Annotated in this window: 48 protein-coding genes and 1 pseudogene (1 of these 49 running past the window's edge); 18 read left to right on the top strand and 31 right to left on the bottom strand. The window is 72.5% G+C overall.

Annotated elements, in window-relative coordinates:
• From DFH01_RS26315 to DFH01_RS26305, 3 genes are all read right to left on the bottom strand, one after another.
• Positions 1-572, bottom strand: the beginning of a protein-coding gene (locus DFH01_RS26315; RefSeq protein WP_109873513.1) for a CmpA/NrtA family ABC transporter substrate-binding protein. 796 nt of this gene lie to the left of the window's left edge; the window shows 572 of its 1,368 coding nt (coding positions 1-572); it begins with the start codon at positions 570-572; its stop codon lies off the left edge, out of view.
• Positions 573-717: 145 nt separating this feature from the next.
• Positions 718-1,503 (bottom strand): SDR family NAD(P)-dependent oxidoreductase, encoded by a 786-nt coding sequence (locus DFH01_RS26310; protein ID WP_109873512.1) that lies wholly within the window; start codon positions 1,501-1,503, stop codon positions 718-720.
• Between the two features lie 140 nt (positions 1,504-1,643).
• Positions 1,644-2,012: a DUF1127 domain-containing protein gene (locus tag DFH01_RS26305; RefSeq protein WP_109873511.1), complete on the bottom strand. Its 369-nt coding sequence runs from the start codon at positions 2,010-2,012 to the stop codon at positions 1,644-1,646.
• Between the two features lie 177 nt (positions 2,013-2,189).
• Between DFH01_RS26305 and DFH01_RS26300 the strand changes: the two genes are divergently transcribed.
• Positions 2,190-3,965: an aminopeptidase P family protein gene (locus DFH01_RS26300; protein WP_109873510.1), complete on the top strand. Its 1,776-nt coding sequence runs from the start codon at positions 2,190-2,192 to the stop codon at positions 3,963-3,965.
• 207 nt (positions 3,966-4,172) lie between these two features.
• Here DFH01_RS26300 and DFH01_RS26295 read toward each other — a convergent pair whose 3' ends face one another.
• Entirely contained in the window at positions 4,173-4,766 is a 594-nt protein-coding gene (locus tag DFH01_RS26295; protein WP_109873509.1) for a transposase, read from the bottom strand.
• A 90-nt stretch (positions 4,767-4,856) separates the two neighbouring features.
• The gene (locus DFH01_RS27960; protein WP_199231426.1) at positions 4,857-5,546 is read right to left on the bottom strand and encodes a PEP-CTERM sorting domain-containing protein; all 690 of its coding nucleotides are present in this window, start codon (positions 5,544-5,546) and stop codon (positions 4,857-4,859) included.
• Positions 5,547-5,723: 177 nt separating this feature from the next.
• Between DFH01_RS27960 and DFH01_RS26285 the strand changes: the two genes are divergently transcribed.
• The 5 genes from DFH01_RS26285 (at position 5,724) to DFH01_RS27950 (ending at position 8,131) form a co-directional block, all read left to right on the top strand.
• Complete coding sequence (locus tag DFH01_RS26285; protein WP_199231425.1) at positions 5,724-6,158, top strand: DUF2442 domain-containing protein; 435 nt, start codon at positions 5,724-5,726, stop codon at positions 6,156-6,158.
• A gap of 39 nt (positions 6,159-6,197) precedes the next feature.
• Entirely contained in the window at positions 6,198-6,410 is a 213-nt protein-coding gene (locus tag DFH01_RS26280; protein WP_109873507.1) for a type II toxin-antitoxin system VapB family antitoxin, read from the top strand.
• The gene (locus DFH01_RS26275) at positions 6,407-6,778 is read left to right on the top strand and encodes a type II toxin-antitoxin system VapC family toxin (protein ID WP_109873506.1); all 372 of its coding nucleotides are present in this window, start codon (positions 6,407-6,409) and stop codon (positions 6,776-6,778) included. The genes DFH01_RS26280 and DFH01_RS26275 overlap by 4 nt, the downstream gene beginning before the upstream one ends.
• 65 nt (positions 6,779-6,843) lie before the next feature.
• On the top strand, positions 6,844-7,359 hold the full coding sequence (locus DFH01_RS28360; RefSeq protein ID WP_158287914.1) for a hypothetical protein: 516 nt from the start codon (positions 6,844-6,846) through the stop codon (positions 7,357-7,359).
• A gap of 10 nt (positions 7,360-7,369) precedes the next feature.
• Entirely contained in the window at positions 7,370-8,131 is a 762-nt protein-coding gene (locus DFH01_RS27950) for a hypothetical protein (RefSeq protein ID WP_146217152.1), read from the top strand.
• 37 nt (positions 8,132-8,168) lie between these two features.
• Here the strand turns inward: DFH01_RS27950 and DFH01_RS26270 are convergent, their stop codons facing one another.
• Positions 8,169-10,244, bottom strand: a complete 2,076-nt coding sequence (locus DFH01_RS26270; protein WP_109873505.1) for a hydantoinase/oxoprolinase family protein — start codon at positions 10,242-10,244, stop codon at positions 8,169-8,171.
• Entirely contained in the window at positions 10,244-11,881 is a 1,638-nt protein-coding gene (locus DFH01_RS26265) for a hydantoinase B/oxoprolinase family protein (protein WP_109873504.1), read from the bottom strand. Before DFH01_RS26265 ends, DFH01_RS26270 begins: the two co-directional genes overlap by 1 nt.
• 87 nt (positions 11,882-11,968) lie before the next feature.
• Between DFH01_RS26265 and DFH01_RS26260 the strand changes: the two genes are divergently transcribed.
• The 4 genes from DFH01_RS26260 (at position 11,969) to pbpC (ending at position 22,115) form a co-directional block, all read left to right on the top strand.
• Positions 11,969-13,465: an AMP-binding protein gene (locus tag DFH01_RS26260; RefSeq protein ID WP_158287913.1), complete on the top strand. Its 1,497-nt coding sequence runs from the start codon at positions 11,969-11,971 to the stop codon at positions 13,463-13,465.
• On the top strand, positions 13,452-14,849 hold the full coding sequence (locus DFH01_RS26255) for an MFS transporter (protein ID WP_233256304.1): 1,398 nt from the start codon (positions 13,452-13,454) through the stop codon (positions 14,847-14,849). Before DFH01_RS26260 ends, DFH01_RS26255 begins: the two co-directional genes overlap by 14 nt.
• A gap of 48 nt (positions 14,850-14,897) precedes the next feature.
• The gene (locus tag DFH01_RS26250; RefSeq protein WP_109873501.1) at positions 14,898-20,054 is read left to right on the top strand and encodes an alpha-2-macroglobulin family protein; all 5,157 of its coding nucleotides are present in this window, start codon (positions 14,898-14,900) and stop codon (positions 20,052-20,054) included.
• Between the two features lie 96 nt (positions 20,055-20,150).
• The gene (gene pbpC, locus DFH01_RS26245; protein ID WP_233256303.1) at positions 20,151-22,115 is read left to right on the top strand and encodes a penicillin-binding protein 1C; all 1,965 of its coding nucleotides are present in this window, start codon (positions 20,151-20,153) and stop codon (positions 22,113-22,115) included.
• A 12-nt stretch (positions 22,116-22,127) separates the two neighbouring features.
• Here pbpC and DFH01_RS26240 read toward each other — a convergent pair whose 3' ends face one another.
• From DFH01_RS26240 to DFH01_RS26225, 4 genes are all read right to left on the bottom strand, one after another.
• Positions 22,128-23,036 carry a CopD family protein gene (locus tag DFH01_RS26240; protein WP_109873499.1) on the bottom strand — a complete coding sequence of 303 codons (909 nt, stop codon included), beginning with the start codon at positions 23,034-23,036 and terminating at the stop codon, positions 22,128-22,130.
• Positions 23,033-23,428, bottom strand: coding sequence for a copper resistance CopC family protein (locus DFH01_RS26235; protein WP_109873498.1), 396 nt, complete (start codon positions 23,426-23,428; stop codon positions 23,033-23,035). Before DFH01_RS26235 ends, DFH01_RS26240 begins: the two co-directional genes overlap by 4 nt.
• A gap of 90 nt (positions 23,429-23,518) precedes the next feature.
• Positions 23,519-24,100, bottom strand: a complete 582-nt coding sequence (locus DFH01_RS26230) for a LysR substrate-binding domain-containing protein (RefSeq protein ID WP_109873497.1) — start codon at positions 24,098-24,100, stop codon at positions 23,519-23,521.
• Positions 24,101-24,244: 144 nt separating this feature from the next.
• A complete protein-coding gene (locus tag DFH01_RS26225; protein ID WP_109873496.1) occupies positions 24,245-24,703 on the bottom strand; it encodes a hypothetical protein in 459 nt (152 codons plus the stop codon).
• Positions 24,704-24,985: 282 nt separating this feature from the next.
• Between DFH01_RS26225 and DFH01_RS26220 the strand changes: the two genes are divergently transcribed.
• Entirely contained in the window at positions 24,986-25,555 is a 570-nt protein-coding gene (locus DFH01_RS26220; protein WP_109873495.1) for a PEP-CTERM sorting domain-containing protein, read from the top strand.
• 144 nt (positions 25,556-25,699) lie between these two features.
• Here DFH01_RS26220 and DFH01_RS26215 read toward each other — a convergent pair whose 3' ends face one another.
• The gene (locus tag DFH01_RS26215; protein ID WP_109873625.1) at positions 25,700-26,392 is read right to left on the bottom strand and encodes an RluA family pseudouridine synthase; all 693 of its coding nucleotides are present in this window, start codon (positions 26,390-26,392) and stop codon (positions 25,700-25,702) included.
• A gap of 16 nt (positions 26,393-26,408) precedes the next feature.
• Positions 26,409-27,128, bottom strand: a complete 720-nt coding sequence (locus DFH01_RS26210) for a PEP-CTERM sorting domain-containing protein (protein ID WP_109873494.1) — start codon at positions 27,126-27,128, stop codon at positions 26,409-26,411.
• 186 nt (positions 27,129-27,314) lie between these two features.
• On the opposite strand from DFH01_RS26210, the gene DFH01_RS26205 reads away from it, so the two are divergent.
• The gene (locus DFH01_RS26205; RefSeq protein WP_109873493.1) at positions 27,315-28,220 is read left to right on the top strand and encodes a PfkB family carbohydrate kinase; all 906 of its coding nucleotides are present in this window, start codon (positions 27,315-27,317) and stop codon (positions 28,218-28,220) included.
• A 94-nt stretch (positions 28,221-28,314) separates the two neighbouring features.
• Here the strand turns inward: DFH01_RS26205 and DFH01_RS26200 are convergent, their stop codons facing one another.
• The 5 genes from DFH01_RS26200 to pnp all read right to left on the bottom strand — a co-directional run bounded on the left by DFH01_RS26200 (position 28,315) and on the right by pnp (position 35,237).
• The gene (locus DFH01_RS26200; RefSeq protein WP_158287911.1) at positions 28,315-29,859 is read right to left on the bottom strand and encodes an ATP-binding protein; all 1,545 of its coding nucleotides are present in this window, start codon (positions 29,857-29,859) and stop codon (positions 28,315-28,317) included.
• A gap of 132 nt (positions 29,860-29,991) precedes the next feature.
• The gene (locus DFH01_RS26195) at positions 29,992-30,729 is read right to left on the bottom strand and encodes a winged helix-turn-helix domain-containing protein (RefSeq protein WP_109873491.1); all 738 of its coding nucleotides are present in this window, start codon (positions 30,727-30,729) and stop codon (positions 29,992-29,994) included.
• Between the two features lie 137 nt (positions 30,730-30,866).
• Positions 30,867-31,388, bottom strand: coding sequence for a hypothetical protein (locus DFH01_RS26190; RefSeq protein ID WP_109873490.1), 522 nt, complete (start codon positions 31,386-31,388; stop codon positions 30,867-30,869).
• Positions 31,389-31,466: 78 nt separating this feature from the next.
• Positions 31,467-32,867 (bottom strand): NAD(P)H-dependent flavin oxidoreductase, encoded by a 1,401-nt coding sequence (locus DFH01_RS26185; protein WP_109873489.1) that lies wholly within the window; start codon positions 32,865-32,867, stop codon positions 31,467-31,469.
• Positions 32,868-32,990: 123 nt separating this feature from the next.
• Positions 32,991-35,237 (bottom strand): polyribonucleotide nucleotidyltransferase, encoded by a 2,247-nt coding sequence (gene pnp / locus DFH01_RS26180; RefSeq protein WP_109873488.1) that lies wholly within the window; start codon positions 35,235-35,237, stop codon positions 32,991-32,993.
• A gap of 421 nt (positions 35,238-35,658) precedes the next feature.
• Here pnp and DFH01_RS26175 point away from each other — a divergent pair, with 421 nt between their 5' ends.
• Positions 35,659-37,932 carry a heavy metal translocating P-type ATPase gene (locus DFH01_RS26175; RefSeq protein ID WP_109873487.1) on the top strand — a complete coding sequence of 758 codons (2,274 nt, stop codon included), beginning with the start codon at positions 35,659-35,661 and terminating at the stop codon, positions 37,930-37,932.
• 40 nt (positions 37,933-37,972) lie between these two features.
• Here DFH01_RS26175 and DFH01_RS26170 read toward each other — a convergent pair whose 3' ends face one another.
• From DFH01_RS26170 to DFH01_RS26155, 4 genes are all read right to left on the bottom strand, one after another.
• On the bottom strand, positions 37,973-39,052 hold the full coding sequence (locus tag DFH01_RS26170) for a BMP family ABC transporter substrate-binding protein (protein WP_109873486.1): 1,080 nt from the start codon (positions 39,050-39,052) through the stop codon (positions 37,973-37,975).
• A 65-nt stretch (positions 39,053-39,117) separates the two neighbouring features.
• Positions 39,118-40,035, bottom strand: coding sequence for an ABC transporter permease (locus DFH01_RS26165; protein WP_109873485.1), 918 nt, complete (start codon positions 40,033-40,035; stop codon positions 39,118-39,120).
• Complete coding sequence (locus DFH01_RS26160) at positions 40,032-41,105, bottom strand: ABC transporter permease (RefSeq protein WP_109873484.1); 1,074 nt, start codon at positions 41,103-41,105, stop codon at positions 40,032-40,034. Before DFH01_RS26160 ends, DFH01_RS26165 begins: the two co-directional genes overlap by 4 nt.
• On the bottom strand, positions 41,102-42,631 hold the full coding sequence (locus DFH01_RS26155) for an ABC transporter ATP-binding protein (protein ID WP_109873483.1): 1,530 nt from the start codon (positions 42,629-42,631) through the stop codon (positions 41,102-41,104). Before DFH01_RS26155 ends, DFH01_RS26160 begins: the two co-directional genes overlap by 4 nt.
• A 58-nt stretch (positions 42,632-42,689) precedes the next feature.
• On the opposite strand from DFH01_RS26155, the pseudogene DFH01_RS26150 reads away from it, so the two are divergent.
• A pseudogene (locus DFH01_RS26150) lies at positions 42,690-43,061 on the top strand (YkvA family protein); the annotation flags it as partial.
• Positions 43,062-43,067: 6 nt separating this feature from the next.
• Here DFH01_RS26150 and DFH01_RS26145 read toward each other — a convergent pair.
• The 6 genes from DFH01_RS26145 to DFH01_RS26120 all read right to left on the bottom strand — a co-directional run bounded on the left by DFH01_RS26145 (position 43,068) and on the right by DFH01_RS26120 (position 48,377).
• On the bottom strand, positions 43,068-44,636 hold the full coding sequence (locus tag DFH01_RS26145) for a TRAP transporter large permease (RefSeq protein WP_199231424.1): 1,569 nt from the start codon (positions 44,634-44,636) through the stop codon (positions 43,068-43,070).
• Entirely contained in the window at positions 44,633-45,115 is a 483-nt protein-coding gene (locus DFH01_RS26140; RefSeq protein ID WP_109873481.1) for a TRAP transporter small permease subunit, read from the bottom strand. Before DFH01_RS26140 ends, DFH01_RS26145 begins: the two co-directional genes overlap by 4 nt.
• A 69-nt stretch (positions 45,116-45,184) precedes the next feature.
• Positions 45,185-46,276: a TRAP transporter substrate-binding protein gene (locus DFH01_RS26135; protein WP_109873480.1), complete on the bottom strand. Its 1,092-nt coding sequence runs from the start codon at positions 46,274-46,276 to the stop codon at positions 45,185-45,187.
• A gap of 87 nt (positions 46,277-46,363) precedes the next feature.
• Entirely contained in the window at positions 46,364-47,125 is a 762-nt protein-coding gene (locus tag DFH01_RS26130) for an SDR family NAD(P)-dependent oxidoreductase (RefSeq protein WP_109873479.1), read from the bottom strand.
• A complete protein-coding gene (locus DFH01_RS26125; protein ID WP_109873478.1) occupies positions 47,122-47,898 on the bottom strand; it encodes a crotonase/enoyl-CoA hydratase family protein in 777 nt (258 codons plus the stop codon). Before DFH01_RS26125 ends, DFH01_RS26130 begins: the two co-directional genes overlap by 4 nt.
• On the bottom strand, positions 47,895-48,377 hold the full coding sequence (locus DFH01_RS26120) for a MarR family winged helix-turn-helix transcriptional regulator (protein ID WP_158287910.1): 483 nt from the start codon (positions 48,375-48,377) through the stop codon (positions 47,895-47,897). The genes DFH01_RS26125 and DFH01_RS26120 overlap by 4 nt, the downstream gene beginning before the upstream one ends.
• Positions 48,378-48,467: 90 nt before the next feature.
• Between DFH01_RS26120 and DFH01_RS26115 the strand changes: the two genes are divergently transcribed.
• The 4 genes from DFH01_RS26115 to DFH01_RS26100 all read left to right on the top strand — a co-directional run bounded on the left by DFH01_RS26115 (position 48,468) and on the right by DFH01_RS26100 (position 52,594).
• A complete protein-coding gene (locus DFH01_RS26115) occupies positions 48,468-50,294 on the top strand; it encodes a feruloyl-CoA synthase (RefSeq protein ID WP_109873476.1) in 1,827 nt (608 codons plus the stop codon).
• Positions 50,291-51,529, top strand: a complete 1,239-nt coding sequence (locus DFH01_RS26110) for a thiolase family protein (RefSeq protein ID WP_109873475.1) — start codon at positions 50,291-50,293, stop codon at positions 51,527-51,529. Before DFH01_RS26115 ends, DFH01_RS26110 begins: the two co-directional genes overlap by 4 nt.
• Positions 51,516-51,950, top strand: a complete 435-nt coding sequence (locus DFH01_RS26105; RefSeq protein WP_109873474.1) for an acyl-CoA thioesterase — start codon at positions 51,516-51,518, stop codon at positions 51,948-51,950. Before DFH01_RS26110 ends, DFH01_RS26105 begins: the two co-directional genes overlap by 14 nt.
• 74 nt (positions 51,951-52,024) lie before the next feature.
• Positions 52,025-52,594 (top strand): hypothetical protein, encoded by a 570-nt coding sequence (locus DFH01_RS26100; protein WP_109873473.1) that lies wholly within the window; start codon positions 52,025-52,027, stop codon positions 52,592-52,594.
• A gap of 63 nt (positions 52,595-52,657) precedes the next feature.
• Here the strand turns inward: DFH01_RS26100 and DFH01_RS26095 are convergent, their stop codons facing one another.
• From DFH01_RS26095 to DFH01_RS26085, 3 genes are all read right to left on the bottom strand, one after another.
• A complete protein-coding gene (locus DFH01_RS26095; RefSeq protein WP_109873472.1) occupies positions 52,658-53,413 on the bottom strand; it encodes an HpcH/HpaI aldolase family protein in 756 nt (251 codons plus the stop codon).
• 79 nt (positions 53,414-53,492) lie between these two features.
• The gene (locus tag DFH01_RS26090) at positions 53,493-55,319 is read right to left on the bottom strand and encodes a trigger factor (RefSeq protein WP_109873471.1); all 1,827 of its coding nucleotides are present in this window, start codon (positions 55,317-55,319) and stop codon (positions 53,493-53,495) included.
• 102 nt (positions 55,320-55,421) lie between these two features.
• Positions 55,422-55,832, bottom strand: a 411-nt coding sequence (locus DFH01_RS26085; RefSeq protein ID WP_199231423.1) for a Hint domain-containing protein, incomplete at its 5' end; no start/stop codon positions are given.

Raw genomic sequence — 55,832 nt, 5'->3', positions numbered from 1 at the left:
GTGATCGCCTGGCCGTTCGTGTTCTCGATCGCGGCGACCGCGAAGGGGATGGGCTGCGCCACGCCGGCGCCGAGGCTCATCGCCAGCGGCATCGGGCTCAGCATGTGCGCCGCGTCGTATTCGCGCGCGATGGCGCGGTCGCGGATCACGGCCCAGCCGGCGGTGCGGATCACCTCCACGTTCAGCCCGTGGCGCTGATAGAAGCCCATCGGATGCGCCATGATGATCGGCGTGGCGCAGGTGATGGGGATGAAGCCGATCTTCAGGTCCCGCTTCTCGATCGTGCCGGGCGCCTGGGCCAGCGCCTCGCGCGCGGCGCCGAGGGGGAAGAAGGCGTTGATCGCCGCGAAGAGCGTGCCGGCGCCGACCGCGCGCAGCATGCCGCGCCGCGTGGCGTCGTCCGGATACAGCGCGCGCAGCACCGCCTGCTCGGCGATCTCGCCGTACTCATGCGTGCCGTCCTGCGCGGGGGCGTTCGGCAGGTCTTCGCAGGCGAGGCCGGGCACGTGCGTGCGCCCGCAGCCGCACAGCGACGCATCGGCGTCGAACGGATTGGCGAAGCGACGGGCCATGGCGCGGAGATCTCCCGGACGTGTGACCCGCCAGATGGCCGGCTCCGTCCGGGCTCGCAACCAGCCTCTCGCCGCCTTTTCGAGCAGATCAGGCGCCCTCTACGCCATCTTCGCTCACCAAGAGGGCGGACTGCCCATTATCGCGTCAAACCACGGGGCTGCGCCCGCCATCCACGTTGATCGCCGTGCCCGTGATGTAGCTGGCGGCGTCCGACACGAGGAACGTCGCAAGCGCGGAAAACTCCTCCGGCCGCCCGTAGCGCCCGAGCGGCAGCCCCGCGCCGGCCTTGGCGAGCCATTCCTCGTAGCTCTGCTCCGACTTCATGCCCGCATGGCGCTTCTGGTGCTGCTCGGAATCGAAGAGGCCGACGAGCATCGCGTTCACCAGGATGCCGTGCTTCGCACCCTCGTTCGCAAGGATCTTCGTCAGCGCCATGCCGGCGGCGCGGGAGACGGCGGTGGGCGCGCTCTCCGCCGCGGGCGCCTTCGCCGCGATCGCGAGCACGTTGATGATGCGCCCCCATTTCCGTTCCGCCATGCCACCCCACACTGCGCGGGACAGGCGGATGGCGGCGAAGAGCTTGAGGTCGAGATCGGCCTGCCACAGCGCGTCGTCCACCTCCGGAAAGGGGCCGCGCTGGCTGGTGCCGGCGTTGTTCACGAGGATGTCCACCGGCCCGAGCGCCGCGGTCGCTTCCGCAACGGCCTTGGCGCAGCCCTCCGCGGTCGAGACATCGGCCGCGATGGCGGCGATGCGCGCGCCCTGGAAGCGGGCGGCGATGCCGGCCTTGGCCGCTTCGAGCTCGGCGGGGCGGCGGGCGACGATGGCCACGGCGGCGCCGGCCTCGGCGAAGCTTTCGGCCATGGCGCGGCCGAGGCCCTTGGAGGCGCCGGTGATCAGCGCGGTGTGGCCATCGAGACGGATCTGCATGATTTCCCCCTGCAAACCCGGACAGGATAGCGGCGCTGGCCGGCACGAAAAGAACGGGGCCGGCACCCGGGGGGAGGGCGCCGGCCCCGTGCGTCTGCGGGAGCCTTATGAAGGGGGGCTCAGCCCCCGCAGAGTAAAGGTTACGCCACGCGGGGACGCCCGCTTGGCAGCGGGCGGACATTCGCGTTGGCCGGGGCGGCCGGCACGCGGAAGTCCGGGTCGAAGACGCGGGCGAGGTCGCTGCGGCTCAGGCCGATATCGGCCAGCTCCCGGTCGGAGAGGGAGCGCAGGCGTTCGAAGGTCGCGCGGCGCTCGGGGAATTCCAGCAGCGTGGTGCCGACGGCGGCGAGGAAACGGCCGATGCCGCTGAAGGCCCGGCGAACGCTGCCGGCGAGGGCGGCGTCGCGCGCGGCGGCGGCCTGGGCGCGGAGCGCGTCCACCTCGGCGGCGGAGGGTGCGGCGGCGACGGGGAACAGCCCGATCTGTTCCTGGGTCTGGCGGGGGTTCATGATGCTTCCGGCTCTGTCGCGGCGCTGTCCGGGCCGGCCCCGATGGCCTCTCTCCGGTCGCGCTGCGTGAGCCGAAGATAGGGAGGGGTCGGCGCTTTTTGGTGCGCTGCAACAACGCCCGAGACATGCGCTGAGCGCATGAGTTCCTGTGGAAGCATGTTCAGGAGTTAAGGCTTCGTGACCACCGACCCGCACCCTGCCCGTCTCGACGCGCTGCGGGCCGAGCTGTCCAGCCTCGGCGTGCAGGGCCTGCTGGTGCCGCGCGGCGACGCCTTCCTCGGCGAATATGTCCCGCCCTCGGCCGAGCGGCTGGCCTGGCTGACGGGCTTCACCGGCAGTGCCGGCCTGGCGCTGGTGCTGCCCGACCGCGCCTTCCTCTTCGTCGATGGCCGCTACACCACCCAGGCCGAGCGCGAGACCGACCCCGCCCTCTGGACCCTGCGCCACGTCACGGAGCAGCCGCCCGCCGAGATCCTGCGCGCCGAGGCGACGGGAAAGCGCATCGGCTACGACCCCTGGCTGCACACCGAGGCCGCCCTCGCCAAGTTCTCGGACGCCGGCGCCACGTTGGTGCCGCTGGACGGCAACCCGATCGACGCCGTCTGGCGCGACCGCCCCGCCCCGCCCGAGGCGCCGGCCGTGCCGCATCCGCTGGAATTCGCCGGCCTCGACGCCGCCGCGAAGCGCGATGCGGCGGCGAAGGTGCTGCGCGAGGCCGGCGAGGATGCCGCCGTGTTGGCCGATCCGCATTCCGTCGCCTGGCTGCTGAACATCCGCGGCGCCGACCTGGCCTATACGCCGCTCGCGCTCGCGCAGGCGCTGCTGCGCGCGGACGGGACGGTGACGCTGTTCCTCGACCCCGCGCGGGCCGATGCGGCGCTGCGGGCGCATCTCGGCAACGCCGTGTCGCTGCGCCCGCCGGGTGAGCTCGGCGCGGCGCTGGATGCGCTCACGGGCCGCAAGCTGCGGGTGGACCCTGACGTGACCCCCGCCTGGATCGCCCGCCGCCTGCGCGCGGCCGGCGCCGATGTGGTGGCCGGCGAGGACCCCTGCCGCCTGCCGCGCGCCTGCAAGAATCTTCGGGAGCAGGACGGCGCCCGCGCGGCGCATCACCGCGACGCGGTGGCGCTGGCGCGCTTCCTGGCGTGGTTCGCCGGCGTGCCGCGTGACGGCCTGACGGAAATGCGCGCCGCGCAAAAGCTGCTGGCGCTGCGGGCGGAGGGCGCGCTGTTCGTCGCCGAAAGCTTTCCCGCCATCGCCGGCGCCGGCGAGCACGGCGCCATCGTGCATTACCGCGCGACCGACGCCACCGACCGCCCCATCCGCCCCAACGAAGCTTTTTTGATCGATTCGGGGGCGCAGTACCGGGACGGGACCACCGATGTCACCCGCACGCTGTGGACCGGTCCGGGCGCGCCGCCGGCCGCGCTTTGCGAACGCTACACCCGCGTGCTGCAGGGCCACCTGGCGCTGGCCGCGACCCGCTTCCCGGAGGGCGTCGCCGGCCCGCATCTCGACGCCATCGCACGGCGGCCGCTGTGGGAGGCGGGGCTCGACTACGACCACGGCACCGGCCACGGCATCGGCAGTTTTCTGAGCGTGCACGAAGGCCCCGCGGGCATCAGCCGCGCGGCGAAGCCGGTGCCGCTGAAGCCCGGCATGATTCTTTCGGACGAGCCGGGATTCTACGAACCCGGCGCCTACGGCATCCGCATCGAGAATCTGTTGCTTGTGCGGCCTGCGCCGGCGATGCCGGGTGGCCGCAAGCCGTTCCTGCAGTTCGAGGTGCTGACGCTGGCGCCCTACGAACGCGCGCTGATCGTGCAAGAAATGCTGACGCCGGCCGAGCGCGCGCAGGTGGATGCGTATCATGCGCGCGTGTTTTCCGACATTGGCCCGCTGGTGGATGCGGCGACGCGGGCGTGGCTGGAGCAGGCCTGCGCGAAGCTGTAGGCGCGCGGTCCGTTCGCATCTTGCGCTGCCAGTCGCGCCCCCACCCTCCCAGCCTTCGGCCGGGCCCCTCCCTCCCCCGCTTTGCAGGGGAGGGTGAGCTGGCGCCAGCCGCTGATCTCCCTCCCCCGCAGTGCGGGGGAGGGTCGGGGTGGGGGCGCGACCGACCGCCGGCACATCAACGCGTTCGCCTGACCCCTCGCCGCCCCCTCACCCCGTCGTCCTCCACCGCCAAGGCTGCCCCGCCGCCCATTCCGCCAGTTCCAGCAACCCCCGCATCACCCCGACCGACAGCCCGCCCGAAATTGCGCGCGCCCGCGCCGCGATCCCCTTCACCGTTTCGGACAAATTCGCATCCGGCAGCCAGTTCACCTCGGCCGGCAGGGCGCAGGCCAGGCCGAGGCGGCGGGCGAAGGGGATGGCGATGCGGGTGATCCGAAACGCGCGGCGATAGGCGCGGACGATGAACCACTCGATCGCGCGCAGGGGATTGTTCCGGGCGAACTCCGGATGGTCGGAGACGCGCAGCAGCATCCGGTGCAGGTTTTTTCCGAGTGCCGCGCGGCGCAGTGCGCGATGGGCGGAATCGGCCTTTCCCAGATTTTCTGGAAGTGCCCGCCACGGCTTGGTGGAGCACGCGACCCAGAAGATGGCGTCCCAGGTGTAGCGCGCGAGGGTCGGCGGCCGGCCGCGGGTGGAGCGGTGCAGGATGGCGGACAGCGCCGCCCATTCGATGTCGGTCAGCGGGCGCCACGGGCGCGGGGCGGAGCGGCGGAGGGGGAAGGCGGGGGGTGCAGGGCGCATCCCCTCAGCATATCGGAAAACAATCCTAGTATCGAGTCGAAATTCCTCGGGTGCGGCCCCGGCAGGGTGGCCGGGGCCGCAGCCTGCCGATCAGCCCGCGCCCCGCCTGCGCAGCGTGGCGAGGCCGAGCAGGCCAAGGCCGAACAGCGCGAGGCTGGCCGGTGCCGGCACCCCAACCACCGTGTCGTCGCCGAACAGGATCACGCGGCCACCATCGGCCACATAGGCGGGGTTCACGAAGAATCCTGCCCCGGGCCGCAAGGCAAACAAGAGCGTTTCCCCCGCGCGGGCGGACTGGTCGCCGAGGTAGCCGGCGGAGAGGACGAAGCCGATCATCGTGCCGGGCGTCGAGGAGAAGCTGGACACGCCGAGGGTGGGAACGCCGCTGGCGGTGCCGGAGCTTACGCTGTTCACCGGGCCGAAGGTGCCGAAGCCGGTGGCGGGCTCGCTGGGGCCGCTGCCGAGCTGCACGACGCCGATGTCGAAGCCGAAGGCGGTCGTGAAGAAGCCGGAGCTGACCGCATTCCCCATGCCGCCGATCCGGATGCCGGTGAGCGAGCCGAGCACCGCCTCAAGGACCGCCTGCGAGGGGGCCGGGCCACCCACCCCACCGATGCCGAAGCTGCTGGTGGTGAGCGGGACGGAGATCGCGCCGAAGCTGCCGGTGGGCGGCATGTTGAACTGCGCCCAGAGTTCGATGGGCGCGGCGGCGGCCGGCGAGGCCATGCCAAGTGCGATTCCCGCTGCCGCCAGCGTGCGCTTCAGTGTCTGCATCGTCATGTCGCATCCCTGCCCGGCTTCGCGATGCCCACCCTTGGGCCGCGATTCCGCCGGGCGACGTCCTACGAGCCGCTTTGCAAGACGTGTGCCGCAAATGGAACCGATGAGGTGACAATGACTTGCGGACCTCGTCGGTGCCGGGGGCAGGGGAGTGTAAAGCCTTCCGACAGTGGGAGGTTGGAGGACCGCGAGCGGACCTCCGACGCGCTGGCGTGCCGTGCGCGGCTGCGCGGGCCGCGCGCCGAGAGCGCGCATGACGATGCCGGCCGCGACCGGGTGATCGTGCGCCTGACCACCGGCGTGGAGATCGGCTTCGCGCCGCGCGATGCGGAGGGTCTGGCCGGCGCGACGCGGGAGGAGTTGGCGGTGATCGAGGTGGAGGCCCTCGGCCTCGGCATCCATTTCCCCCGGCTGGACGCCGATTTCCATGTGCCGGCGCTGCTGGAGGGCGTGCTGGGATCGAAGGCCTGGATGGCTGCGCGGCTGGGCGCGGCGGGCGGAAGGGCGCGCGGCGGCGCGAAGGCCGCGGAAGGTGGCGGGGGGCTGAGCGGGGCAGGCTCGGGCGTCGTCGCGCGGCGGCTTCCAACCGGCATTGAATGCGGCATCGACTGATGTCAAATCCTGTGCCTCGACCGCTGTGGACAGATCGCCATGCGGACCACGCTTGCCATTGATGACGCGTTGATTCAGCGCGCGCGCGAACTCACCGACATCAAGGAGACCTCCGCTTTGGTGCGGGAGGCGCTGGACGCGCTGATCCAGCGCGAGGCGGCGCGGCGCCTCGCGCTGCTGGGCGGCACCATGCCGGAGTTGCCGGACATCCCGCGCCGGCGCAGCGCGCCCGCCGCGAAGGACGAGGCGTGACGCTGGTCGATACCGGCATCTGGATCGCGCATTTCCGGCATGGCGACGCGCGGCTGCGGCGCCTGCTGGAGTCGCGCCTGGTGCTGGGCCATGCCTTCGTGATCGGGGAACTGGCCTGCGGCCGCATCGCCGAGCGCGCCACGGTGCTGCGGCTGCTGCGGGAGTTGCCGCAGGCGGTGATGGCCGAGCCCGAGGAAGTGCTCGGGTTCATCGAGCAGCACGATCTGGCGGGCGCCGGCATCGGGTATGTGGACGCGCATCTGCTGGCCTCGGCCGCGCTGACGCCGGGCGCGCTGCTGTGGAGCGGCGACCGGCGGCTGGCGGCGGTGGCGGGACGGCTCGGGCTGGCGATGCCGGCAGAGGGGTGAGGGTGTGGCGGGCGGCGGTGGCATCGCGCCTCGAAATCACTGGCCAAAATCGGTACGGTAGCGGCATGCATCCCTTTCAGCGACTCGCTGCGGCCGAGAAGCGCATCCCAATTGAACCGACTTGGTCCCCTCCCGACGCTGACACGGAGTATTGCTGGATTGATGCGCCTTTGGAGATAGGCGGGTCAGTGGAACCCGGCCTTATCCTGCATGTCGGATTTCTTAGGTATCGCCCCGACTGCAATGTTACGTTTGAGGTGCGGGTGTCGACGAACCTCGCGCGGCGGCGCATCCCGCTGATGCGCATTGACTGGAAGGCGCTCAGCGGTGGTCATACCAACCAGCCTCGGCATGGCACGGAGTGGGCGGGGCGCCGCGTGGGCGACACACACAACCACGCATTCGTTCTCAATTGGCATGAAACACAAGCGCGAATGAAGAGGCACAACCTGCCAGTCGCCATGCCGATTGCAGAGTCGCTACAGGATTTTTCTGCGCTGCGTACTTACGTTGGAAGAGAGTTCAAAATCAGTAATATAGATACTGTTCCAGTACCGGGTTGGGAATACAAGCTACTGTGAGGACAGAGCGATGAGCGATGTCGCTGAAAATACAGTTGTCGCCGAGGCGGTGCGAGCTGTCGCGAGCGATCTTGTGTCCGTCCAGCACTGGAGAGATGCGAGTTTTGTGAGGCTTCCCCTCATTTACCCGAGCGGTTCAGGGGTTGCCGTCCGCGTCGATCAGTTCAGTGCGGGCACTTTTCGCGTGAGCGACAATGGGCTCGCCTTCCAGGAGATCGATGCTGTTGGCGCAGCCCGATCGTTCGCACGGACGGCGGCGACCGTGACCGAAGAACTGGGCGTCCAGCGCAACTCTCGCGCCGTCTTCGTAGATGCACCTGTGGATCAGCTTTATCGTGCCATCGCTGATGTCGCGATGGCCTCATGGCAGATTGCGGATCGCGTGTATGCGAGGATGCGTGATGAAGACGAGGACGGCATCGTCGACTACCTCGCGGAAAGGCTCGTTGCTATATTTGGGGAGCCCGCGGTGCAGACAGATGGAGCCACCGTGGTCGGCGCATCGACAATCAGTTGGGAGGTTACAGCCACGGTCGTGGTCGGCGGTAAAATCACGGCATTTCAGGCTGTAGGCTCGCATCCCAACTCCGTCTGGCGCGCGAACGCGGCCTTCGACGATCTCGCGGCTCTGCCTAACCCGCCGCGGCTAGTTGGCGTCGTTCGCAGTAAGCGAGAGCTTGGACCCCGCCTAACCCTGCTTTCGCGCTCCGGCGCTCGGATTATTGAAGGTGGCCAGTCCGACACTGACTATCGTGCCGCGGCTGCCGCATAAACAGAAGGCAAGCGAGCCCCTACTTCAGCCGAAAGCCTCAGGGCTCGCTCAGTCGTGCTGGTGCGGCATCTACTGCCACCTCCAACCACCCCCTCCCATCCAACCGCCCAGAATCCCCCGGCAGCAGCAGCACGGTCGTCGTGTCGCTCTCCACGATCGCCGGCCCCTCCACGCGCTGGTCCGGGGCCAACTCGGAAAAACTCCAGACCGGCAGCTCAACAAACGCGCCGCCGATGCGGGCGCGGCGGAGGCCCATCGGCGCGGAGGCGCCGCGCGGTGGGCGCGGGGGCGCGGGGCGGGGCGGCAGCTTGCCCACGGCGGCGACGCGGGCGGTGACCAGCACCACCTCCTCGCCGCGCAGCGCGTAGGTGAACAGCGCCTCGTGGCGGGCGTGGAAGGCCTCGGCGATGCGGGCGGGCAGGCCGGCCTTGTCCCAGTCCACGCCGTCCAGCGGCACCGCAACTTCGAAAACCTGCTCGCCGTAGCGCATGTCGGCGCTGCGGCGCAGCTCGGGCGTGCCGGTCATCCAGCGCGCCATCCGCGCGCGCGCCTTCTGGTCGAGCGCGGCGAAGAAGGATCGCACGGACTCCTCGGCGGGCAGGCCTGATGCGTCGGCGAGGCTTTGGGACACCTCGTAGCGCAAATCGGTCTGCAGCATGCCCCAGGCCGAAAGGCCCGCGGCCAGCAGCGGCACGGCCACGCGCGTCATCCCCAGGTCGCGCGCGACGGCGGAGGCGTGCAGGCCGGCGGCGCCGCCGAAGGCGAGCAGCGTGAAATTGCGGGGGTCGACGCCGCGGCGGACGGTGGCGACGCGGATGCCCTCGGCCATCGCGACATTCGCAAGCTGGTGGATGCCCGCGGCGCATGCCATCGGGTCCATGCCGAGTTTCGCGGCCAGGCGCGCGACGGCGGCCTCGGCGGCGGCGATGTCGAGGCGGCGCTGGCCGCCCAGGAAACGATCGGGGTCGAGGTAGCCGAGCAGCAGATTGGCGTCGGTCACCGCGGGCTCGGTGCCGCCGGCGCCGTAGCAGGCGGGGCCGGGCACCGCGCCGGCGCTGCGCGGGCCGACGCGCAGCATCCCGCCCGAATCCACGAAGGCGAGGGAGCCGCCGCCGGCGCCGAGCGTCACGATGTCCAGGCTCTCGAGCGCGATGCGCTGGCCGCCGACCTCGCGCCCCTTGCCGAGCGCGGCCTCGCCATTCGCGACGAGGGCGACGTCGGTGGAGGTGCCGCCGACATCGAAGGTGACGAGGTTGTCGCCGAGGCCGGCGCGGGCGAGCGCGAGCGCGGCGGCGACGCCGCCGGCGGGGCCGGAGAGGGCGGTGCCGGCGGCCAGGCGCTGCGCTTCCTCCACCGGCGCAACGCCGCCATGGGAGAGGATGACGAAGAGCGGGCCGTGGAATCGGGCGGCGTCGAGGCGCTGCTGCAGCCGGCCGAGATAGCGCGCGACGATGGGACCGACGGCGGCGTTCACGACCGTGGTGCTGAAGCGCTCGTATTCCTTGATCTGCGGCAGCACGTCGGCGGAGCGGGTGACGTAGGCCTCGGGCAGCGCGGCCTGGATGGCGGCGGCGGCCTGCGTCTCGTGCCGCGGGTCGCGCCAGGCATGCAGCAGGCAGATGGCGACGGCGTCCACCTTCTCGTCGCGCAGCGCGGCGATGGCGGTTTGCAGCGAGGTTTCGTCGAGCGGGATTTCGGTGGTGCCATCGGCGCGGATGCGCTCGCGGAGCGGCAGGCGCAGGTGGCGCGGGACGAGGGGTGCCGGGGTGGGCAGGCGGAGGTCGTAGCGCTCGGGCTTCAGGCCCTCGCGCATCTCGATGACGTCGCGATGGCCCTCGGTGGTGAGCAGCGCGACGCGGGCGGTGCGGCGTTCGAGCAGGGCGTTGGTGGCGACGGTGGTGCCGTGGACCAGGCGCTCCGTCACTTCCAGCAGTTCGGCGAGCGTCAGGTGCAGCGTGCTGGCGAGCAGGCGCAGGCCGTCGAGCACGCCTTCGGACTGGTCGTGCGGCGTGGTGGCGGATTTGACGAGGAGCGTCTCGCCATCGGCGCCGATGCAGACGACGTCGGTGAAGGTGCCGCCGACATCCACGCCGATGCGATAGGGCGCGCGCATCAGACCAGGCCCTCCTTCGCGTCGGCGTCGCGCAGCGCGGGGTCGCGCTTATCGGGCGGGCCCCAGCCGCCGCCGCCGCCGGAGCGCACCACCAGCACGTCGCCGGGGCGGAGCTCGACACCGGTTTCCTTGGTGCGCAGGTCGCGCTCGGTGCCGTCGGCGTGGCGCAGGGTGTAGCGGTGCGGGGCGCCGTCCGCGCCGCCGAGCATGCCGGCGGCGCCGTGGCGGATGCCGTCGCCGGCGGTGTTGGCCATCGCGGGCTGTTGCGTCTCGATCACCAGTTCCAGCTCGGCGCCGAGGCCGCCGCGGAAGGTGCCGTCGCCGGCGGAACCGGGGCGGAATTCGTGGTGGCGGAAGAAGAGGGGGAAGCGGGCCTCGGCCATCTCGACGCTGCCGAATTTCAGGCCGCCGGCGGAATGCCACTCGCCGGCGCAGGACCAGCCATCGCCCTTCGCATGCCCCCCGCCGCCGGGGCGAGCGTGGAACAGGTGCCAGACAAACTTCTTGCCGCGCTTCGGGTTTTCTCCGGCGATGGCGACGCGGAAGCGGCGGCCCCAGCCGCCCATGGCGCGTTCGGGGCAGGCGGGGGCGAGGGCCTTGACGATGGCCTCGACGATCTCGTTGGAGCAGTGGCTGGTGCAGAGGGTCACGGCGGCGCCTTCGCGCGGGCGGACGATGCTGCCCTCCTGCGCGACGACGGTCAGGGGGCGGAAGGCGCCGTCGTTCTTCGCGACCTCGGGGTCGAGCAGATAGGCCAGCGCCATGCGCGCGGCGCTGACGGTGTTGGGCCAGGAGGAATTGACGAAGCCGCGCACCTGCGGCGACGACTCCGAAAGATCCACCGTGATGTCGCCGCCGCGCTTCGTCACGCGCGCACGGATCGGGATGTTTTGCGCGCCGTGCCCGTCATCGTCGAGCGTCGCCTCGCCGAAGTATTCGCCATCTTCCCAGCTTGCGATGATGCGCCGCGCATGCGCTTCCGACAGGTCGAGGATCGTATCGGACGCCGCGGCCAGCTTGACCGCCCCATGCTCCGCCAGCAGCGCCTGCACGCGCTTCGCACCCAGCCGCGCCGCGCCCCACATCGCCATCAGGTCGCCCCGAAAGTCCCGCGCGATGCGCGTGTTCAGCGCGAGCATCGCGACCAGGTCCTCGCGCAGCGCGTCGTCCTCGCCGAGGCGGATGGGCGGGGTGCGGATGCCCTCCTGCCAGATTTCGAAGGCGGCGGGGTTGTAGGCGCCATGCGTCGCGCCGCCGATGTCGGACTGATGCGCGCGCACCACCGTCAGGAACCGCAGCGCGCCGTCCCCGAACACGGGAAGGACGATCGTCAGATCCGGCAGGTGGCTCCCGCCATGCCAGGGATCGTTCAGCAGATAGGTCTCGCCCGGCTGCATCGTCGCGCCGAAGCTTTCGAGCACCGCCGCGGCGGCGAAGGGCATGGCGCCGACATGCACGGGTATGTGATCCGCCTGCGCCACAAGCCGGGCCTGCGCATCGCACAACGCGATCGAGAAATCGCGCGAGGAATTCAGGATCTGCGAGGTCGCGGTGCGCAGCAGCGCCTCGCCCATCTCCTCCACGATGGCGCGGAAGCGGTTCTCGAGCACGGCGAGGGTCACGGGATCGGGCTGCATACGGAAAGGCTCATGCCCGGCGCGGGCAGCGTCAAGCCGCGGGCGGGCCTCTGGCGGCGCGGCCGGGGCGGGACCATGATGGCCGGCATGGCGCGCCCCGCCACCCTTCCCGCCCTGCTCGAAACGACCGCCGCGCGAAACCCGCGCGGGGCGGCGCTGCCCGGCTTCGACTGGGCGGGCGTGGCGGGGGCTGTGCGGCGCATCGCGGGCGGGCTCGCGGCGGCCGGGATCGGGCCGGGTGACCGCGTCGCGCTCTTCCTGCCGAACCGCCCCGGTTTCCTGCTGCTGCTGCTGGCGCTTGCACGCCGGGGCGCCTGCGCGGTGCTGCTCAACACGCGCTTCCGCGCGGCTGAGCTCGCGCCGCTGCTGGCCGGCGCGCAACCCAAGGCCATCGCCGTCGCGCGCGATTTTCCCGCCGTGGACGCAGATGCGATCCTCGGCAGCGTCCCGCCCGAGGCCCGCGCCTCGCTCCGCCTCGCCATCGGCGTGGATGCGCTGGGCGAAGGCGCGCTCGCAGGCCTGCCTGTGCTGCCCTTCGCCGCGCTGCGCGGCGCCGACGAGGCCGACCGCTCGACGCCGGATGCCGACTGCCTGACCTTCACCACCTCCGGCACCACCGCCGGCCCGAAGCTCGTGCTGCATCGCCAGCGCAGCATCGCGACCCACGCGCAGGACGTCGCGGCGCGCATCGGCACGGCGGCGCCGGGTGCGGCCTTCCTCGCCGCCGTCCCGCTCTGCGGCACTTTCGGGCTTGCGGCGGCAATGGCCGCGCTGGCCGGCGGCGCCGCGATCCACCCGATGGAGCGCTTCGACGCCGCTGCGGCCGATGCGCTGATCCGGCGCGAAGGGGTCACGCATCTCGTCGGCGGCGACGACCTGCTGCTGATGCTGGCCGAGGCTGCGTCCGGCCGCCCCTATGCACGCTTCGCCTTCACCGGCTTCGCCAATTTCCACGGCAATGCGGAGCGCGTGATGGCGGCCTCCGCCGCGCTCAACCTCGCCGTCCGCGGCGTCTATGGCAGTTCGGAAGCGCAGGCGCTCTTCGCGTTGCAGGACCCCGCCGGCCCCCATGCCGCCGTCGGCGGCGGCACCCCCGCCAGCGCCGAGGCCGCCTTCCGCATCGCCGAGGATGGCGAGTTGCTGCTGCGCGGCCCGTCGCTGTTCGACCGCTACCTGGGCGACGAGGCAGCGACGGCGCGCGCCCGCGTCGAGGGCTGGTTCCGCAGCGGCGATCTGGCGGAGGCGCAGCCGGAAGGCGGCTTCGGCTTCCTCACCCGCGCGGGCGATGCGCTGCGGCTCGGCGGTTTCCTCGTGTCGCCGGAGGAGATCGAATCCTTCCTGCTCGCGCAGCCGGGCGTCACCGCCGCGCAGGTCGTCGCGCTGGATGGCCGCGCCATCGCCTTTCTCATCCCCGGCGCCGCCTACGACGAGGCCGCGCTCCACGCCGCCTGCGAGCGCAGCCTCGCGCGCTTCAAGGTTCCGGCCCGCTTCGTGACCCTTGCAGAATTCCCCACCACCGATGGCCCGAACGGCCGCAAGGTGCAGCGCGCGGCGCTGCGCGAGATGGCTCGTGGCGCGCGTTAAGGATCCCCGCGCCGTTGCGATCATCGTCGCCAGCGCGCTGTTCATGCAGAACCTGGATTCCAGCGTGGTCGCCACCGCGCTGCCGGCGATGGCACGCGACCTGATGGTGGACCCGGTGCATCTCTCGGTCGCCATCACCTCCTACCTCGTCGCGCTCTGCGTCTTCATCCCGGTCTCCGGCTGGGTGGCGGACCGCTTCGGCGCGCGCCGCGTCTTCATGGCCGCGATCGTGCTGTTCACCTTCGCCTCCGCGCTCGTCGGCCTCGCGCAGGGCCTGCCCTCGCTCGTCGCGGCGCGCATCCTGCAGGGCGTCGGCGGGGCGATGATGGTGCCGGTGGGACGCCTGCTGCTGCTGCGCCGCGTCAGCAAGGAGGAGCTGGTCGTCGCCATGACCTGGCTGACCATGCCCGCCCTGCTCGGCCCCGTGCTCGGCCCGCCGGTCGGCGGGCTGCTGACCGATGCGATCTCCTGGCGCGCCGTGTTCTGGCTGAACATCCCGGTCGGCATCCTCGGCCTGGTGCTGGTCTGGATCTTCATCCCCGATGTCGAGAAGCAGGACCCCGGCCCGCTGGATGCGAAGGGCCTGGCGCTCTGGGGCTTCGCCATCGCCTTCCTGATGGCGGGGCTGGAGACGGCCGGCCGCGGCATCGCGCCGCCCTGGTTCGCGCCCACGATGCTCGGGCTGGCCGCGATCGCCACCGTGCTGGCCGTGCGCCATTCCCGGCGCGCCCGCAGGCCGGCGGTGGATCTCTCGCTGCTGCGCCTGCCGAGCTTCGGCGTCTCGATGGGCGGCGGCACGCTGTTCCGCGTCGGCGCCTCTACGCTGCCTTTCCTGCTGCCGCTGAAGCTGCAGCTCGTCTTCGGCCTGTCGGCCAGCGCCAGCGGCGGCATCACCTTCGCGACCGCGCTCGGCGCCTTCGCGATGAAGCCGCTGGTCCGCCCGCTGCTGAAGCGCTTCGGCTTCCGCGGCGTGCTGGTGGTGAACTGCGTGCTGGCGGCGATCGGCGTCGCGGTCTGCGCGCTGTTCACCGCCGCCTGGCCGCTTGTCGCGATCTTCGCCGTGCTGGCCGCGGGCGGGCTGACGCGCGCGCTGCAATTCACCTCGCTGGCGACCCTCGCCTATGCCGATGTGCCGCAGGACAAGCTGGCGCCGGCCACCGCCATGGCGGGCACGATGCAGCAGCTGGGCCAGGCGCTCGGCGTCGTGCTGGGGTCGCTCGCGCTGGAAGCGGCGATGCTGGCCACCGGCGCGGGCGGCGCGGGGCCGCGCGAATTCGCCATCGCCTTCGTGATCTCGGGCCTGGTCGTGCTCGCCTCGCTCCCCTCCATGCTGCGCATGCCGGCCGATGCCGGCGCGCGCGTCTCCGGCCACGGAGGACGGTGACGGCCGGCGCACCCGCGTGCCATGCTCGGTGCGACTGGGGAGATCGCCATGCGCCGCCTGCTCGCGCTGTTCTGCGTCCTGCTCGCCCTTGCCGGCCCGGCGCTCGCCTTCGAGCCGCCCGGCCTCGAGAACGACGCCATCGCCTACCAGGCGCAGTTGCAGCGCCGCTTCCCCGCCGGCGCCACGCCGCAGCAGCGCAGCCAGGCCGAGACACGCGCGCGCCAGGCGCAGAGCCGCAACGACTGGGCCGGCGCCGCCGCCGCCTGGGAGGAGCGGATCGGCATGGGCCAGGCCGGGCCCGACCAATGGCTCGCCCTGGGCGAGGCGCAGCTCCGCCGCAACCCGCCCGAGGCGATGCGCGCGCTGCAGGCCGGCTGGCGCGCCTTCATGCAGGTACCCGGTGGCCCGCCTGAGATCCCGTCCCTTTCCCTGATGGCGGAGGCGATGCGCCGCCTCGACCAGCCGATGTGGCAGATCCAGGCCCTGGAAGCGGTGGTGGAGCGCGCGCCGGAGGATGCGAAGCACCGCGCCGCGCTGGCCGAGGCGCGGCGCAGTGCCGGCCTGCTGGTCCGCCAGGTGCGGACCGAGCCGGATGCGGAACCCGCCCGCGTCTGCCTCGCCTTCACCTCTGCCCCGGCGCGACGCGACGACTGGCAGCCCGGCGACTGGGTGCGCGCCGAGCCGCCGCTGCCGGGCATGGCGGTGACGAAGGAGGGCGAGCAGATCTGCGTCGCCGGCCTGCCCTGGGGCCGCACCACGCGCCTTGTCCTGCGCGCCGGGCTGCCGGGCGAGGACGGGCTGCGGATGATGCGCGACACGCCGATCAACGTCGCGATGCCCAACCGCAATGCGCGCATCGTCTTCGACAGCCGTGCCTTCATCCTGCCGCGAGGCCAGGCGCCGGCCATGACCGTCGCCACGGTGAACGTCGCGGAGATGACGCTGCGCGTCACGCGCATCGGCGAGCGCAACCTGCTCGGCCTCACGCGCGACTGGCGGCCCGGCGAGCAGATGGAAAGCTGGCTCGCCGGCGGCTTCGCGGAGGATATGGGCCGCGTGGTGTGGGAAGGCCGCGTCGTGCTGCCGCCGGCCGAGCCGAACCGGCTGGTGCGCAATGCCATGCCGCTGCCGGATGCGCTGCTGACCGCCGGCCCCGGCGTGTATGTGCTGCTCGCCCGCCCGGCGGACGGGTCGCGCGGCCGCTTCCGCGCGGAAGCGGCGGCGGCCGTGCTGGCGACCGATCTCGGCATCACGGCGTGGCGCGGCACCGGTGGGCTCTCTGCGCAGATCCGTGGCTTCTCCGACGCGGCGCCGAAGGAAGGTGCTCGGGTCGCGCTGCTGGCGCGCAACAACGACATCCTGGCGGAGGCGACGACCGGCGCGGACGGCCTCGCCAGCTTCAACGCCGCGCTGCTGCGGGGCGAGGGGCCGCTGGCGCCCGCGGCGCTGCATGTCTTCCGCGGCGAGGATTTCGCCTCGCTCGATCTCGAGACGGCGGCCTTCGACCTCTCCGACCGCGGCGCGGCGGGCAGGCCGCATCCGGGGCCGCTGGATGCCTTCGTCTGGCTCGACCGCGGCATGTACCGCCCGGGCGAGACGGTGCAGGTGGGCGCGCTGCTGCGCGACGCGGGCGGGCAGCCGGTGGACATCCCCGCGCGGTTGCGCGTGCTGCGCCCGAACGGCCAGGTGTTCTGGGCCGTCGTGCCGCAGCGCGTGAACGGCGCGGCCTTCGTGCAGCGCGTGGCACTCTCCACCGGCGCGCCGGCCGGCGCCTGGACGGTGGAAGTGCTGGCAGACCCGGACGGGCCGCCGATCGGCAGCACCACCTTCCGCGTGGACGCCTTCGTGCCGGAGCGCATGGAGGTCGAAGCCGGCCCGCTGCCGCCCGCGCTGGTCGGCGGCCAGCCCGCCGAGATTCCGCTCACCGCGCGCTTCCTCTACGGCGCGCCGGCCGCGGGCCTGACCGGCATGGCGGAGCTGCGCCTGGTGCAGGATGCGGAGCCCTTCGAGGCTTGGCGCGGCTGGCATTTCGGCCTGGCGGACGAGGTCTTCTCGCCCGACCTGCAGAGCTTCGAGATCCCGGAGACGGATGCGCAGGGCCGCACGACGCTCACGCTGAACCTGCCACGCGCGCCGGACAGCACGCGGCCGGTGAAGGCCGAGGTCGCGGTGACGCTGGAGGAACCCGGCGGCCGCGGCAGCTCCACGCGCTTCTCCCTGCCGGTGCGCTCGGGCAACACGCTGCTGGCGATCCGGCCGGCCTTCCAGGGCGGCGCGGTGGATGCGAATGCCGAGGCCGCCTTCGACATCGCCGCCGTCAATCCGGCGGGCGAGGCCATCGCGGCCACGCTGCGCCTGCGGCTGGTGCGCGAGCGCCCCGACTGGCGCATCGTGCTGCGCGACCGCGTGGCGCGCTACGAGACGGTGTGGCGCGACGAGCCGGTGGATTCCACCGACATCCAGGTCGCGCCCGGGCGCCCCGGCCGCTTCGCGCGCACGCTTTCCTTCGGGCGCTACCGCATCGAGGTGACGCAGCCGAACGGCATGGCCATCGCGTCCTACCGCTTCCGCGCGGGCTGGGCCGGCGGGGAGTCGGCGGAGGTGCCGGACCGCGTGGACCTCGCCGCCGACAAGCGCGCCTACACGGCGGGTGAGGTCGCACGGGTGCGCATCACGCCGCCCTTCGCGGGGCAGGCGAGCGTGGCGGTGCTGACGGATCGCCTCGTGTCGCTGCGCGACGTCGCCGTGCCGGAAGGCGGCATCGAGATCGAGGTGCCGGTGGATGCTGCCTGGGGACCGGGCGCGCATGTGGCGGTCACGGTGTTCCGCGCCGGGCAGTCTCCCGCGGGGCGGCCGGCGCGTGCTCTCGGCCTCGCCTGGATCGGGCTCGACCCCGCGGCGCGGCGGCTCGATGTCGCAATCGAATCGCCCGACCTCGCGCGGCCGAACACGCGCGTCGAGATCCCGGTGCGCATCGCGGGTGCGGCGGGCGGCAGCGCGATGCTGACGCTCGCCGCGGTGGACGAGGGCATCCTGCGCCTCACGCGCTTCCGCTCGCCCGATCCGGTGGAACATTTCCTCGCGCGGCGGCGGCTCGGCCTCGACATCCGCGACGACTACGGAAGGCTGATCGCGCCGGCGGAAGGCGAGGCGGCGGTGCTGCGCCAGGGCGGTGACGAGCTGGCGGGCTCGGCGCTGGACATCCCGCAGCGCCTCGTCGCGCTGTTCCAGGGCCCGGTCTCGGTGGGCAGCGACGGCGTCGCGCGCATCCCGCTCGACCTGCCGGATTTCGCGGGCGAGCTGCGGCTGATGGTGGTGGCCTGGGACGGCGCGCGGATCGGCGCGGCGTCGAAGCCGATGACGGTGCGCGAGGCGGTGGTCGCGGAGGCGCTGCTGCCGCGTTTCCTCGCACCCGGCGACGAGGCGCGGCTGCCGGTGCTGCTGCACAACATCGAGCTGCCGCCGGGCGAGGTGGTGGCGACGCTGACGGCGAGCGGCGCCATCGAGCTGGCGGGCCCGGCGCGGCTGGCCCAGACTCTTGCGACGGGCGCGCGCGCCACGCCCGCCACCGCGCTGCGCGCGACGGTGGCCGGTGAGGGCGTGCTGCGCCTCGTCGTCACCGGGCCGAACGGCTTCGCCACGCAGCGCGAGGCGCGCATCACCGTCCGCTCCTCCCGCGCGCCGGTGACGGAGATCGCGACGCGCACGCTGGCGCCGAACGAGACGGCGCCGGTGCCGGTGCCGTCGGACCGCTTCATCGCGGGCACCTGGCAGGCGCGCGCGACCTGGGGTGCGCCGGTGCGCTACGATCCGGCGGCGCTGCTCGCCGCGCTGCTGCGCTTCCCGCTGGATTGCGTGGAGCAAGCCTCCTCCCGCGTGATGGCGCTGGTGCATGCGCCGCAGAACCCGGATACGGCGGCGGATGACGCGGCGGCACTCGGCCGCGCCATCGCCTCCATCCTCGACCGCCAGCGCTTCGACGGCCGCTTCGGCTTCTGGGGCGCGGAAGGCGAGGTGCAGGACTGGGCGAGCCTCTACGCGACCGAGGCGCTGCTGCGCGCCCGCGCCGCCGGCGTGACGGTGCCGCAATCGGCGCTCGAGGATGCGCTGCGCGCGGCGGAGGAAGGGCTGGATCGCAATGCGGACCAGCCGGAGCAGTTCGCGGCCATGGCCTATCGCGTGCATGTCCTCGCACTCGCCGGGCGCAACCGGCTGGGCGCGGCGCGGCGCCTTGCGGAGAATGTCGATGCGCTGCCGACGCCGCTGGCGCGCGCGCAGCTCGCCAGCGCCTTCGCGCGCGCCGGTGACACGCAGCGTGCGACGCAGCTCTTCGCGAGCGCGCTGGACGCGACCGCGCGGCAGTACTGGAGCTTCGATTTCGGCAGCGCCTCGCGCGACCTGCTGGCAATGGCGGTGCTGCTGAAGGAGAGCGGCGTGGCGCAGGATCGCCTGCCGAACCTGCTCGGAAGGCTGCCCGGCGCGGATCTCACCCCCGCCAGCACCAGCACGCAGGAACAGGCCTGGGCCGTCGCCGCGGCGCAGGCGCTCGGGCGCGACGGGCGGCCGGTGCGCATCCTGCTCGATGGCCGCGACCTGCCCGTCGCGGCGGTGGTCGGCGCGGCGCTGACCGGCGACGCCACCGCGCAGAATCGCGGACAGGCGCCGGTCGTGCAGGCGGTGTCGGTGGTCGGCGTGCCGACCTCGCCGCTGCCTGCGGCCGCGCAGGGCATGCGCGTGGCGCGGCGCTTCTTCGCGCTGGACGGCCAGGCGCTGAACCTCGACGCGTTGCGCACCGGCACGGATTTCGTCGTGCTGCTCGAGGCCCGCGCGCTGACCAACGAAAGCCACATGGCGATGGTGTTGCAGGGCCTGCCCGCGGGCTGGGAGATCACCGGAAGGCTGCCGGCCGGCGAGGTGCAGGGGATGCCCTGGCTCGGCACGCTGACCGAGCCCGACAGCATGCCCGCGCGCGACGACCGCTTCGCCGCGGCGGTGACGCTGACGCCGGAACAGTCCCTCGCGCGGCTTGCGGTGCGCATGCGCGCCGTCACGGCGGGGCGCTTCGAGCTGCCGGGGATGGAGGCGCAGGACATGTATCGCCCCGGCGTCTTCGCGCGGCAGAACAGCGCGCGGATCGTGGTGCTCGGGCCGGATGATCCCGCGCCCACGGCACCGCCCGCGCCGGCGCCGCAGCCGAGGCGGTAGATGGCGGAGGGCGCCCCGCCCCCACCCCGACCCTCCCCCGCACTGCGGGGGAGGGAGAAGAGCGCCGCGCTTCGCTCTTTCTTGCCCTCCCCCGCAGTGCGGGGGAGGGTTGGGTGGGGGCTGTGCGCGCTTCTGCTGCTTGCGCTCACGCCATTCGCCCTCGACCGTCTCTTCCCGCCCGACCTCTCCCGCTACCGCAGCACCGGCACCGAAATCCTCGACCGCGAGGGCCGCACGCTCTCCGTCCTGCCGGTCGCAGGCGGCACCTGGCGGCTCCGCACCACGCCGCAGGATGTGCCGCCGCATCTCGTCGCGATGCTCGTCGCGGCGGAGGACCGGCGCTTCCTCAGCCATCCCGGCGTGGACCCGCTCGCCCTCGCGCGCGCCGCCGCGCAATGGCTGCGCGCGGGGCGCGTCGTCTCCGGCGGCTCCACGCTGACCATGCAGGCCGCCCGCCTGCTGGAGCCGCGCCCGCGCACGCTGCGCAGCAAGGCCATCGAGAGCTTTCGCGCGTTGCAGCTCGAGGCGCGGTTCAGCAAGGACGAAATCCTCGCCATCTGGCTGACGCTCGCGCCGCAGGGCGGCAATCTCGAAGGGCTCCGCGCCGGCTCGCTCGCCTGGTTCGGCCGCGCGCCGGCGACGCTCGACGCCGCGGAATCCGCGCTGCTGATCGCGCTTGCCCGCCGCCCCGAAGCGTTGCGCCCCGATCGCCACGTCGAGGCCGCGCGACGCGCGCGCGACGCCGTGCTGCTCGCCCGCGCGCCGGAAGCCGGCGCGGTCAACGATGGCGAGCGCGCCCACGCCCTGGCGCAGTCCGTGCCAGTGCAGCGCCAGCCCATGCCGCGCCTCGCCCCGCATCTCGCACGGGAACTCGCGCGCAACGCCGAGCCCGGCGCGCGAATCGCGACTACGCTCGACCGCGACCTGCAGCGCGCCGCGGAACGCCTCGCCTTCGAGGCGCTGCGCGACCTGCATTCGCGCGCGGCCCTGGCCCTGGTGATCGCGGAGACGCAGTCGCGCGAAGTTCGCGCCCTGGTCGCCGGCGCCTTCGGCGAGGAAGCGCGTGCGGGCATGATGGACCTGACACGCGCGGTGCGCTCGCCGGGCTCGGCGCTCAAGCCCTTCCTCTACGCGCTCGCCTTCGAGCATGGCGTGGTGCGGCCCGACACGGTGCTGTCCGACATGCCGCGCCGCTTCGGCAGCTACGCGCCCGAGAATTTCGACCGCGGCTTCGAAGGCCGCATCACGGCCGCCGAGGCGCTGCGGCGCTCGCTGAACCTGCCGGCCGTCGCGCTGCTGAACGAGGTCGGGCCGCTGCGCTTCGCCTCTCTCCTCAAGGCCTCCGGCGCGCCGCCGCGCCTGCCCGCGGGCACCGAGCCCTCGCTGCCGCTCGCGCTCGGCGGCGCCGGGATGACGTTGCGCGGCATGGTGTCGCTCTATGCGATGCTGGCCGAAGGCGGGCAGGGCGGCACGATCCGCGTGCTGCCCGGCGCGGAGGAACAGGAGCGTCCGCGCGTGCTGGCTGGCTTCGCCGCCGCGCAGGCCGCGGGCGTGCTGGTGCAGCCCTTCCCGCGCGGCGGCCCCGCCGGCGTTGCCTGGAAGACCGGCACGAGCTGGGGCGGGCGCGACGCCTGGGCCTTCGGCCTCGATGCGCGGCATGTCGCCGGCGTCTGGATCGGAAGGCCGGACGGCACGGCGATGCCGGGCGCGACCGGTGCGACGCTCGCCCTGCCGGTGCTGGCGCGCGCCTTCGCGCTACTGCCGGCCGCGCCGCGCGAGGCGCTCCCGGTGCGCGCCGCGCCCGCACCCTTCGCAGAAGCCGCGGACCGCCTGCGCCTGCTGTTTCCCATGCCGGGCGCCGTGCTGGCCGAGGGCGGCAGCGTGACGATCCGCGCCGCGGGCGGCCGCCGGCCGCTGACCTTCCTCGTGGACGGCGCCCCGGTGGAGGCGCATCGCGCCCGGCGCGAAACCGCCTGGACCCCGCCCGGCCCCGGCTTCTACCGCATCACCGTGCTGGACGCGGAGGGCGCCGCGGCCCGGGCGGAGCTGCGCGTCCGGTAGCGCGGCCGCGCCTCACCCCTGCACCCGGTGCCCGTAATCGGCCGGATGCACCGAGACCATCTCGGCGGCGGCGTAGAAGGCGAGCAGCACGACCACGCTCTCGATCCGGATCGACGCCGCGAGCCTTGCGCCCGCGCCGTCCTCCCCGCGCGTCAGCGCCGGCGTGTGGCGCAGCCTGTTCCACAGCGCGAGGCCGAGCGCGCATAACACCGCCGCCACCTTCCAGGCCAGCGCCCAGCCATGCCAGGCGTCCAGGATGCGGTCGAGGCGGACCGTCAGGTAGCAGGTCAGCAGCAGGCCCGTGGCGAGCATCACGCCGACGGCGACCGTCGCCGCCACGCTCCAGTCCCGCAGCAGCGCCGCGGCGGAGGCCGTGTCGCGCCGCCGCGCCACCCACAGCAGCGGCGGCAGCGAGCCCACCCAGAAGGCGACGACGCCGAGATGCACCACCACCAGCGCCGCGATCTCCTGCCGCGGGCGGTAGAGCACCGAATGTCCCATCGCCGCATAGGAGAAGAGAACCAGCACGACCCCCACCGCCGCCACGGCCGGCCCCGCGCGCCAGCGCGTCGCCGCCGCGCCGAGCAGCAGCAGCCCGCCGCCCCGCAGCCAGAAGGCGTCGCCGATGCGCGAGCGCATCACGGCCCCCCAGACATCCGGATCCGTGGCGCTCGCCCCCGCCGTCAGCACGAAGACGCGCAGCGCCAGCGCCGCGACAGAGAGCACCAGGCCCGCCGCGACGGCGCCGAGCAGCCACCGCCGCAGCCTCGCCGCCTCCGCCGCTTCCAGCCGGTGGCCGAAGCCGATGGCAAAGAGCGCGAGCCCCGCCGCGCCGATCGTCGCGACGTAGTAGAGCGCGCGCAGCACCACCGTGAGGCCGTCGGCGAGCGACGGGTCCGGCTGCAGGTATTCCAGGATCATGGGGCGCGCGGCCCCGCGACACGGAAGGGAATGACGCCGCCGACCGGATGGCCGTCGGCGGAGATGATGCGCCATTCGGCGCGGTATTCGCCGGGTTCGAGCGGCGGCAGGGCGATGACCTCCCGCGTCGCCTCCCGGATGCTGCGGCGGGGCAGGGCGATCTCCTGCCCGCCGACGCGGCGCAGGCGCAGCGCGGTCAGCTGCACGCGCTCGCTGAACTGCAGCTCGATGCTTTCCGGCGCGCGGTCCAGCACGGCGCCGGCGGCGGGGACGGAGCCGCGCAGCTCGGAATGCGCGGCGGCCGGCGCCGCGGCGATGGCTGTGAGCGGAAGCAGGATCAGGCCGCGCCGTCCGGGCGCCTCATGCATGTTCGGAATCGGGATGCGGACCATCCTCGTTCGGCACTCCTGGGATTCGCGCGGAGCCTAGCGATTGCCGCCGTGGGAAGGTCAAGGGTCGCTCCGGCGTCGCCCACGCCGCCGTCAGGTCCCGGCCGGAGAACCGGGCTCGTCCGGCATGGCGAAGCACCGGCGCACCAGGGCGACGAAGTTGCGCAGGGCGGGCGATCCCGCTTCGCGCCGCGTCGCAAGCCGCAGCGACACGGTGGGGCGGTCGGCCGCCGCCAGCGCACACCATGCGACGCCATCCATCTGCACGCGGCGCAGCGAGTCGGGGACCAGCGCGACGCCGAGCCCCGCGGCGACGAGGCCGAGCGCCGAGGTGATGCGCGGCGCCTCCTGCCCCAGCTGCGGCGTGAAGCCCGCCTTCAGGCAGGCCGACAGCGTCGCGTCGAACATGCCGGGCCCCTCGACGCGCGCGAAGGCGATGAAGCGTGCGGCGGCGAAGTCGGTGAGCGGCCGCGGCGCATCGCCGGCGGCCAGCGGATGCGTTGCCGGCACGGCAACCACCATCGCCTCGTCGAGCAGGCGATGCACCGCGAGCCCTGCTTCCTCCGGGATCTCCGCGCGCAGCAGGGCGGCATCCAGCCGCGCCTCCCGCAGGGCCTGCACCGCCTGGCTGCTGAGGCATTCGTCGAGCGTCACGGTCACGCCCGGCCAGGGCAGTGCGAATCTTCATGGTCGGTTCCCGGTTGCAACGACCGCGATTTCGCAAGGCTTGCTGGCCGTCAATCCAGCTTCGTTGCGTGTCCGTGGCTTGCGGCCCCGCAGCCGGAATTTCCCGCGAGGGCCGCGACAGGCTCCGCTGCACTATCGCCCCGCGGACAGGCATGTCCCGCCGCTGCAGACCGTGGTCAGGCCAGACGAACGAGACGCGCTCATCCGGTTGTTGAGCGATCCCGAGCAGGCGATGCCCGGATTGGCGAGGCAGTTCCTCTGACCCGCATTCGAGCTGCCCGACGCTTGGCCCGCCAGCATGGTCGCGGCTTGCGCAGAGGCCAGGGACACGCTCGCGCGTGCGATGAGTTCGGCCTGGGCCGCGTCGTAGCGCCGCATGGACCCCGTGAACCTGTCCACGAAGATGTAGTCTCCGCCGACTTCTTCGCAGAGCGCGCCGCCGGCGTTCGGCAGGTTCGTGCAGCGTCCCAGGTTGGCGCGCTCCACGTGCTGGCCGCAGGCGGCGAGGTTGACGGCGGAGACGATGACGAGTGCTGCGACCGCGAGGGACTTGCGGATGGGGCGGCGGCTGGCCTGCGGGATGGAACGCATGATCCTGTGCTCCTTGCTTGAACCGTGCCGGTCGGCACGGATCGGCTTCGACAAGGGCGAGTAGAGCCCGGGCGCGGGCGGCGCGCGGTTCCCCAGGGAACAGCCCGCGCGGCGGCGGCGGCGGCGGCGGGCCTGCGGGGTGCATCCGCACGTGTCGCAAGCGCTGGACATGCTGCACCCGCGCATAGGAGATCGGACCTGTCGGAGGACTTTACATCCCTGCGAATGGGGCATGCGTGGCCCTCAACAATGTTCTGTTTTCGTTAGCCTTGTCCAAGCGGCATGGATTTTGCCCGCATGGTGAAGCCGGTCGATCTGGCGGCATCGAAGGGAATGGATATGGGTCGTTTCCACAGGACCTGGCTGGCGGGCATCGTCGCGGTCATTGCCGCTCTGTATGCCTCCGCCGCCAGCGCTGCCCTCTTGCAGTTCAACGCGACAAGTGCCGGCAGCGGGTATCTCGGATACCTGCAGATCGAGAGTTCGGTGCTGAATGGCAGCTCCTCTCAGCTCGTCGACAACACGAACATCGTGAGCATCCTGTTCACGGAACCCGGTTCCGGGTTCGTGATCGCCACGGCTGGTCCGGGCGGCCAGGGAACCTTTTTCGACAGCAGCGGTGCCTCGCCGACCATTACCAATGGTGCTGGCTTAACCGGAGGGACGGCGTTTACGAACGGAGTCACCATATTTTCTAGTGCCATAATATCACTCGGCACGGGGGTGAGCACGGTGTTCTTCAGGGACGTGACCTGGACCACGGCGGTCGTCGGGGTTCCGGAACCCGCGACCCTGGCGGTGTTCGGGTTCGGCCTGGCCGGCCTTGCCGCGGCCCGGCGGCGCCGCGCCTGAGGCTGCGCTTCCTTCGTGGGTGTTGTCGGCCGGGGAGGGATCCGAGCCTCGGCAGGCCGCACGGACAGGACACAGCATCCAGGGTCAGGGCCCGTTCTCGCCGGCGGAAAGCCGGCGAGGCGTGCGCCCCCGGTCCTGCGGGCGTCAGCCAGGGCTCGAGCACGCCGCCAAAGCGTCGCGCATGTGCCCGGGTACCGGGGCGGCGACGCGGATCGGCGGGTCGAGCGGCAGCGCGATCTCGCGGGCGAGCAGGTGCAGCGAGCCGGGGCCGCCGCCATACATCGCGTCGCCCAGGATCGGCGCGCCGAGATGCGCGCAATGCACGCGGAGCTGGTGGGTGCGGCCGGTCTCGGGGCGGAGTTCGACGAAGGTGAGGCCGGGCGCTCGGCCGAGGATGCGCCAGGCGGTGCGGGCGGGGTCGCCGGCCGCGTGCACCTGCATGCGCCAGCCGCTTGCGGCGGTGCTGACCTTGCGGAGGGGGGCGTCCACCGTGCCGTGCTCGCCGCGCAGGGTGCCGCGCAGGATAGCCCAGTAGAGCTTGCCGACGCGGCGCTCGGCGAAGAGCGCGTTGAGACGCGCGAGCATCGGCGCGGTGCGGCCGAGCACCAGGCAGCCGGCGGTGTCCGCATCCAGCCGATGCGCCGGCTGCGGATCGCGACGCTTGCCCATGCGCAGCGCCGGCAGCCAATGCTCCAGGCTCTCGCCCGACCGCGCGGAGACCGGCATGCCGGAAGGCTTGTCGAGCACGAGCAGCTCCGGCCCGACATGCAGCAGCCGCGCGCGCAGCCAGTCCGGCAGGGGCGGCTCCGGCGGCCGCGTTGTCGCGCCGCGTCCCATGCGCGGCGCCGGCGCCTCAGCGCCGGCGGCGGACCGCGCCGAGCCCGGCGAGCCCCAGCCCGAACAGCGCCAGCGCACCGGGCGCCGGCACCTCGACCGGCTGGATTCCGCCGCGGTCCGCACTGGCATTGTCGGCGTCGGCCACGAAGGAGAAGCTGTTGCTCGCCGTCAGGCCGGTGCCGGAGAAGGTGACGTCGAGCTTCACATAGAGGTCGCCGTAGAACACGCCCCCGATGCGCAGCTCGTTGCTGTAGGTGGCGTCGGCGCCGGTGATCTCGCCGGTGTCGGACGCGTCGGCCGAGCCGAAGGGCGCGCCGTCCGACGATCCCGGCGAGCCCTCCGGGCTCGTCACGATGTCGAACACGGTGTTGCCGAGCAGGCCGTTGATCGAGAAGCCGCTGATCGTGCCGGCGCCGATGTTGGACAGCGTCCAGGGGTTGGAGAAGGTGTCGTCCGGCTGGCTTAGCGACCAGCCGGTGCCGGCGGCCGAGGAGGTGCCGCCGGACCAGGTCGCGGTCTCGCTGCCGCCGGCGGCGAAGAACACCGTCACCTCGATGCCGTTCATGTCCGCGCCGGTCGTTGCGAAACCGGTCAGCGCAGCCGCCTTGTAGGTGGTGCCCGGCGTCGTCGCGACGGTGGAGGTCACGGGACCGGCCGCGGCCTGGTCTGCGCCGAACAGGCTCAGCCCTGCGACGAGGGCGGAAGCGGGTGCGGAAAACAGGCTCAGGCGACGCATCAAGGGATCCTTCCTCTGCGGGAGAGATTCCGTCTATCGCGCAAGCAAAAGTTGCACCAGGGGAAACGGGACGCCGGAACAAGAAAATACATTGCCATTGGGACCACCCTGGGCGTGCCGGCGCGACGCGGCCGCGGCACAATCTTGTCTTGCCGCGGCCCTGCTGCGGCGGGCAGCCTGCCGCCCATGCCCACCGACCCGCGCCCCCTCGTCGTCTGCCTCGGCAGCGTGGTGATGGACCACACCTTCCATGTGGACGAGATCGTCCAGCCGCCTTCGAAGAACCGCGCGCGCAGCTATGCGCTCGGCGCCGGCGGGCTGGCTGCCAATGCCTCGATCGCCGTCAGCCGCCTCGGCGGCCACTGCGTCTTCTGGGGTCGGGTCGGCGACGACCTGAACGGCCGCCCGCTTCTGGATGCCCTGGCCGCGCAGGGCGTGGATGTCTCGCATTGCCGCCTGGCGCCGGGCGGGCGCACGCCCGTCTCCGCCGTGCTGGTGGACCCGGTCGGCGAGCGCAGCATCTATTCGTATCGCGGCGACAATCTCGGCACCGACCCGTCCTGGCTGCCGCTGCAGCTGATCGACGGCGCGCGCGCCTTCCTCTGCGATCCGCGCTGGCTCGAAGGCGCGGCATGCGCGCTCGACCATGCGCGCGCGAAGGGCGTGCCGACGGTGATCGACGGCGAGAAGACCGAGACGCGCATCCTGCTCGACCTTATCCCGCGCGTGGACCATGCGGTGTTCTCGATGCCGGGCCTTGCCAACTACGCGCCGGGCAAGAAGCCGGAGGAGGCGCTGCGCAACGCGCTGGCCGATGGTTGCGTCGTTGCCGCCGTGACGCAGGGCGAGAAGGGCACGCTGTGGATGACGCGGCAGGACCCGACGCCGCGCCGCACGCCCGCCTTCCGCGTGCAGGCGACGAACACCACCGGCGCGGGCGACGTGTTTCACGGCGCCTATGCGCTGGCCATCGCCGAAGGCCGGCCGATCGAGCAGGTGATGCGCTTCGCCTCCGCCGCCGGCGCGCTTCGCGCGCGCGACGGCGCGACGCCCGACCGCGCCATGGTGGAGGAACTGCTGCGCGCCCGATAACCAGGGCCGCGGATGCGGCCCGCCGCTTGTGTGGCGAAGCCAGGCGAAGCGCCGGCGTGTGAGGGACGAAGCTGAAACCTTCGTCCGTGAAAGGTCAGCCCCGTTCCTCGATGCGCGCCAGGATGTCGGCCACGTCCTGCGGCGTGAAGGGCTTTTCGAGGATCGGCGGCGGCGCCTGCGGGTCGAGCGCGCCGATGGCGGAGGGCCCGGCCACCGTGTCGCCGGTGACGAAGGCGAAGCGGCCGCGCAGATGCGGCTGCGCGGCCACCGCCTCCCGATAGAGCGCCGCGCCACCGCCGCCGGGCATGCGCAGGTCGCAGAACACCGCGTCGTAGCGCTGCCGCGCCAGCCGCGCGCGCGCCTCGGGGATGTCGCTGGCCGTCTCCGCCTCGATGCCGTGCAGGCCGAGCAGCTCCGCCAGCACCGCGCCCACCTCCGGCTCGTCATCCACCACGAGCACGCGGTGCCGCGCCGGCGCGGCGGCGGCCTGCGCGGCTTCCGCCTGCGGCTTCTCCTCCCCCGCCGGCAGGCGCACCACGAAGCGCGCGCCGCCGAGCACCCCCGGCTCCACCGCGATGGTGCCGCCATGCGCGCCGAGGATGTTGCGGCAGACCGCGAGCCCGAGCCCCGTGCCTGCGCCGAGCGGCTTCGTGGTGACGTAGGGTTCGAAGATCTTCTCGCGCAGCGCCTCGGGCACGCCGGGGCCGTTGTCCTCCACGGCGAAGCCCACGCTGCCGGCGGGCTCGGCCCAGCTTTCCAGGCGCAGGATGCGCGGCTCCGGCCGGTCCGCCAGCGCGGCCTGCGCGTTCACCACCAGGTTCACCGCCACCTGGCCGAGCTGGTCGGGATCGGCCTGGATGCGCGGCAGCGCGGGATCGAGCGCGCGCTCGATCGCGATGCCGGCGCTGCGCAGCCCGTAGCCGGCGAGATCCAGCGCGCCTTCCAGCGCCGCGTTCACCTCGACCGCGGTGCGCAGCGGCGCCTGCTGGCGCACCATCGCGAGGAAGGTCTTGACGATGCGCCCGCAGCGCGCGGCAGCGGCGTGGATGCGCGCCGCGCGTTCCCGCACCGCGGTGTCCTGCGCCAGCGCCTCCAGCATCGTGGTCTGCGCGACGACGACGGCGAGCGGATTGTTCAGCTCATGCGCGACGCCCGCCAGCAGGCTGCCGAGCGCGCTCATCTTCTCGGTCTGGTGCAGGCGCTCGCGCTGGCGCGCGAGTTCCGCCTGCGCCTCGTGCATCGGCGTCAGGTCGCGCAGCCAGGCGGTGAAGAACACCTTCCCCGCGGCCTTCACCTCATGGATCGAGAGCTCGCAGGGGAAGATCGAGCCGTCGGCGCGCATCGCCTCCATCTCGAGGCGCTGGCCGAGCACATGCGGGCATCCGGTGCGGTGGTAGCGCGCGAGGCCTGCCTCGTGCCCGGCGCGGTGATGCGGCGGCACGATGGTGTCGCCGATCGGCTTGCCCATGATCTCGGCCTTGCGATGGCCGAAGATACGCTCGGCCGCGGCGTTCCAGCCGATCACGCGGCAGTCGCGGTCGGCGGTGATGACGGCGTCGAGCGCGGCGTCGATCACGCCCTGCTTCAGCGCCTCCGCCTCCGTCAGGCGGGCCAGGAGGGAAAGGGTGTCGTCGCTCATGCGGTGCTGCCTCCGGGCGGACGGCGCCACGCCGCGCATGCGGCGCGCGCGGCTTGGGCCCGCATGGCCGGGCGCACCATGTCTGAGGCGCGCAAGCCAAGCCGGCGGAGGCCGGCGCCGGCGCTTGAGGCATCAACCATCAGGCGTGAACTGGTAGCCCTGGCCGCGCACCGTGCGGATCAGGGTGGGGTTGGCGGGATCGGCCTCCAGCTTGCGACGCAGGCGCGTGACGCGGATGTCGATGGAGCGGTCGAGGGGATCGGCCTCCTCCCCGGCGGGCAGGCGCAGCAGCCGCTCGCGCGTCAGCACCTGGTTCGGGTTCTCGGCCAGCATCTGCAGCAGGTCGAATTCCATCGGCGTCAGCGCCACCTCCGCGCCGTCGCCGTCCAGCAGCCGCCGCTCCGCGGGGCGCAGGCGATAGGGGCCGAAGCGGCATTCGGCGGGCATCGCGCGTTCCGGCGCCGCCTGCGCCGCTGCCGCGGCCTCGGCCAGCGCGCGCCGGCGTCGCAGCACGCTGCGCAGCCGCGCCAGCAGCTCGCGCAGCTCGAAGGGCTTCGCGATGTAGTCGTCGGCGCCGATCTCGAGACCGACGATGCGGTCCATCGAATCGCCAAGCGCCGTGACCATCAGGATGCCGGGCGGATCGGGCAGCGCCCCGAGCCGCCGCGCGATCGAAAGACCGCCTTCGCGCGGCAGGTTGATGTCGAGCAGCACCGCCTCCACCGGCGCGTCCGCCAGCACGGCATCCAGCGCGGCGCCATCGCCGCAGGGCAGGGCGTGAAAGCCCTGCACGCGCAGATACTCCACCATGACTTCGCGCAGGTCGCCCTCGTCCTCGACCACCGCGATGCGCGCCAAGCCCTGCGTCATCTGCCGGACCGTTCCGCCCCCAAGCGGGGCCACCATACCGGCATCGGCAGGGATTGGTAGCGGCGATGCGGCGCGGCACCGGATCACGCCCTCCCGGACGAGGCCGCCGGGGGAGCGCGCCCCCGCGCCGTCCGGGGTCAGCCCAGTCTCTCGCCCCGCAGGGCGCGGCCGAAGGCCTCCGGGCCCAGCAGCTCCGACAGGTGCTTCAGGCCGAGATAGGGGATCAGGAACAGCCAGACCAGCAGGCAATAGGCCAGGAACTCCGCCCAGCGCCCGCCCGCGACGTGCTCATCCAGGACCTGCGCGGGATGCAGCCCGTGCAGCGCCCCCGCCACGAGCTCCTCGATCGCGGTCAGCACGACCAGGACCAGCAGCAGCAGCAGCGACCCGCGCAGCGCGCCGCGCAGCAGCGGCTCGCCCGCCACCCGGCGGCCCACCTTCGCCGCCTCGCCCAGCATCAGGAACTTCCCCAGCACCGCCGCCTTGATCAGGGCGAAGCCATAGGTCGTGTAGCGCAGCGATTCCTCGGTCAGCAGCGCGGCCTTGTAGAGCTGGATCGCGGCGAAGCAGACGGAGAGGTAGAGCACGGTCAGCGCATAGCTGCGCATCTCGTGCCGAAGGCGCGGCATCACGCCGGGCCGCGTTGCGGAGGTGTCCATGCCGGCGAGCCTAGGCTGCGGCACGCCGCCCTGTCATCCGTGGTCGAGGCACCGTGAGGATGCGCGCCCCCGGCGGCCTCAGCGGCCGGTCATGATCCGCTCGACCAGCTGCTTCGCCGTCGGCACGAAGCCATTCGAGTAGAAGGGGTCCGTGCCGAAGCGGTAGGCGTTGTGGCCGGAGAACATCAGGTTCTCGTCCAGCTTCCCGCCATGCGCGATGTCCTGCAGCGTCTTCTGGATGCAGAAGCTGCGCGGATCGGCCTTCTTGCCGGTGCTGAAATCGGGCTCGGTCTGCGCCCAGTTGCTGAACCGGCAATGCGAGAGGCAGCCCATGCAGTCCACCTGGTCCTGCACGATCTCCTTCGCCTTGTCCGGCGTGACGAAGATCAGCGTGTTGTCGGGCGTGCGCATCGCCTCGGTGAAGCCCTCGGCCTCCCAATGCGCCACGCGGGCCATGTCGTGCGGTGCCAGGTAGACGAGGCGCTTGCGCGGGCCGACGCCGTATTCGGCGATGTGGTCGCCCACGGGCTCGGTCGTGTAGGCGACCTGGCGCTCGTTGCGGGCCTCGAGCTCGCGCAGGAAGTCGTTGTGGACCGCGGAGCTGTAGAAGCCGGTCGGCGAGAAGGGCTGCAGCAGCACGTCGCCATCCTTCAGCGTCAGCAGGCGCCGCTTCCATTCCTCGCTGATCGGGCTTTCCTGCGTCAGCAGGGGGCGGGTGCCGAACTGGAACGCGACCGGGCCGAGATCCGGGTTGTCGATCCAGTCCTCCCATTCCTCCAGCCACCAGACGCCGCCGGCCATGATGATCGGCACCTCGTTCAGGCCGAACTCGTTCATGGTCTGGCGCAGCTTCAGCACGCGGGGGAAGGGGTCCTCGGGCCGCTTCGGATCCTCGCTGTTCGACAGGCCGTTGTGCCCGCCGGCGAGCCACGGATCCTCGTAGACCACGCCGCCCAGCCATTCGCGCGTCTTGCTGTAGGACCGCTTCCACAGCGCGGAGAAGGCGCGGGCGGAAGAGATGATCGGGTAGTAGTGCACGCCGTATTCGCGCGCGAGATCGCCCAGGCGATAGGGCATGCCGGCGCCGCAGGTGATGCCGTGCACCAGGCCCTTCGCGCCTTCCAGCACGCCGCGCGCCACGCGCTCCGCGCCGCCCATCTCCCACAGCACGTTCATGTGGATGCGGCCCTGGCCGCCGGCGATCTCATGCGCGATGCGCGCCTGGGCGATGCCGCCGGCGATGCCGTAGGCCACGAGTTCCTCGTGCCGGTCGCGCCGGGTGCGGCCGTGATAGACCTGCCGGATGACGTTGCCGTCGGCGTCGTAGCTGTCGGCATTGACGCCGGAGAAGGTGCCGACGCCCCCGCCGGAGGCCCAGCCCCCGCAGGTTGCGCCGTTCGATACCGCCACGCCCTTGCCGCCCTCGACCAGGGGCAGCACCTCGACGCCGCCCATGCGGATCGGGTTGATCGCCTTCAAGGCTGTCTCGCTCCGGTGACTGTCCAGTTCCGTGCCGCGGCTTGTAGCCCGCGGCGACCATGACGCGAAGATGGCGCGGCCGGCCCCCTTTGGGAGGGGCCGGCCGGCGCCTTCGTCAGGCGCTCACTCGGCCGCGTCGCGGCCGTCGCCCCCATCGCGGTCGCGCCGGGGGCCGCGGTCGCGGTCACGACGGGGGCCGCGGTCGCCCCGCTCGCCCCGCTCGCCATTCTCGCCCTCGGGGCGCGGACGGCGCGCGCCCACCTGCTCGGTGATGTCGGCGCCGGTCTGCTGGTCCACGACGCGCATGGACAGCTTCACCTTGCCGCGGTCGTCGAAGCCGATGACCTTCACCTTCACCGCGTCGCCTTCCTTCACGACGTCGGTGGTCTTCTGCACGCGCTCATTGGCGAGCTCGCTGATGTGGACCAGCCCGTCCTTGGCGCCGAGGAAGTTCACGAAGGCGCCGAACTCGGCGGTCTTCACCACCTTGCCGGTGTAGATCTTGTTGATCTCCGGCTCGGCGACGATGCCCTGGATCCAGTCGATCGCCTTCTGCGCGGCTTCCGTGCTGGTCGCGGCCACCTTGATCGTGCCGTCGTCGTCGATGTCGATCTTCGTGCCGGTCTGCTCGACGATCTCGCGGATCACCTTGCCGCCCGATCCGATGACGTCGCGGATCTTGTCCTTGTTGATGCTGATCACGGTGATCCGCGGCGCGGTCGCGGCCACGTCGCCGCGGGCGCCGCTGATCCCCTTCGCCATCTCGCCCAGGATGTGCAGGCGCCCGTCGCGCGCCTGGCCGAGGGCGATCTTCATGATCTCGAAGGTGATGGAGGTGATCTTGATGTCCATCTGCAGCGAGGTCACGCCGCCCTCGGTGCCCGCCACCTTGAAGTCCATGTCGCCGAGATGGTCCTCGTCGCCGAGGATGTCGGACAGCACGGCGAAGCCCTTTTCCTCCTTGATCAGGCCCATCGCGATGCCCGCCACGGGCCGCTTCAGCGGCGCGCCGGCATCCATCAGCGCGAGGGAGGTGCCGCAGACCGTCGCCATGGAGGAGGAGCCGTTGCTCTCCGTGATCTCGCTGACCACGCGCAGCGTGTAGGGGAACTTCTCCTTCTCCGGCAGCACGGGCCGGATCGCGCGCCAGGCCAGCTTGCCGTGGCCGATCTCACGCCGCCCGGGCGAGCCCATGCGGCCGGTCTCGTTCACGCTGAACGGCGGGAAGTTGTAGTGCAGCATGAAGTGCTCGCGGTACTCGCCCGTGAGCGCGTCGATGATCTGCTCGTCCTGCCCGGTGCCCAGCGTCGCCACGCAGAAGGCCTGCGTCTCGCCGCGGGTGAACAGCGCCGAGCCATGCGCGCGCGGCAGCACGCCGACCTCGGCCCGGATCGGCCGCACGGTCTTGGTGTCGCGGCCGTCGATGCGCAGGCCGGTGTCGAGGATGTTGTTGCGGACGACGTCCGCCTCCAGCTCCTTCAGCAGGCCCTTCGCCGCGGCGGCGTCCAGGCCCTCGGCCTCGAGCTGCGCGACCACCTGCTTCTTCACCGCGCCGACGGCGTTCTGCCGCTCGAGCTTCGGGATGATCTTGTAGGCCTCGGCCATCGGCGCGCGGCCGATCTCCGCGATGCGGGCCTTCAGCGTCTTCTCCGCCTCGTTCTCCTCGGGCAGTGCCCAGGGTTCCTTCGCGGCGACCTCGGCCAGCTCGATGATGCCCTGGATGACCGACTGGAAGCTCTTGTGGCCGAACTCGAGCGCGCCGAGCATCACCTCCTCGGAGAGCTCCTGCGCCTCGGATTCGACCATCAGCACGCCCTCGGCGGTGCCGGCGACGACGAGGTCGAGCTGGCTCTGCTTGCGCTGCGCGAGCGTCGGGTTCAGCACGTACTGCCCGTCCACATAGCCCACGCGCGCCGCGCCGATCGGCCCGAAGAACGGAATGCCCGAGAGCGTCAGCGCCGCCGAGCAGCCGACCATCGCGACGATGTCCGGGTCGTTCTCCAGGTCATGCGACAGCACCGTCGCGATCACCTGCACCTCGTTGCGGAAGCCGTCCGGGAAGAGCGGGCGGATCGGCCGGTCGATGAGGCGGGAGATCAGCGTCTCGGATTCGGAGGGCCGGCCCTCGCGCTTGAAGAAGCCGCCGGGGATCTTGCCCGCGGCGAAGGCCTTCTCCTGGTAGTTCACGGTCAGCGGGAAGAAGTCCTGGCCGGGCTTCACGCCGCGGTTGCCCACCGCCGTGCAGAGCACGATGGTGTCGCCGAGGCGGGCCATCACCGCGCCATCAGCCTGGCGTGCCACCTTGCCGGTCTCGAGGACCAGGAGCTGGCCGCCCCAGGCGATTTCCTTGCGGAAATACTTGTCGAACATGCGTCGTCCTTCTCGGCCCGGCACCCTTGCCGCGGCCATGACATGCGGCCGCGCACGCGACAGCGCGCGCGCACGGCCAGGAAACGACGACAGGGATCCGTCCGAGAGTCTGCCTGACCGCGTAGGCGGCGCCCTGGTGTGGCAGCGGCGTCTCGGGCGGCATGGGAAGGGGGCTCCGGAGCACCGGATAGAACCGCCCCAAACGGGAAAACCCATGTGGCCGGAAACGCCGCCATCGTCCCGGAGGCCTGGCGGCAATCTCGTGCAATCCGCTGCCATCGCAGCGCGGGCCGGACCCCGCCTTGGGGACCGACCGCGGCCGCTATCTAGGGCTTCCCCCCGGGAAAGGCCAGGGAAAAACACGCAACCGGGTTGATCCAGGGCATTTCGGGCCGGCCGGGCCGGCGCCAGACTGCCCACCATGCGTCGCTACATGCTCCTCGGCTGGGTCCTCCTCTGCCTCGTCCTCGGCCTGGCCCTCTTCCTCGGCGGCTTGCCGCGGGAGGCCGCCTGGGCCTGGTCCATCGGCGCGCTGCCCGTCGCGGCGCATGTCGGCTGGGGCCTGGTCCGCTCCCTGCTCGGCGGCCGCGTCGGGGTGGATGCCGTGGCGCTCGCCGCCATCCTCGCCGCCGTCCTGCTGGGCGAGGCCGCGGCCGCCGCCGTCGTCGCCCTGATGGTCGCGGGCGGCGAGGCGCTGGAAGCCTGGGCCGAGGGCCGCGCCACCGGCGCGCTGACCGAGCTCATGGCCCGCGCCCCCCGCCGCGCCGCCCGGCTGGAGGACGGCACGGTGCAGGAGATCGGCGTCGAGGCGATCCGCCCCGGCGACCTGCTGCTGGTCCGCCCGGGCGAGACGGTTCCCGCCGACGGCACGCTGGAGGATGCCGAGGCCTCGCTCGACGAGAGCGCCCTGACGGGAGAGCCGCTGCCGGTCCGCTTCGCCGCCGGCGCCGCGCTGCGCAGCGGTGCGGTCAATGCCGGCCCCGCCTTTCGCCTGCGCGCCAGCCACGAGGCCGGCGCCAGCACCTATGCCGCCATCGTCCGCCTGGCCGAGCAGGCGGCGGCCGAGCGCGCGCCGATGGCCCGCCTGGCGGATCGCTGGGCGCTCGGCTTCGTCGCCTTCACCGGCGTGCTCTCGCTCGGCGCCTGGGCGGTCACGGGCGATCCGGTGCGGGCGCTGGCGGTGCTGGTGGTGGCGACACCCTGCCCGCTGATCCTGGCCGCGCCGGTGGCGCTCGTCGCCGGCATCGGCCGCGCGGCGCGGCGCGGCATCGTGGTGAAGGGCGGCGGCGCGCTGGAGCGCCTCGCCCGCGTGCGCACCGTGCTGTTCGACAAGACCGGCACCCTCACCCCCGGCCGCCCGCGCCTCGCCGCCGTGGATGCGGACCCGGCGCTGGGGCGGGAGGCGGCGCTGCGCCTCGCCGCCGCCGTGGCGCAGGGCTCGACGCACCCCGTCTCCGCCGCGCTGGTCGCGGCGGCCGCCTCGCGCGGCCTGTCGCTGCCCGTGCCCGATGAGCTCGCCGAGGTCGCCGGCGGCGGCCTCGCCGGCAGCGTCGAGGGCCATGCGGTGCTTCTCGGCGCCGAAGGCTTCCTGCGCTCCGCCGGCATCGCGCCGGAGGACGGCTTCGGCGTGGCCGCGCAGGTTTCCGCCGCGGCGGGCTCGGTCGCCTGGCTCGCCGTGGATGGCCGCCCCGCCGCCGCCTTCGTCATGGCCGACGGCCTGCGCCAGGAAGCGCCGCGCGCCGTGCGCCGGCTGCGCGCGCTCGGCATCACGCGCATCGTCCTCGTCACCGGCGACCGCGCCGCCGCCGCGGCGCCCATCGCGCGCGCGCTGCGCCTCGATGCCGTGCTTGCCGGCCAGGCGCCGGCCGACAAGATCGCCGCCGTGCGCGCCGAATCGGAGGCCGCGCCCACCGCGATGGTCGGCGACGGCGTGAACGACGCGCCGGCGCTCGCCGCGGCCGATGTCGGCATCGCGATGGGCGCGCATGGCACCGCCGCGGCGGCCGAGGCCGGCGACGTCGTGCTGCTGGTGGATCGCGTGGACCGCGCGGCGGAGGCCGTCGCCATCGCCCGCCGCGCGCGGCGCGTCGCCTTCCAGGCCATCGCGCTGGGCATGGGCATGTCCGGCGTCGCGATGGCCGTCGCCGCCGCCGGCTACCTGCCGCCGCTGGCCGGCGCGCTGGTGCAGGAGGGGATCGACGTCTTCGCCATCCTCTATGCCCTCAGCGCGCTGCGCCCCGGCGCCGACGAGGCCGCGCCCGCAAGCCTGCCCGCCGAGGCGGGCCTCGCCGCGCGCCATGCCGAGCATGCCGGCCTGCGCGACCTGGCCGAGGCGCTGCGCGCCGGCGCCGAGGCCATCGGCCCCACCCCCGCAGCGCTGCCCGCGCTGACCGAGGTGGAGCACCGCCTGCGCGCCGAGCTGGTGCCGCACCAGCAGGAGGAGGAGCGCGCCTTGTACCCCGCCGCCGCCGCGCGCCTCGGCGGCACCGACCCGATGGCGCCGCTGGTGCGGATGCATGCCGAGATGGAGGGCCAGGCCGAGCGCGTCGCGACGCTGCTGCGCGTGGCGGAGCGCGACTGGCCCGCCGCCGCGCCCGAACTCCGCCGCACGCTGTTCGCGCTGGAGGCGCTGCTGCGCCTGCACCTGGCGGCGGAGGAGGAGATGCTGGCGGGGATGAGCGCGGAGGCGGCGTAACGCGTGAGGGGGCGCCCTTGATCGGGCGCCCCCGACGCCTTCACCCCGGGATCGCCACGTCGATCCCACGGTAGAAATAATTCATCGCGCGGATCTGGTCGTCGGTCAGGCGCTGGCCCTGCGCGATCACCTGCGTGCCGTCCTGGCGGACGATCGGCCCCTCGAAGGGATGCAGTGTGCCGGCGGCAATGGCGTCGCGCACGCGCTCGGCCTCGCTGACTTCCTCGGGCGTCATGTTGGTCCAGGGCGCCATGCGGAACATGCCGGAGCCAAGGCCGCCCCAAGTGTCGGTCGGGCGCCAGCTGCCGTCGATCACCGCGCGCGCGCGCTCCGCGTAGTAGTCGCCCCAGTTGTTCACGCTGCTGGTCAGGTGGGCGCGCGGCGCGAAGCGCGTCATGTCGCTCGCCTGGCCGAAGCCGAACACGCCGCGCTCATTGGCCAGCTGCAGCGGCGCCGGGCCGTCGGTGTGGCTGCACAGCACGTCGCAGCCCTGGTCGATCAGCGCGCGCGCCGCATCGGCCTCGCGCGCCGGGTTGGACCAGGCGTTCACCCACACCACGCGCACCTTCATGGAAGGATCCACGGACCACGCGCCGCGCATCACCGTGTTGATGGCGTGGATCACCTCCGGCACCGGGAAGGTGGCGACGTAGCCGATGGTCTTGCTGCGCGACTTGCGCGCCGCGATCACGCCCTGGATGTAGCGGCCTTCGTAGAAGCGCGCATTGTAGATCGCCATGTTCGGCAGCGTCGTCGGGCCCGTCGCGTTCTCGAAGAACACCTGCGGGTGCTGCGGCGCGAGGCGCTGCGTCGGCGCGAAATAGGAGAAGCTGGTGGTGAAGATCAGCCGGTGGCCGGTGCGCACCAGCTGCGTCACCACGCGGTCGAAATCGGGCGGTGCGACGGACTCAACGGTCGTCGCGTTCACGCGGTCGCCCAGCAACTCGCTCATGCGGCGTCGGCCCTGGTCGTGCATGTGCGACCAGCCGAAATCGCCCACGGGGCCGATGAGCACCACGCCGACATTCAGGCGCTGCTGCGCCCCGGCATCGCGGCCGAGCGTCGCGGCGCCTGCCAGCGCGCCGGCGCCGGCCATCAGGGTGCGGCGGGTGAGGGACATGGCGGGGGTTCCTTCCGGAAAGGCGGGCCTATGGGCGGTGCATTAAGCGAATTTCATGCCGGGCGCTACCGGTCCGGCACGAAGGGGATGCCGAGCCCGGCTGGCCCCGCCGCGCCGCCGCGGCGCAGCCGCATGATCAGCACCAGCACGACGATGGTGATCAGATAGGGCAGGGCGGACATCAGCTGCGGCGGCACGCGGAAGCCCGCGCCCTGGGCATGCAGCTGCAGGATCGTGATGCCGCCGAAAAGATAGGCGCCGAGTGCCGCGCGCCAGGGCAGCCAGGAAGCGAAGACCACGATCGCCAGCGCGATCCAGCCGCGCCCGGCCGTCATCCCGCTGGTCCAGAAGGGCGTCAGCACCAGCGAGAGATAGGCCCCCGCCAGCCCCGCGCAGGCCCCGCCGAACAGGATCGCGAAAAACCTGATACGCAGAACCTTGTAGCCCAGCGCATGGGCGCTGGCGGCGCTCTCCCCGCAGGCGCGCAGCACCAGCCCCGCCCGCGTGCGCGTCAGGAACCAGGAAACGCCCGCCACCAGCGCGAAGGAGGCATAGACGAAGGGGTCCTGGTTAAACAGGACCGGGCCGAGGAAGGGGATCTCCGACAGCAGCGGGATCTCGATCTTGCCGATGCCCGCGCGCTGCGCGCCGACGAAGCTGGCGCCGACCACGCCCGACAGGCCGAGGCCGAAGATGGTCAGCGCCAGACCTGCCGCCACCTGGTTCGCCGCCAGCCCGAGCGTGAGCGCGGCGAAGATCGCCGCCATCGCCATCCCCGCCAGCACCGCCGCCGCGACGCCCGCGGCACCCGATCCGGTCGCGATGGCGGCGACGATGCCGCAGGCCGCGCCCATGATCATCATCCCCTCGACCCCGAGGTTCAGCACGCCAGACTTCTCGACCACCAGCTCGCCGATCGCGGCGATCAGCAGCGGCGTGGAGGCGGTGATGACGGTGAGGAGAATGGCCTCGAGCAGTGTCACGCGGCGACGCTCCTCACCAGCCGCGGCCGGTAGAGCAGCAGCGTGTCGCAGGCCAGCACGTAGAACAGCAGCAGCCCCTGGAACACGCGCGTCACGTCGAGCGGCAGCTTCAGCATGATCTGCGCGTTCTCCGCGCCGATGAAGGTCACCGCCAGGAACACGCCCGCAATGAGGCACCCCACGGGGTTCAGCCGCCCGAGGAAGGCGACGATGATCGCGGTGAAGCCGTAGCCCGGCGAGATGCCCGGCTGCAGCATCCGCACCGTCCCCGCTGCCTCCAGCACGCCGGCCAGCCCCGCCAGCCCGCCGGAGATCGCGAAGACCGTCCAGGTCAGCCGGTCGGCGCTGAAGCCGGCGAAGCGCGCGGCCCGCGGTGCCTCGCCCACCAGCCTTATCTCGAAGCCCTTCAGCGTGCGCCCCATCAGCACCGCCGCCAGCACGACGACGAGCAGCGCGATCGGCGTGCCGATGTTGAGCCGCCCGCCCTCCAGCAGCAGCGGCACGATCGCCTCCGGCTCGAAGCCGACCGTCACGGGCATGTTGAAGCCCTGCGGGTCGCGCCACGGCCCGCGCACCAGCCAGTCCAGCAGCAGCTCGGCGACATAGACCAGCATCAGGGAGGTCAGGATCTCGTTCGCGCCGAAGCGCGTCTTCAGCAGCGCCGGAATCAGCGCGAACAGCGCGCCGCCCAGCGCGCCGCACACGAGCATCGCCGGCATCAGCCACGGCCCGTCCGGTGCCCCATGCGTCGCCAGCGCCAGCCAGCCGCCGGCCATGGCGCCGACCAGGAACTGCCCCTCGGCGCCGATGTTCCAGTTGTTCGACCGGTAGCACAGCGCGAGCCCGACCGAGATCAGCACCAGCGGTGTCGCCTTCACCGCCACTTCCTGCAGCCCCCAGGAATCCGACAGCGGCAGGATGAAGAACACCGTCAGGGCGTGCAGCGGGTCCTGCCCCATCGCCGCGAAGATGATCACGGCCGAGACCAGCGTCAGCGCCACCGCCAGCAGCGGCGAGAGCAGGCGCAGCGCGAAGGGCGTCTCCGCCCGCTTCTCCAGCACCAGCCTCATGCGGCGTCCTCCGCCGGGAAGCCCGATCCGCCCATCAGCAGCCCGAGCGATTCCTGCGTCAGCCCCTGCACCGGCAGCGGCGCGGAAAGGCGGCCATGGAACATCACCGCGATGCGGTCCGCGATCTCCAGCAGCTCATCCAGGTCCTGGCTGATCGCCAGCACGGCGGCGCCTTCCGCCGCCAGGTCCAGCAGCGCCTGGCGGATGCGCCGCGCCGCGCCGGCATCCACGCCCCAGGTCGGCTGCGCCACCACCAGCACGTCGGGGTTGCGCAGGATCTCCCGCCCCACCGTGAATTTCTGCAGGTTGCCGCCGGACAGCGCGCGCGCCTCCGGGTCGCGGCTGCCCTTGCGCAGGTCGAAGACGCGCGTCACCTCGTCCACATAGCCGAGCAGCCGCCCGCGCCGCACCAGCCCACCCGCCAGGAACTCCCCCGCCGCATGGCCCGAGAGCAGCGCATTCTCGCTCAGCGGGAAGCGTGGCGCGGCGGCATGGCCGAGCCTCTCCTCCGGCACGAAGGCCGCGCCGAGCCGCCGCCGCGCATTGATGCCCTGCCGTCCCACCGGCCGCCCATCCAGCAGCACCGCCTCCGCGCGCGGCGCCAGACGCTCGCCCGACAGCGCGGCGAAGAGCTCGTCCTGCCCGTTGCCCGCGACGCCCGCGATGCCCAGCACCTCGCCGCCATGCAGCGCGAGCGAGACATCGCGCAGCGCCACGCCATGCGCCTCGGCGGGCGGCAGCGACAGGCCCGCCACCGCCAGCCGCACCTTCCCGCGCGGGGCCGTCGGCTCGTGCTTCACGCCGAGCACCGTGCTGCCCACCATCATGCGCGCGAGGCTCGCCGCACTTTCCGCGCGCGGATCGCAGCGCGCCACGACCTTGCCGTGGCGGAGGATGGTCGCCGCCTCGCAGATGCGACGCACCTCCTCGAGCTTGTGGGAGATGTAGAGCACCGCGCGGCCCTCGGCGCGGATCTTGGCGAGCGTGGCGAACAGCCCCTCGGCCTCCTGCGGCGTCAGCACGGAGGTCGGCTCGTCCAGGATCAGCAGGCGCGGGTCCTGCATCAGGCAGCGCACGATCTCCACGCGCTGCCGCTCGCCCACCGAGAGCTGCCAGACCTCCCGCCGCGGATCGAGCGGCAGGCCATAGGCGCGGCTGGTCTCTGCCAGGCGCTCGGCCACCTGCGGCAGCGGCGCATCGCCATCCAGGGCCAGCGCCACGTTCTCCGCCACCGTCATCGCCTCGAACAGGGAGAAGTGCTGGAACACCATGCCGATGCCGAGGCGCCGCGCCTCCCGCGGGCCATGCAGCACCACCGGCGCGCCCTGCCACAGGATGCGTCCGGCATCCGGCTGCAGCAGCCCGTAGAGCATCTTCACCAGCGTGGACTTGCCCGCGCCGTTCTCGCCGAGCAGCGCGTGGATCTCGCCCGCGGCGACGGTCAGGTCCACATGGTCGTTCGCCGCCAGCGCGCCGAAGCGCTTGACGATCTGCTGGGCTTGGACCAGTGGCGGGGAGGCAGGCATCGGCGCGTCTGCTTAACCGTGCGCCGCCTGCTTGGGAAGCGCGAAGGCGATGCTGCAACGGGCGAGGAGCTGGGCGCGCGGGGTGAAGCGGGACGTGCACGCCGTCTGGCTCGCCGCGCGCCATCCCCGGACGCCCTGGCACGCGAAGGCCCTGGCGCTCGCCGTCGCGGCCTATGCGCTCTCGCCGATCGACCTGATCCCGGACTTCATCCCGGTGCTCGGCTACCTGGACGACCTGCTGATCGTGCCGCTCGGCATCCTGGCGGTGACACGGCTGATCCCGCCCGATGTGCTGGCCGAATGCCGCGCGGCGGCGGACGCCGCGGAGCGCCGCCCGCGCAGCCTGGCCGGCGCCGCGGCGATCGTGGCGCTGTGGCTCGCGGCGGCCGTGCTGCTGCTGTGGTGGTTGTGGCCCGCTTCCGGCTGGTAGGGACGATCAGAACAGCACGCCCGGCAGCCAGGTCGCCAGGGCGGGGAAGGCCATCACCATTCCGACCGCCAGCAGCTGCAGCAGCACGAAGGGCACCACGCCGCGATAGATGTCGCCTGTGCCCACCCATTTCCCCGCGACGCCGCCGAGATAGAACAGCGAGAAGCCGAAGGGCGGCGTCAGGAAGCTGGTCTGCAGGTTGAGCGCTATCAGCACCGCCAGCCAGATCGGGTCGATCCCCATGGCCAGGAGCACCGGACCGACGATCGGCACGACGATGATCGTGATTTCCACGAAGTCGAGGAAGAACCCCATCACGAACATCACCGCCATCACGGCCAGCAGCGCGCCCCATTGCCCGCCGGGGATGGCGGAGAGCAGCTCCTTCACCGTCTCCTCGCCGCCCAGGCCGCGGAACACCAGGCTGAACAGCGTCGCGGCGATCAGCGTGCCGAAGATCATCGCCGTGATGGTCATGGTGGTGTGCGACACGGCGGAGAGCACGCCCGCGCCGTAGCAGCGCCAGAGCGCAACGACCACGCCGAAGCCGAGGCCCAGGCACAGCACCGCCGCGACGCCGAGTGCCACCTGGTCCGCCAGCGGCGGCTCCGCCCGGCCGAGGCGGAGATCGAAGAACACGCCCAGCAGCACGACGCCCACCGCGCAGAGCGCGCCGAGATGGATCGGCCAGGGCCGCCCCTGCTGGCGCAGGCCGGCGAGCATGGTGGCGCCGATGGCGCCCACCGCCGCGGCCTCGGTCGGCGTCGCGACACCGCCGAGGATGGAGCCGAGCACCGCCACGATCAGCACCATCGGCGGCAGCAGCGCGTTCAGCAGCTCCCGCGTCGTGACGCGGCCGGCCTCCGCCTTCGGGATCGCCGGCGCCAGCTCCGGCCGGAGGAAGGCGATGACGAGCTGATACAGGATGTAGAACCCCACCAGCATCAGCCCCGGGATCATCGAGCCGGCAAACAGCTGCCCGACCGAGACCGTCTCCACAGAGAATTTTCCCTGCGCGAGCTGCGCCTGCTGGTAGGCCGCCGCGATCACCTCGCCCAGGATCACCATGACGGTGGAGGGCGGGATGATCTGGCCGAGCGTGCCGGCGGCGCAGATGGTGCCGCAGGCGAAGCGCTTGTCGTAGCCGCGGCGCAGCATCGCGGGCAGCGCCATCAGCCCCATCGTGACGACCGTCGCGCCGACGATGCCGGTGGAGGCCGCCAGCAGCGCGCCGACGACGGAGACGCTGATCGCCAGGCCCCCGCGCACCGTGCCGAACAGCCGCCCCATCGCCTCCAGCAGCTCCTCCGCGATGCGGGAGCGTTCGAGCATGATGCCCATGAAGACGAACAGCGGAATCGCCACCAGCGTCTCGGTCGTCATCGTGCCGAAGATGCGCTGGGCGAGGGCCGCCAGCAGGAAGCTGTCGAAGACGCCGAACAGGATGCCGAGCCCGCCGAAGACGATGGCGCAGCCGGTCAGGATGAAGGTGACGGGGACGCCGGTGAGGATCAGCGCGCAGAGCGACGCGAACATGAGCAGGTCGAGCACCTGCCCGATAGCAAAGGTGCTCATGCGCTGCCCTGATGCGCGCGGTAGGGAAAGTGGGTGCTGGCCGCGCCGGTCAGCACCGCGATGCAGCGTATCGCGATGGACACGGCCTGCGCCGCCAGCAGGATCGCCATGAGCGGGATCAGCGACTTCAGCGCCGGCACCAGCGGCACACCGCCATAGGCCATCGGCCCCTCGTCCTGCCGCCAGGATGCGGCCGCGTAGCCCCAGGAGCCCCAGACGACCAGGGCGCAGAAGGGCAACACGGCGACAACGATGGAGACGAGGTCCACCGCCGCCTTCTTCCGCATGGACCAGCCGGCATAGAGCACGTCCACCCGCACATGCTGGTCCACAAGGTAGGTGTAGCCGATCGCCAGCATGAAGAGCGTGGCGTGCAGGTAGATCACGCTCTCCTGCATCCACACGAAGGAGGAGGCGAAGGCATAGCGCAGCACCACCACCACGAACTGCGCCAGTACCACCGCCAGCGCGAGCCACATGACGCCGCGTGCGAGCCAGCGGCTCGCGGCGTCATGGGCGTCGGCGATCTTCAGCAGAAGGTGCAGCGCTCAACCCCAGCGAATGGGCAGGGCGCGCGCCTGGAAGTTGGCGCCGTAGGACATCATCATGTAGCCCTGGCTGCGGTTGCGGAATTCGGCGTAGCTGTCGGCGACGCGCTTCACCATCGCGTCGCTCGATCCGCGATACTCCGCCAGGATCTCGCCCGCCGAATTGCCGAGCGCGATCAGCACGTCGCGCGGCACCTCGCGCGGCGTGACGCCGTGGCGGGAGACGAGCTCGGCCAGCGCGCGCGGGTGGTTCGCGTCGTATTCGGTGGTGATCTCCTCCGCGACCGACTGGCAGGCGAAGCGCACCGCGGCCTTCAGGTCGTCCGGCAGAGCGTTCCAGCGCCCCATGTTGATGCCGATCTCCTCGGCGGAGGACGGCTCCTGCACGCCGGGCCAGTAGTAGTTCTTCGTCACCTGGTGCAGGCCGAGCGGCGCATCGCTGAACGGTCCGAGGAACTCCGCCGCGTCGATCGTGCCGGACTGCAGTGCGGCGAAGATCTGCCCCGCCGGCAGCGTGACGACCGATGCGCCGGCGCGCCGAAACATCTCGCCGCCGAGGCCGGCAGTGCGGAAGCGCAGGCCGCGGAAATCCTCGATGGAGCGGATCTCGCGCCGGAACCAGCCGAACCATTGCGGGCCGCTGTCGCCGGTGTTGAAGGGCTTCACGCCGAAGCGGCCATAGACCTCGTCGTACAGCGCCTGGCCGCCGCCATGCATCATCCAGGCCTGCCGCTCATACACGGTCATGCCGTAGGGGAAGCTGCCGAAGAAACCGATGGCCGGCGACTTCGCGATCCAGAAGGCGGGAACGCCGTGATAGAGATCGGCCGTGCCGGCCGCCACCGCGTCGAAGGCGCCGGGCGCGGGCACCACCTCGCCGGCGGCGAAGAGGCGGACATTGATGCGGCCCGCGGTGACGGCGCCGATGCGGTCCGCGACCTTCTGCGCCGCGACGCCCGGCCCGGGGAGGTTGCGCGGCCACAGCGTGACCATGCGCCACTCGATGCGGCCCTGGGACAGCGCCGGCGTGGCCAGCGTTGCGGTGGCGATGCCGCCCGCGGCGGCCCCGCTGATCAATCCACGGCGGTTCATTGTGCCTGCCTCTCCCGTTCGTGTCGGAAGTTCTTTTGTCGCAAGGGGAGCGGGGCCGCGCAAGCGGCCCGTCAGGCAGCCTGACCGTCAGGCCGGCGGCAGCCGCAGCGCGCCGTCCAGCCGGATGGTCTCGCCGTTGAGCAGCGGGTTCTGCGCAACCGCCAGCACCATCGCCGCGAACTCGTCGGGGCGGCCGAGCCGCTGCGGGAACAGCGGCTGCTTGCCCAGGCTTTCGCGCGCCTCCGGCGTCAGCCCGTCCATCAGCGGCGTGTGGATCAGGCCGGGCGCGATGGTGACGACGCGCACGCCGAAGCGCGCAAGCTCCCGCGCCGCCGGCAGCGTCAGCCCGACGACGCCGCCCTTGGAGGCCGAATAGGCCGCCTGCCCGATCTGGCCCTCATAGGCGGCGATGGAGGCGGTGTTCACCACCAGCCCGCGCTCGCCATCCTCCAGCGGATCGTTCGCCGTCATCCTCGCCGCCGCCAGGCGCAGCAGGTTGAAGGTGCCGATCAGGTTCACCCGGATCACGCGCGTGAAGAGATCGAGGTCATGCGGCCCGTTGCGCCCGGCGACGCGCGCCGCCGGCGCGATGCCCGCGCAGGAGACGGCGATGCGCAGCGGCGCCAGCGACGCAGCCTGCTCCACCGCCGCCGCGACCGGCGCTTCCTCCGCCACGTCGCCCACGGCCGCGACGCCGGCGATGCGCGCGGCGACGGCCTGCGCCTTCGCCGCATCGATGTCGAGCACTACGACCTTCGCGCCCGCCGCGGCCAGCGCCTCCGCCGTCGCCGCGCCGAGCCCCGATCCGCCGCCGGAGACGACGGCGGATGCGCCCTGCAAGCTCTTCATCGGTCCTCTCCCGCCTTGGGCGCGCGCTTCTCGAGGAAGGCCGCGAGCCGCGCCTGCGCCTCCGGCCCGGTCTGCGCCAGGGCGGCGACCAGGCTTTCCACGAACAGCCCGTCGGCTTCCGCCATGTCCTGGATGCGCGGCAGCGCCTGCAGCACGCCGAGCACGGTCAGCGGCGCCGCCTGCGCAACCTTCGCGGCGAGCTCGCGTGCCTTCGCCACCGCGCCGCCTTCCGGCTCGACATAGGTGACGAGGCCCGCGCGCTCCGCCGCGGCGGCATCCAGCGCGCGGCCGGTCAGCATCATGTCCGTCATCCGCGCCGCGCCGAGCAGCCGCGCGACATGCACGCTCGCCCCGCCGCCGACGAAGATGCCCCTGGTTCCCTCCGGCAATGCGAAGAAGGCCGTCGAATCCGCCACGCGGATGTGGCAGGCGGCGGCGAGTTCCAGCCCGCCGCCGACACAGGCGCCGTGGATCGCCGCGATCGCCGGCACGTCGCCCTCGCGGATCCTGCGGAACACGCGATGCCAGCCGCGCGAGTGCCGGAACACCTCCTCCGCGCTGCGCGCCTTGTGCTCCGATAGGTCGAGACCGGCCGAGAAGCACGGCCCGTTGCCGTGGATGACGATGGCGCGCGCCTCGCGTTGCGCCTGCACCACGGCATCCTCCAACGCGGCGAGCAGCGCGTCGCTGATCGCGTTGCGCTTCGCCGGCCGGTTCAGCGCGATGGTCGCGACCGCGCCTTCACGCGCGACGGTGACGAGGGGCTCGCTCATCCGCCGGCGATCCGGCGCAGCGCGCCGAGCAGCGCGGCGCGTTCCTGCGCGTCCATGCCGTCGCAAAGGGCCTCTTCCACCAGCGCCTCCTGCGCCTTGGCGCGCTTCAGCAGCGCGCGGCCCGTCGGCGTCAGGCGCAGCAGGTTCGCGCGGCGGTTCCGGGAATCCTCAACGCGGCGGATCAGCCCCTCGGCCTCCAGCCCCGCCAGCAGCACCGCCAGGTTCGGCGGCTTCACGCGCAGCGCCTCCGCCAGCGCGGCTTGCCGCATCGCGGGATGCGCTTCCAGCAGCAGCAGCGCGCCGAGCCGGCCCGGCGTGAGGCCGAGCGGCGCCATGGCACGGTGGAAGGCGTCGAAGGCCGATTGCTGCGCCAGGCGCAGCCAGAAGCCCAGGCGATCATTCAGCGGCGGCGGCACCGGCGTGACGGCGACGGCGGCGGCGGGCGGCAGTGTCTCGGCGCGGCGACGGAGCGTGGACATCCGTGTCAGTATGCGAAGCGGCGCCGGCTCTTGGAAGGGGGGCGGCGCCGGATTATTATGCCGCATAACAAATCCACCGGAGGGACGGCGATGTCCGCGCCGATCGAGGCAGACGCTGCCCGCAAGCCGCTCGGGCCGGGCCCTGTGCGCTTCGCGCGGCGCGCGGATGGCGCGCTGCTGGTCACGCCGGAAGGCACGCTCGGCGCCTATCCGCGCCGGCTGACGGAACGGCTTGAGCATTGGGCCGCGGTCGCGCCGGAGCGCACGCTGATCGCGAAGCGCGATCCCGCGCTGGGCGGCGACTGGCGATGCATGTCGTACGGGGAGATGCTGGCGAAAGTGCGCGCCGTGGGGCAGGCGCTGCTGGATCGCGGGCTGTCGGCGGAACGGCCGCTGGTAATCCTCTCGGGCAACTGCCTCGATCAGTTCGTGCTGACGCTGGCGGCGCTGCATGTGGGCGTGCCGGTCGCGCCCGTCTCGCCGTCCTATTCGCTGCTCGCCACGGACTACGCGAAGCTGCGCCACTGCATCGCGCTGCTGACGCCCGGCCTCGTCTTCGCCAATGACGGCGTGCGCTTCGCCAAGGCGATCGCGGCGGCGGTGCCGGCGGGAACGGAGGTGCTGGACGCGCAGGGCTTCGGCGCGCTGCTCGCGACAGAACCGACGCCGGCGGTGGATCGCGCGGCGGAAGCCGTGGCCCCGGATGCATGCGCAAAGATCCTGTTCACCTCGGGCTCCACCGGCCAGCCCAAGGGCGTGATCAACACGCAGCGCATGCTCTGCTCCAACCAGCAGATGATCCGCGAGGCCTTCCCCTTCATGGCGGAAGACCCGCCGGTGCTGCTGGACTGGCTGCCCTGGCACCACACCTTCGGCGGCAACCACAACACCGGCATCGCGCTCTACAACGGCGGGACGCTCTACATGGACGAAGGCCGCCCGGTGCCCGGCGGCTTTTCCGAGTCGCTGCGCAACCTGCGCGAGATCGCGACCAGCATCTACTTCAACGTGCCCCGCGGCTTCGAGGAGGTGGTGCACCACCTGAAGCAGGACGCAGCGCTGCGCCGCATCTTCTTCTCTCGTGTGCGGATGATGTTCTACTCGGCCGCCGGCCTGCCGCAGCACATCTGGGACGAGCTGGACCGCATGGCGCTGGCCGAACGCGGTCAAAAGATCCCGATGATCACCGGGCTCGGCGCGACCGAGACCGCGCCCTTCTGCCTGGTGGTGCGCGAGGATTTTTCCGAATCCGGCGCGGTCGGCCTGCCCGTGCCGGGGATCGAGATGAAGCTCGCCCCGGTCGGCGACAAGATGGAGGCGCGGGTGCGCGGACCCTCCATCACGCCCGGCTACTGGCGAAACCCGGAGGCCACGCGCGCCGCCTTCGACGAGGAAGGCTTCTATCGCTTCGGCGATGCGCTGGTGCCGCTCGATCCCGCCGACCTGCACAAGGGCTTCCGGTTCGACGGCCGCATCACGGAGGACTTCAAGCTCTCCACCGGCACCTGGGTGAGTGTCGGCCCGCTGCGCGCGAAGCTCGTCGCGGCGCTCGCGCCCTATGTGAAGGACGTGGTGATCGCCGCACCGGACCGCGACGAACTCGCCGCCATCCTGCTGCCGGAACCCGAGGCTGTCGCGCGCATCGTGCCGCAGGGCGAGGATGCCGCGACGCATCCCGCGCTCCGCGCCGAACTCGCGGCGAAGCTCGCGGCACTCGCGAAGACCGCCACCGGCAGCAGCCAGCATGTCGCGCGCGCCACGTTGCTTACCTCGCCGCTCACCCTCGATGCCGGCGAGATCACCGACAAGGGCAGCGTCAACCAGCGCGCCGTGCTCGCGCGCCGCGCCGCGCTGGTGGACGAGCTTTTCTCCAGCGCGCCGCCGCCGCACGTCATCACGATCGGAACCCCGCCATGACCGCGCTGCACACGTCCTGGGACGACGCCTGGCTGCTCGCCGGCGCGCGCACGCCTTTCGCCGATCTGTCAGGCCCTCTCGCGCAGATCTCGCCGACCGATCTCGGCATCAAGGCTGCGCGCGCCGCGCTGCGGAAGGCGCAGGCGGCGGGCGAGGAGATCGGCTACGTCGTCGCCGGCTCCGTCGCGCAGGCCAGCTTCGACGCCTACATGCTGCCGCGCCATATCGGCCTCTATGCCGGCGCGCCGCAGGACGTGCCTGCGCTGCTGGTGCAGCGCGTCTGCGGCACAGGCATCGAGGCGATCATCCAGGCCGCGACGTCCGTGGACCGGCAGGGCGCGGGCCTTGCGCTCGCCGTCGGCGCCGAGAGCATGAGCCGCAATCCGATCGCCGCCTACACGCATCGCAGCGGCTTCGGCCTCGGCGCGCCCGTCGAGTTCAAGGATTTCCTGTGGGAGGCGCTGCTCGATCCCGGCTGCGGGCTCACCATGGGCGGCACGGCGGAGGAGCTCGCGAAGCGCGGCAACATCACCCGCGCCGAGGTGGACGCCTTCGCCAGCCGCAGTTTTTCCCGTGCGCTCGCGGCGCGCGAGGCCGGGTTCTTCGACGACGAGATCGTCGCCGTCATGACCGAGACATTCGCGCGCGAGGGCATGCAAGACCGCGGCATCGTACTCCCGCGCAAGATCGAGAGGCTCGCCGCGGACACGCATCCGCGCCCCTCGTCGCCCGAAACCCTCGCAAAGATCAGGCCGGCCTTCGGCGGCGTGCAGACGGGCGGCAACTCCTCCGCCGTGGTGGATGGCGCAGCCGCCGGGATCATCGCCTCCCGTGCCGGCGCCAACGGCCGCAAGCCGCTCGCGCGCCTCCTCGCCGGCTGCGCCGTCGGCTGCCCGCCGGAGATCATGGGCATCGGCCCCGTGCCCGCGATCCGCGCGTTGCTTGAACGCACCGGCCTCGCGCTGCACGACATCGCGCTGGTCGAGATCAACGAGGCCTTCGGTGCGCAGGTCATGGCCTGCGCCCGCGCGCTGGACCTGGACGAGGCGCGGCTCAACGTGAATGGCGGCGCGATCGCCATCGGACATCCACTGGCCGCGACCGGCATCCGCCTTTCGCTCACCTGCGCGCGCGAACTCGTGCGCCGTGGCGCACGCTACGGCATCGCCTCGGCCTGCATCGGCGGCGGGCAGGGCATCGCGCTGCTGCTGGAGAACCCCGATGCCGCTGCCTGAGCCCACCCTGGTGCATCGCCGTGCCGTGACGATCGAGTGGGGCGATTGCGACCCCGCCGGCATCGTCTTCTACCCGCGCTACTTCGCGATGTTCGACGCCTCCACCGCCTTCCTGTTCCAGGCCGCGCTCGGCATGCCGAAGATCGCCTGGACCAAGAAATTCGGCATCCTCGGCATCCCCATGGTGGACACCCGCGCGAAGTTCAGCATCCCCAGCGCCTATGGCGACGCGGTGGTGATCGAAAGCCGCGTCACCGCCTTCCGCCGCTCCGCCTTCGATGTCGAGCACCGGCTGCTCAAGGCCGATGGCGCGCTCGGCGTTGAAGGCTTCGAGACGCGGGTGTGGACGGTGCGTGACCCGGAAACCGGTCGGATCCGCTCCGCGCCGATCCCGGAGGAGGTGGTGAAGGCGTTCGCGTGACATCCTCCGTCGGATGACTGGAAACGCGCATCGCGCGGCGCCATCATCCTCGCAACGGCAGAGGAGGGTCCGCCATGTCCGAGGGTATCCTGAAGGGGCGCGAGCGAGCGCTGGAGGATGCTTTCTTCGCCCAGCAGGAGGAGGCGCTGCTGAAGCGCCTGCGCGATGCGGACCGCAACAGGTCGCGCAAGGACGCGATCGCCGCGGCGCTGCCCATCCAGGACGAGGCGCTGCTCGACCGCCTGGTCGCGCTCGAGCTCGGCCCGCAGAGCGTGGCTGCGCTGGCCCTGGCGCCGCTGGTCTTCGTGGCCTGGGCCGACGGCACGCTCGAGCCTGCGGAGAAGGAGGCGGTGCTGCGCGCCGCGCGCGAGGCCGGGGTCGACAAGCAGCCCGAGGCGATGGCGCTGCTCGATCACTGGCTGAAGACGAAGCCGTCCCCGCAGCTGCTCGACGCGTGGCGTGGCTATGCCCATGCCATCGTCTCGGCGCTGCCGCCCGAGTCGCGCGCGACGATGGCGCAGAAGACCATCGGTCGCGCCCGCACGGTCGCCCAGGCCGCCGGCGGCTTCCTCGGTCTCAGCAGCCGCATCTCCGACGCCGAGAAGCACGTGCTGGCCGAGTTGGAAAAGGTTCTTCTCGGCTGAAGGGGTCCGGGGACGATCATCGTCCCCGGCGGGAACGCGAGGGCAGGGCCCTCGCGTCTTCCCTCACCCGCGCGCGACGCCCACCTGCGCCTTCGCGGCCGTCAGCATCAGCCCGCTGTCGTTCATGATCGTCGCCAGGTTGAAGCCGCGCTCGAACATCTCCTTCGAGTACTGGCCCGACATGGTGTGGATGCCCGTCTTCACGCCGTGCTTCGCCGCCGTCGTGCGGATGTGGTCGATGACCTTCAGGAACTCCGGCTCCCGCCGGTCCTGCAGCGGCTTCATGCCGAGCGACAGCGAGAGGTCCGACGGACCGATATACACCGCGTCCACGCCCGGCACGCTGACGATGGCCTCCAGGTTGTCGAGCGCGGTCTTCGTCTCGATCATCGGGATCACCAGCACGTCGTCATTGGCCGCGTCGGTGTCGGCCGCCGCGCCGTAGATGCCGGACCGGATCGGGCCGAAGCTGCGCGCGCCCTTCGGCGGATAGCGGCAGAAGGACACCAGGTCGCGGGCTTCCTTCTCGGTGTTGACCATCGGGCAGATCACGCCCTTCGCGCCGCCGTCCAGCACCTTGCCGATGATGCCGGGCTCGTTCCACGGCACGCGCACCAGCGGCGTGACGCCATGCGGCTGCATGCCCTGGAAGCAGGCGACCATGGAGAGGTAGTCCTGCACGCCGTGCTGGATGTCCACCGTCAGGCTGTCGAAGCCGGCCTGCGCCATGACCTCCGCGCTGAAGCCCGAGGGGATGGCGAGCCATCCGTTCACCACCGGCTTGCCTGCAGCCCAGGCCGCCTTCACGCCATTCGCCATCGCGTTTCCTTCCCCTCGCTCCTGCGGGATGCGGGGACGCTAGGCTTGGCGTTCCGCAGCGTCAACGCGAGGGCGGCCGCTATCCTTCCGCGGCTGCCATGAGCTCCGCGAGGCTGGCCGGCCGGTCCGTGACCTGCGCGCGGGAGAGCAGGAAGGCGACCACCGTGTCCTCCAGCGCACGTGCCTGCACCGCCGCCTCCGCGGCGCCGGGGCCGAGCGCCGTCGCCGCGGCCCGCAGCGCGACGGCATCCGGCGCCAGCCCGTGCCGCCTGGCCAGCGCCGCGACCAGCAGCCCGATGCGCAGCCGCTGCGCGGCAAGCGCCATCGCCGCCACGCGGTCCGGCGCCTCGCCGCGCGCCGCGGCGGCGGCGGCGAAGCCCGCCCAGATCGCCGCGGTCTCGGCCGCCACCGCTTCCTCGGGCAGCGGAATTTCGCCCGCCTCCGCCAGCAGCGCGTGCAGCGCCGCCTGGCGCAGTTGCCGCCGCTGCAGCTGCGTCGCGCGGTCGGCCAGCCTGGCCTCGATGCCGCCGCGCAGCGCCGCCAGCCCCGCGAAGCCGCTCGCCTGCGCCAACGCGTCGTCGAGCGGCGGCAGCACGCGGCGCAGCACCGCGCGTGCGCGCACCACGAAGCGCGCCTCCCGCCCGGTCAGTGCGCGGTCCGCCATGCCGCCCGGCAGGCGCAGCGTCACCTCGCGCGTCTCGCCCGCCTTCATGCCCTGCAGATGCGCCGAAAGCCCCGCCGGGTCGGCCGCGCCGGCGCCCAGCAGCTGCGCCTGGCCCGAGAGGGCAGGGAGCGGCAGCGGCCCCTGCTCGCCGAGGTCGAGCCCTTCCACCAGCCGCGGTGCGCCGATGTCGCAGCAGAAATCCACCGTTCCCGCGGCGTGGTCGAACAGCAACGGCATCCGCAGGAAGGCCGTCTCCGCATCGGCGAAGGTCTCGGAGACGTAGCAGCGCGTGAACCCGCCATCGCCCGCGGCCAGCAGCGCCGCGTCCTTGCGCCGCAGCCGTCCCTCTGCCGAGGAATCCTGGCTTTCCAGGCGCAGCTTGCTGCCGCGCAGCCCGCGCGGCGCACCGACCGGGCGCAGCGCCACCGATCCCACCCAGCTGCTCTCCGGCCGCGCGGGGATGGCGCCGGGCAGGTGGAAGATCACGTAGCTCTGCCCCTCCTGCGTCGTCGTGCCCTGCACGCGCAGCCGGATATGCGGCGGGTTGGCGGCCGGCTCGATCGCCAGCACCTCCGTGACGAGGCCGGCGCCGTTGTCGCCGAAGGTCCATTCGTCCGGCAGCCGTCCCGGCGCGCCGGGGCGCGCGCCCAGGATGCCCGGCTGCGGGATGGCGTTGCGCGCGGGCAGCAGCGTCGCGGCAACGTCGCAGACCAGCCGGTCCTCCGCGCCCGCGCCCGCGCCGGGCGGAAGAGGCTGCCAGGCGCCGCGCCGCCGGGCGAGCGCGTGCAGCTCGTCCTCGACCTCGGCGGCCGAGGGCGCGGCGACCAGCCGCTCGAGCCGGAGCCCCGTCGGGTCGGGCGGCGAAATCTCGGGCAGCGTCGCGATCTCGGCGCGCAGCACCAGGTCGTGTTCCGGCGGGGCGGACAGCGTCTCGATCCGCGCCGGCCCGATGCTGGCCAGGCCGGTCTCGCGCAGCATCGCCGCCACCGCGTCCCGCGCGGCCTGCTCGATGCATTCGGCCATGGTCGAATCGAGGATGCGCGCCAAGGCGGGGCGGCTGCGTTCCGCCTCCCGCGCAACGGCGGTGAGGCCGATCTCCTGCAGCCGCGCCTCACGCCGTTCCATCACCGCGTCGCGCGACACGACGAGGATGAACCGGCGGCGCAGCCGGTCGGCGGTGAGGGGAAGGAAGCGCGGCGGGGCCGGCGTCATCGGGTCGGGCTCGGGCCGGGTCTGGGCCATACGGCCAGCTTGCCGTTGCGGCGGCCATATGAAAACCCGGCCGCCCCTGGTTGGGACGGCCGGGCTGGAGTCACGGACGCGCCGGGTGTCCGGCGCCGCCGATCAGGCGGCTGCGCGGTCGGCGCGGCCCGGGGCGCGGGCCTCGATGGCGGCGCGGATGGCGGCGAGGTGCGCACCGCCATGCAGCAGGGGCGCGCAGGCGCGGTTGGCATCCCAGCCCGAGCCGGCCTCGGCCAGCGTGCCGGCGACGCCGAGCTGCGCCACCGGGGCGTTCTCGAACCAGGACCGGTTGTCGCAGTCGAGCCAGCTTTCGGCCGCCGCGCCCTCGGCGAGCAGCACGTCGTGGCTCTCCAGCTCGACGTGATAGTAGGTGACCTCGGCCAGCCCGGCCTCCACGGTGACGGAGGTGCCGTTCACCAGCAGCCGCGCCGGCACCAGCGCGCCGTCGAGGAACATGCAGTGGTCGGGGGAGACGAGCAGGTCGCGGCTCGGGGTGTTCTCGGCCAGCGCGCC

Source organism: Falsiroseomonas bella (genome assembly GCF_003173615.1).
Classification (GTDB): Bacteria; Pseudomonadota; Alphaproteobacteria; order Acetobacterales; family Acetobacteraceae; genus Falsiroseomonas; species Falsiroseomonas bella.
Note: the sequence above shows the minus strand (reverse complement) of the source record. Positions and strands in the feature narration are given on the sequence as shown.

Excerpts from the sequence above, each read along its gene's own strand:
- DFH01_RS26310 (WP_109873512.1), bottom strand. The coding sequence starts at position 1,503 with ATGCAGATCCGTCTCGATGGCCACACCGCGCTGATCACCGGCGCCTCC.
- DFH01_RS26305 (WP_109873511.1), bottom strand. The coding sequence starts at position 2,012 with ATGAACCCCCGCCAGACCCAGGAACAGATCGGGCTGTTCCCCGTCGCC.
- DFH01_RS26295 (WP_109873509.1), bottom strand. The coding sequence starts at position 4,766 with ATGCGCCCTGCACCCCCCGCCTTCCCCCTCCGCCGCTCCGCCCCGCGC.
- DFH01_RS27960 (WP_199231426.1), bottom strand. The coding sequence starts at position 5,546 with ATGACGATGCAGACACTGAAGCGCACGCTGGCGGCAGCGGGAATCGCA.
- DFH01_RS26280 (WP_109873507.1), top strand. The coding sequence starts at position 6,198 with ATGCGGACCACGCTTGCCATTGATGACGCGTTGATTCAGCGCGCGCGC.
- DFH01_RS28360 (WP_158287914.1), top strand. The coding sequence starts at position 6,844 with ATGCATCCCTTTCAGCGACTCGCTGCGGCCGAGAAGCGCATCCCAATT.
- DFH01_RS27950 (WP_146217152.1), top strand. The coding sequence starts at position 7,370 with ATGAGCGATGTCGCTGAAAATACAGTTGTCGCCGAGGCGGTGCGAGCT.
- DFH01_RS26270 (WP_109873505.1), bottom strand. The coding sequence starts at position 10,244 with ATGCGCGCGCCCTATCGCATCGGCGTGGATGTCGGCGGCACCTTCACC.
- DFH01_RS26265 (WP_109873504.1), bottom strand. The coding sequence starts at position 11,881 with ATGCAGCCCGATCCCGTGACCCTCGCCGTGCTCGAGAACCGCTTCCGC.
- DFH01_RS26260 (WP_158287913.1), top strand. The coding sequence starts at position 11,969 with ATGGCGCGCCCCGCCACCCTTCCCGCCCTGCTCGAAACGACCGCCGCG.
- DFH01_RS26250 (WP_109873501.1), top strand. The coding sequence starts at position 14,898 with ATGCGCCGCCTGCTCGCGCTGTTCTGCGTCCTGCTCGCCCTTGCCGGC.
- DFH01_RS26240 (WP_109873499.1), bottom strand. The coding sequence starts at position 23,036 with ATGATCCTGGAATACCTGCAGCCGGACCCGTCGCTCGCCGACGGCCTC.
- DFH01_RS26235 (WP_109873498.1), bottom strand. The coding sequence starts at position 23,428 with ATGGTCCGCATCCCGATTCCGAACATGCATGAGGCGCCCGGACGGCGC.
- DFH01_RS26225 (WP_109873496.1), bottom strand. The coding sequence starts at position 24,703 with ATGCGTTCCATCCCGCAGGCCAGCCGCCGCCCCATCCGCAAGTCCCTC.
- DFH01_RS26220 (WP_109873495.1), top strand. The coding sequence starts at position 24,986 with ATGGATTTTGCCCGCATGGTGAAGCCGGTCGATCTGGCGGCATCGAAG.
- DFH01_RS26215 (WP_109873625.1), bottom strand. The coding sequence starts at position 26,392 with ATGGGACGCGGCGCGACAACGCGGCCGCCGGAGCCGCCCCTGCCGGAC.
- DFH01_RS26210 (WP_109873494.1), bottom strand. The coding sequence starts at position 27,128 with ATGCGTCGCCTGAGCCTGTTTTCCGCACCCGCTTCCGCCCTCGTCGCA.
- DFH01_RS26205 (WP_109873493.1), top strand. The coding sequence starts at position 27,315 with ATGCCCACCGACCCGCGCCCCCTCGTCGTCTGCCTCGGCAGCGTGGTG.
- DFH01_RS26200 (WP_158287911.1), bottom strand. The coding sequence starts at position 29,859 with ATGAGCGACGACACCCTTTCCCTCCTGGCCCGCCTGACGGAGGCGGAG.
- DFH01_RS26195 (WP_109873491.1), bottom strand. The coding sequence starts at position 30,729 with ATGACGCAGGGCTTGGCGCGCATCGCGGTGGTCGAGGACGAGGGCGAC.
- DFH01_RS26190 (WP_109873490.1), bottom strand. The coding sequence starts at position 31,388 with ATGGACACCTCCGCAACGCGGCCCGGCGTGATGCCGCGCCTTCGGCAC.
- pnp (WP_109873488.1), bottom strand. The coding sequence starts at position 35,237 with ATGTTCGACAAGTATTTCCGCAAGGAAATCGCCTGGGGCGGCCAGCTC.
- DFH01_RS26175 (WP_109873487.1), top strand. The coding sequence starts at position 35,659 with ATGCGTCGCTACATGCTCCTCGGCTGGGTCCTCCTCTGCCTCGTCCTC.
- DFH01_RS26170 (WP_109873486.1), bottom strand. The coding sequence starts at position 39,052 with ATGTCCCTCACCCGCCGCACCCTGATGGCCGGCGCCGGCGCGCTGGCA.
- DFH01_RS26160 (WP_109873484.1), bottom strand. The coding sequence starts at position 41,105 with ATGAGGCTGGTGCTGGAGAAGCGGGCGGAGACGCCCTTCGCGCTGCGC.
- DFH01_RS26155 (WP_109873483.1), bottom strand. The coding sequence starts at position 42,631 with ATGCCTGCCTCCCCGCCACTGGTCCAAGCCCAGCAGATCGTCAAGCGC.
- DFH01_RS26145 (WP_199231424.1), bottom strand. The coding sequence starts at position 44,636 with ATGAGCACCTTTGCTATCGGGCAGGTGCTCGACCTGCTCATGTTCGCG.
- DFH01_RS26140 (WP_109873481.1), bottom strand. The coding sequence starts at position 45,115 with ATGTGGCTCGCGCTGGCGGTGGTACTGGCGCAGTTCGTGGTGGTGGTG.
- DFH01_RS26135 (WP_109873480.1), bottom strand. The coding sequence starts at position 46,276 with ATGAACCGCCGTGGATTGATCAGCGGGGCCGCCGCGGGCGGCATCGCC.
- DFH01_RS26130 (WP_109873479.1), bottom strand. The coding sequence starts at position 47,125 with ATGAAGAGCTTGCAGGGCGCATCCGCCGTCGTCTCCGGCGGCGGATCG.
- DFH01_RS26125 (WP_109873478.1), bottom strand. The coding sequence starts at position 47,898 with ATGAGCGAGCCCCTCGTCACCGTCGCGCGTGAAGGCGCGGTCGCGACC.
- DFH01_RS26120 (WP_158287910.1), bottom strand. The coding sequence starts at position 48,377 with ATGTCCACGCTCCGTCGCCGCGCCGAGACACTGCCGCCCGCCGCCGCC.
- DFH01_RS26115 (WP_109873476.1), top strand. The coding sequence starts at position 48,468 with ATGTCCGCGCCGATCGAGGCAGACGCTGCCCGCAAGCCGCTCGGGCCG.
- DFH01_RS26110 (WP_109873475.1), top strand. The coding sequence starts at position 50,291 with ATGACCGCGCTGCACACGTCCTGGGACGACGCCTGGCTGCTCGCCGGC.
- DFH01_RS26105 (WP_109873474.1), top strand. The coding sequence starts at position 51,516 with ATGCCGCTGCCTGAGCCCACCCTGGTGCATCGCCGTGCCGTGACGATC.
- DFH01_RS26100 (WP_109873473.1), top strand. The coding sequence starts at position 52,025 with ATGTCCGAGGGTATCCTGAAGGGGCGCGAGCGAGCGCTGGAGGATGCT.
- DFH01_RS26095 (WP_109873472.1), bottom strand. The coding sequence starts at position 53,413 with ATGGCGAATGGCGTGAAGGCGGCCTGGGCTGCAGGCAAGCCGGTGGTG.
- DFH01_RS26090 (WP_109873471.1), bottom strand. The coding sequence starts at position 55,319 with ATGGCCCAGACCCGGCCCGAGCCCGACCCGATGACGCCGGCCCCGCCG.